Origin of the sequence: Mariniflexile maritimum, from assembly GCF_009746565.1 — a bacterium.
Taxonomy (GTDB): Bacteria; Bacteroidota; Bacteroidia; order Flavobacteriales; family Flavobacteriaceae; genus Mariniflexile; species Mariniflexile maritimum.
The window spans coordinates 57,672-98,951 of sequence record NZ_WRPN01000013.1 but is presented as its reverse complement, the minus strand read 5'-3'; the positions used below and the strand labels follow the sequence as shown (position 1 = coordinate 98,951).

Here is a 41,280-nt window from a genome sequence, read left to right as displayed (position 1 = left end):
GAGCGTGGGCGGTGTAGCGGCAACGGGCACGATCCAGGACAATGACACCATCACGGTAGCGAGCGTAAGCACCGAGACCGAGGCCGAGGGCACGAGCCTGGTGCACGACGTGGCACTGAGCGGTGCGCCGGCAAGCCCCTTGACCATCCCCTTCAGTTTAACCAACAGCACGACGGTAGCGGCCGACCTGGGCGCGATCACCTTCAGCAATGGCGTGGTGGACAACGGCGACGGCACGATCACCATCCCCACGGGCGTAACGGCCTTCACCATCACGGTAATAAGTATGGACGATGCCATCGACGAGCTGGACGAGCAGTACGGCCTGAGCGTGGGCGGGGTAGCCGCAACGGGCACGATCCAGGACAATGATGTTTGTATTTCCAATCCCGTTACAGATTGTGACGGCGATGGCGTTACAAATGGCGATGAATTATCACCTCCTGGAGGTGGTATCCCCACCAATCCAGAAGATCCATGCTCCTATAATGTTTCCGACATTACCTTAGTGATTACCTCAACTAATGATTGCGATGGCGATGGGGTACTTGATGCAGTGGAGATAGCTAATGGAACAAACCCTAAAGATCCATGTTTCTATAACGTAGCAGACATTACGGTAGCGATAACCGCTACCAGCGATTGCGATGGCGATGGCGTGACGAATGCAACAGAGATTGCAAATGGTACCAATCCGAAAGACCCATGCTCTTATAATATAGTTGATATAACTACCACAATTACAGCTATAAACGATTGTGATGGCGATGGTGTTGTTGATGCAACCGAAATAGCAAATGGCACCAATCCAAAAGATCCATGTTCGTATAATATATCAGACATAACTGTTCCAGTTACAACAACAGCTGATTGTACTGCTGAAATAAAAGTTGTTAAAACAGCAGATTATTTTGGTACTAATTTAGGAGATTCCATCAACTATACCATAACCGTGGAGAATACTGGAAATGTGCGGCTTACCAACATAAGCTTGGTAGATAGTTTTACCGACGCTCAAGGAAATGTAATTAATTTAACGACGCCTGTAACTTTCCAAAGCGCAAACCTAGGTAGTACAGCAGGTACCTTGTTGGTAGGAGAAACGGCAACTTATATAGCTTCGTTTACTATCACGCAACAAGCCATCAATGCTGGTGGCGTAAGCAATAGTGTAGTAGCTTCAGGAATTGCGCCAAACGGTAGCTCTATCAATGATATGAGCGATGATGGAGATGATTTAGATGGAAATTCAACAGACGATCCAACGGTAACTCAATTAGGTTGCTTGATTGTTTTCAATGAGTTTTCACCAAATGACGATGGCACTAACGACACCTTTGTTATTGGCTGTATAGAAAACTACCCTAATAATAAACTTGAAATTTATAACCGTTGGGGAAATATCGTGTACCAAAAACGTGGCTATAATAATGAGTTTAATGGCACCTCAAACGGAAGGGCAACAATGAATGTTTCTGAAAAACTTCCGGTGGGCACCTATTATTATATACTCGATTTAGGTGATGGATCAAAACCTAAAGTTGGCTGGTTATACATAAATAGATAATAAAGAACGACTAAAAAAAGCAATTGAAATGATACACAAATCATTATTAATAAGAAATATAATTTTAGTGTTTGTTACACTATTAAGTATAAAATTAAGCGCGCAACAAGACCCACAGTACACGCAATATATGTACAATACCATGAGCGTAAATCCAGCCTATGCCGGACAAAGACAGGTTTTAAGTATTACAGGTTTGTACAGAACCCAGTGGGTGGGTATTGATGGCGCACCAAAAACACAAACACTAGGTGTACATGCCCCACTAAGAAACGATAATCTAGGTTTAGGCTTATCGGTGGTTAATGATGCTTTAGGTCCCGCAAATGAAACGTACATTGATGCCAATTTTTCGTATTCCATTTATTTGGATGATAGCAATGATGAATTCACAAAACTATCCTTTGGTATAAAAGGAGGGATGCAATTACTAAGTACCGATTGGAGCAAAGGACGGTTTAGGAACCCAGACAATATTTTTGGTGAAAATATAAGTTTGTTTTCACCAACAATAGGTACAGGGGTATATTTGCACAGTGCTAAGTGGTATGTTGGGTTTTCTGTGCCTAACTTCTTAACGACCAAGCATTATGACGATTTCCAAGAATCGTTAGCTTCAGAAAAACTCCATTATTATGTTATAGGCGGTTATGTTTTTGATTTGAGTGAAACCACAAAATTCAAGCCAGCGGCTTTGGTTAAAGGAGTTTCCGGAGCACCAATCATTGCCGACGTATCAGCTAACTTTTTATTCAATGAAAAATTAACACTAGGCCTAGCATGGCGTTGGGACGATTCTTTTAGTGGTCTAGCAGGCTTTCAGGTAACCGACGGTTTATTTATTGGCTACTCCTACGATGCTACAACAACAAATCTAAATAATTACAACAGCGGGTCTCACGAAATTATGTTGCGATTTGAATTGCAAAATGTTGGCAGGATATTATCACCAAGATTCTTCTAAAAAAAATACTATGAAAACAAACAAACTTATAGCCACCATTATATTAAGTCTTGCTTTTTTATCTGGTTATGCCCAAAAGGATAAAATAAGGCAAGCCACTAAAGAATATGAGAATTTTGCATATTTAAAAACCACCGAAATATTATTGGAAGTTGCCAACAAAGGTTACACCTCTGTCGATATTTTGCAGAAACTGGGCAATTCATTCTATTTTACAAATAAAATGGAAGATGCGGCAAAATGGTATGCAGCGCTTATGGCAATGAATGAAACCGTTGATGCCGAGTATTATTTTAGGTATGCCCAAGCCCTAAAATCGGTAGAGAATTATACCGAATCAGACAAGTGGATGAAAAAATTCCTTGAACTAAAAAAAGACGATTTACGCGGAAGGGCATTCTTGTCGAAGGTCGATTATCTATCAAAAATTGAAGCGGCAAGTAGGGATATTGAAATTAAGAATTTGGATATTAATTCCAATCAATCTGATTTTGGAACAGCCCAATTCAACACTAAAATCATATTTGCCTCATCACGTGGCGGTGGGAAAAAATACAAATGGAACGAACAGCCTTTTTTGGATTTGTTTTCTGCTGAAAAACAAGAAGACGGGACTTACTCGAATGTTAAGGAATTTGGTGGCGATATAAATACCAAATACCACGAATCAACAGTCTCATTTACCCCAAAAGAAGACGTAATGTATTTCACAAGAAACAATTATTTTAAGGGGAAGTTTAAAAAAGACGACAATAACACCAACCGATTAAAGATTTATAAAGCAACCAAGGAAAGCGACAATACTTGGGGGCCTATTGAATCTATTCACTTTAATAGCGATGATTATAGTGTGGCGCACCCATCGGTAAATATTAACGGCACCAAACTGTATTTTGCCTCCGATATGCCCGGTACATACGGCAATTCCGATATTTTTGTTGCAGATATTAAACCCGATGGCTCGTTAGGAGAACCAATCAATCTTGGGTCTTCTATCAATACCGAAGCTCAAGAAACCTTTCCTTTCATCAACGAGGTGGGCGACTTGTATTTCTCATCCAACGGATTTGCAGGTTTGGGAGGTTTGGATATTTTTGTCATCAGGGATTTTGAGAAAAAATTTGAAAATAAACTGCCCCTTGTAATAGAAAATTTGGCAAAACCAATCAATGGCCCTAAAGACGATTTTGGGTATTATGAAAACCTAACAACCAAAGAAGGCTTTTTCACATCCAATAGAGACGGCGGTAAAGGGGATGATGATATTTACACTTTTAACCTACCGCAATGTACACAAACCCTGAAAGGTGTTGTTAAAGATGAGTACACAAAGGCATTGTTGCCTGGAGCTACCGTAAATCTACTCACTGAAAATGGCAAGCCTATCAGCCAAGTAACCGTTGGAAATGATGCCGCTTTTTCTTTTGAAGTGGCCTGTAACCAAGAGTTTTTGGTTAGGGCATCTAAAGATACATACATGCCAGATGAAGTTCGCGTTACAACACCAAATAAAAAACAAGAGCTTCAACTTGAACTTAGCTTAAAACCAGACGAATTAAAAATCCAAGAAGGCACCGATTTAGCTAAAACACTCAATATCCCAATTATCTATTTCGATTTTGATAAACACAACATTCGATATGATGCCGAAGTTGAATTGCAAAAAGTATTGGCGGTGATGAATAAATATCCAACCATGACCATCGATATTCGAAGCCATACCGATTGTAGAGCTAAAGCAGCCTATAACCTAATGTTGTCTGAAAACAGGGCAAAATCTACAAGACAATACTTAATTAAAAAGGGAATTGCCCCTAACAGATTAACCGCTAAAGGCTATGGCGAGTCGCAATTGGTGAACGATTGTGGTTGCGAACCCACAAACGAATCCAATTGTACAGAGGCCAAACACCAGCTAAACCGCCGCAGTGAGTTTATAATTGTTAAAATGTAAAGTCTTTTTTAAATAAATTTGAGTTAAAAGCTGCATTTTAAGTGCAGCTTTTTAATTTTTGGCAAGTTTTAATATTTTAGTTAGTATTTTTGCTTTCTATGGAAGAAGAAAAAGTGATACTTGTTAACGAAAACGACGAGCAAATAGGTACGATGCCCAAACTGGAAGCGCACGAAAAAGCCGTTTTGCACCGTGCCTTTTCGGTGTTCGTCTTTAATTCAAAAAATGAACTCATGTTGCAACAGCGCGCAGCACATAAATACCATTCGCCGCTGCTTTGGACCAATACCTGTTGTAGCCACCAGCGCGTTGGAGAAACCAATACGCAAGCAGGAAAACGCCGCTTGATGGAAGAAATGGGCTTTGTTACAGAATTGGTGGATACCATTTCGTTCATATACAAGGCACCGTTCGATAATGGTTTAACCGAGTATGAATTCGACCATGTTTTGGTAGGAACCTACAATGGCGAACCAAAAATTAATGCCGATGAAGTAGCCAACTGGAAATGGATGCCACTAGAGGCCGTTAAGCACGATATTTTAGAACATCCAGATTTGTACACAGAATGGTTTAAAATTATTTTTCACAAATTCTATCAACACATCAATATATCCAAATGAAGGTAACGGTAAGTAGAAAAGCCCATTTCAATGCGGCGCACAGGCTTTACAGAAAAGATTGGACATTCGAAAAAAACGATGCGGTTTTCGGAAAATGTAACAACCCCAATTTCCACGGGCATAATTACGAATTGATTGTGAGCGTTACGGGCGAGATTGATAAAGAAACGGGTTATGTGATTGATGTTAAAATTTTAAAGGACATTATTAAAAATGAAGTTGAAGACGCCTTCGACCATAAAAATTTGAATATTGAAGTGCCCGAATTTCAAGATTTAAACCCCACCGCCGAAAATATAGTGGTGGTAATCTATAACAAGATAAAGCCCAAACTTGATGCTTCATTGGATTTGGAGATAACCCTTTTTGAAACACCACGCAACTTTGTAACCTATTCAGGAAAATAACCAAACCCATAGGTTTTAGATCCTTATTGGTGGCATTTAAACCAAAAAAATGAAAAAGTTTGAAGAACTTAGATTTTTCTCAAAACCACTTCTAAAAGAAGCTAATTATGCTGCACATAGGGAGAAGAGAAGTAAATGTATAAATCCAGAATTAATTGAAAATTTATCTTTAAATTCTATTTATCACGTACTAAAATTTTGGTATCATAAAAAGAATGAATTACGGCTGTTTGTTGAAATCAATGATAAAGGAGAATTTGAATTACTTGACACAAGCATAACAAGGTATGAATCTCTTCCAATCATTCGATATTTTGATAATGGAAAATATGAAATAGATTTTCAGAAAAGACCATATCCAAACGGACGAGAATGGCAAGAAACAGAAATTAAAAAACCCGTTAGGAAACAATCAAAATTTAGAAAAAATGTACTTGAAGCATATTCGAATTGTTGTGCGGTCTGTGATATTAATCAACCTAGCCTTATAAGAGCCGCTCACATTTTGAATGTAAAAGATGGAGGACCTGACACAATAAATAATGGAATCGCTCTTTGTGTAAATCACGAAATAGCTTTTGACATTGGAATATTAACTATCACTACTGATTATAAAGTGAAAACAAAAAATGATATAGGAGTTCAATTACAGAAATTAAAACTTCCTAAAAGTAAAAATTATTATCCAAATAAAGAATATTTGAAGAAAAAAAATGAAATAATCACTGCTGCTAACAATAGCTATAAGTAATTACTTTTTCTCGACTACTTCTGAAAATCTGCAAGGGTTTTCAGTTTGGTTTGTACTTACTAAATTAACAGCTAAACCACGCAACTACTCATAGCCGAGACCATTCTATCCATTTATTTTTAAAACTATGAAAAACAAATTATACCCCCTAAAGTTTACGCCCATTTTAAAAGATAAAATTTGGGGCGGACAAAAATTGAAAACGCTATTGAACAAACAAAGTGATTTGCCAAATATTGGCGAAAGTTGGGAAATTAGCGATGTGGAAGGCGATACTTCCATAGTTTGCAACGGCAATTTAAAAGGACAATCGCTAAAACAATTGCAGGAAACCTATAAGGAAGATTTAATCGGACTTCAAAATTACCGCATTTTTCAAGATAAATTTCCGCTGTTAATCAAATTTATCGATGCCAAGGAAGATTTATCCATTCAATTGCACCCTAACGATGAATTGGCTGCTAAAAGGCACAATTCATTTGGAAAAACCGAAATGTGGTATGTGCTTCAAGCAGATAACGATGCAAATCTTATTGTTGGCTTCAACCAAAAAATGAACCGCGAAACGTACTTGAAGCATTTAGAAAATAAAACGCTCACACAAATATTGAATTTCGATAAAGTGAAAACCGGCGACACCTATTTTATTGAAGTGGGTCGAGTTCATGCCATTGGCGCGGGCGTAATGGTTGCGGAAATTCAACAAACAAGCGACATCACGTACCGCGTTTACGATTGGGATCGGGTAGATGCTAATGGTAATGAACGTGAATTGCATAATGATTTAGCCATTGATGCCTTTGATTTTGATATGCCAGACGATTTTAGGGTTAATTACGATAAAAAAGAGAATCAACCCAACGAAATGGTAAGTTGCCAGTATTTCACCACCAATTATTTAAAAGTAACCCAAACGCTTCAAAAGAAAAACCATCACGATTCCTTCCTAATCTATATGTGCGTTGAAGGCGAAGCGAACATTTTGGCCAACGGTTTTTTAGAAAACTTAAAAAAGGGAGAAACGGTTTTGGTGCCTGCAAGTATTGAGAGCTTTGAAATTAGTTCTGAAAAAGCGACACTACTTGAAGTTTATGTATAAAAAAATTCCCAAGAGCAACCCTTGGGAATTTTATTTAACAAGCAGTTCTGTTTGTTCTGTAATGATTTGCCTCTAACGGAAAATCAAATAAGGCACTACAAATGCGTTCTTGGTTGTTGGAATTATTCTTGGTTTTTGTAACCGTTACATTCACCCAATAGCCTGCTTTATCATGTTTTACAAGTTGGGCTTGAATAGTAAGTTCGTCGTTTACAAAAGCATTTTTGTACATTTTAAATTTAAAATTTCCAATTTCAGGAATGTCTTGTAAATAAAATTCTTTTATGGGGTAGGTGGCAACTATGCTTATTTTGTTAAAAAGCGCCTCAGGCAATAAAAAACCGTTTATGTTGCTTATTTCTTTGGTTACTAAAAAGGGTACGTTCGTGTTTATGTTTGTTTTCATGTTTTTTTAATTTAAGGGTATAACAATAAGGGCATTACATAGTGGTTGCGATACATAGAGTATCTTGCATTTGAGCAAAAAATGACATTAAAAATAACTTGAAGACGCTGTTTAATGGATGTGGATGTTTTCATAATGTTTAAAATTTAAAGGGTTAAAATAAAAAAGGTGCCTTTTTTTTTTGAAAAAGCACCTTGTTGATATAGTTGTAATGATATTATTTATCGGTTATTCAAGATGCCTGTAAAATTTGGTTTTAACCACAAAACGTGTTGCCAACGTAACCTGTTGCGAGGTTTGTTGGTAAATTCGTTTATATAGCATCGTTGTTGTGTTCATACAGAACCAAATATAGTAATATTTTTATAAATTAGTATGTTTTTATAGCCATTTTGTGCAATATTAATGTAATTTTGCATGAAATTAAATTATTTGAATTATGGCAAATGTTAGAAACCTAAAAAAAGATATTAATTACGTTTTAGGTGATATTATTGAAGCTGCTTATGTTTGGGAATTAACAAACACAAGCAAAGACAACAAAAAAAGTGAAGCTATTATTGATGAAGCTATTGAAACCTTTGATGCATTAATAGCCAAGGTAAACGCTAAGAATGTTGATAATGCAAAAGCGCATTTTAAGGCCATAAGCGCCGAACTTGAAGCAAAAGGAAACGCATTAATTGATAAAATAAATAAATTAGGATAAATTTATTGGCGGAGTGCTTGCAAATTTAATTTTTGCTTTTATATTTGCACCCGTAAAATGCCGATGTAGCTCAGTTGGCTAGAGCAGCTGATTTGTAATCAGCAGGTCGTGGGTTCGAGCCCCTCTATCGGCTCTCAATAAAATAAAAAAAGACCTTTCGATTGAAGGGTCTTTTTTTTATCAGTTCTATTTAGTTGTTTTTATTGCTCCGCCTTCTTTATATTGTCAATAAATTGTTGCAGGTTCTTCCCGTATTTTGAAGCCTTAACTTGTGGTGTTAAAACGTTATTAATGGTATCCAAAAACTTTATTTTTGCGTTGTAAAGCTCGGTTAATGCCAAGTACGGCGCAACTTCACTTTGTTTATGGTTCAATGCAAAATTAACGGTAAACAAATAACGCCTTTTTAAAAGATTGTCGGACATTTTTTGGATGCTGTCGCGTTTTAAGGTGTCGCCACGTTTTAGGGCTTCCATGTTTTCCTTAATCAAGTCCAGGTTTTGTTCGTTAAATCGCGACATCATCAACTTATATTCCTCAAATACTTTTTGCTGGGGCGACCCATTTATTTTGGCTTCGTAGCCAAAACCTTTAAGCGACGTTTTTATTTCGGTTACACCCTTATCGGCAAAGAAAATAATGCGGTCGTTTTCTGAACTGTTTTTGTCTAAAAACAAATAAAACACTTCTGCCGATTCCAAAGGGGCATGAAGCTCAACCTGCGATTGGCCATTAATAGCTACGGTATCAACGGTAATAAGGTTTTCATTTTTAATTTTCTTTAAATAAAGGACGCCTTTTTTCAAATCATTCACATGAACCTTCACGGTTAAATCATGTTGTTCTTTGCTGCATGCAATGAGTAAAAGGGCGAAAATGGCAAACGAAATTTTTTTCATGAAAGGAACATATTTTAAAAAGCAAATATCTAATAATTATATTTTAAATGCTAATGGGTTTTTATTATTTTAAAATGTTAATTTTTTGCCAAAAGGCTTATTGTTTAGCCAGGATAAAATAGTTTGGCACGCAAATTGTTTTAAAGTTTTAAGTTGCATTCTATATAAAGGTTTATTGAGTGGTTACTTTAAACTGTAGAAATGTTATCTATATTTTGGTTGGTTAGTTAGAAAAAAAGCACCCTTTTTGGGGTGCTTTTTTTGTTTTTATACCATTCAGAAACATGTATTTCGTCGATTATATGCTATATTTCATCCAACAATGTTAAAATTAAGTGTATTTCATCGAAATAATATGTATTTTACCGTCTATATTCATTTATAATTATATCTTTGAAGTGTACTAAATAACATACTTTTTAGTTCAATGGATTAATTAATTAATATTTGCATTATGTTGTTGAAATAGAGACCCTAAATCTACATCGTAATAAATAAAGCAAATTGAAAGAAAACCGAGTTTGAGGGAACTCGGTTTTTTTGTTTTTTAGAAGTTCCTAAACGTTTTTGCTAAAGCTGTAAATAAGAATAGGCCCAAAACATTAATACAAATTGCATGGGAATTCTTAAAATTAATGCCCATCGTGGTAATCCGGCAGCGGCTTTTTTGTTGGTAAGCATGTAAATATGCACCGATAAAAAAATGAGGAGCATGCTAATTATCAAAAAGATAGCTACGTTTTTTAGTAACGGAAAGCAAAGCGAAATTCCTAAAATTACTTCGGCAATGCCACTTAAAAACACCATGAATTTGTGATTGGGCACATAGTTGGGCATTATGCGTAGGTACATTGTCGGTTTTATAAAATGAAACATTCCAGCAACGATGTATAATGTTGCCATTGCGTATAAATGCCAAGGATAGACCATAAAAAATTTTAATTTTTCTAAATTAGCACAAATATTTCTGGATATGAAGTTTGCTGCGGCTTTTCTTATTTTACTGCTGTGCTTTAGTGCATTTGCCCAATTGCCAGAAGGCTTTGTGTATGTGAAATCCATCATTCCCGATTTGGATGTTGAGTTGCGCTATAACACCACCAACAACTTTGTGGGCAAGCGTATTGATGGTTATAATTCCAATAAATTAATCTTAACCAACGAAACCGCTGTGGCCTTGAAACAGGTACACGAAGCACTGCAAAACCAGAATGTTTGCTTAAAAGTATATGATGGATATAGGCCCCAGCGGGCAGTAAACCATTTTATGCGTTGGGCAGCAAGTTTGAACGATACGATTAATAAACAGGTGTTTTATCCTGACATTGATAAGAAGAGGTTGTTTGAGGAAGATTATATTGCCACGCGATCGGGCCACAGCAAGGGCAGCACGGTTGATGTAACTCTTATTGACGGCAATACAGGAAAGCCACTGGATATGGGCAGTAGCTACGATTTTTTTGGTGAGGCATCGTGGATAGACTACCCGAAGTTGACCGCCACCCAAAAAGCAAATAGACAACTTTTGCTAACCACAATGTTAAAATATGGATTTAAAAATTATCCTAAGGAATGGTGGCATTTTACGTTAAAAAATGAACCGTTTCCCAATACGTTTTTCGATTTCCCTATTGAATAACTTTGGTGTTCTTGGTTGATGGTCATCTGTTCTCGGTTCGCTCAATACCAACGGTTCTTCTTCTTTTTTGAAGCTTCACTTTTACGCCCTTTTTTGTACTTGCTTTTTCCGGGTGTTCTGTGTATTTCTTTTTTAGCTTTGGGGTCCAACGGATAGGGATGCTCTTCAATAACATTCAATTGTAATTGAATAAGCTGCTGAATGGCTGCTACATAGGTTTTTTCATCTGCCGAACAAAACGAATAGGCGGTTCCCGATTTTCCTGCCCTGGCCGTTCTGCCAATTCTATGCACGTAGGTTTCGGGTATATTGGGCAAATCGAAATTTATAACCGCATCCAATTCATTGATGTCAATGCCACGTGCTGCCACATCGGTTGCAATTAAAATATTTACCTTATTCATTTTAAAACTGTTTAAGGCATCTTCCCTTAAATTCTGACTTTTATCACCGTGCAAACTCGCTACCTTATAGCCATTGCTTTTTAGGGTTTGTTCTAATTTTTCAACGCCAAATTTGGTACGCCTAAAAATAAGGATACTGCCTTTTATACTGTTTCTTAGTAGGTGCAGGCACAATTCAATTTTGTTTCTCTTTGGAACATAATACAGCACCTGGTTGACGTTTTTGGAAGTTGAGGAGTTTTGTGCCACTTCCACACGTTCTGGCTCACATAAAATGGCGTTTGCCAGTTGTTCTACCTTAAATGGGATGGTTGCCGAAAACAACAAAATCTGTTTTTCATGGGTACAGAGATGCTCAATTTTTTTAACATCATCAATAAAACCCATATCCAGCATTAAATCGGCTTCATCTAAAACCAAGGTTTCCACATAATCCAGATTAATGATGTCTTGTTTGTGCAAATCGAGTAAACGCCCGGGCGTTGCAATTAAAATATCGACGCCTTTTTTCAACACATCTATTTGGGGCTCGATGGCTGCACCACCAAAAACAACGGTGGTTCTTAAATTGGTATAAGTGCTGTATTTTTTGAAATTTTCGTTTATTTGAATGGCCAATTCGCGGGTTGGACTGATGATGAGCGCCCTTATTTTTTTTCCTTTTTTTGAAACGTCCTGCTTATCGAATAGCATTTGCAGAATGGGAAGCGCAAAAGCGGCCGTTTTTCCGGTGCCCGTTTGTGCCGACACAATCACGTCTTTTTTTGCCAAAACAAAAGGAATGGTTTTTTGTTGCACTAAGGTTGGGTTATCGTAACCCGCTTCGGCAACGGCACGTAAAATGGGTCTGTTAAGTTGTAAATCTTTAAACGACATCTGGTAAAATTTGCCACAAAGATAACTTAAAAGTTTTTGCGATGGGGTTTTTGTTTTTTGGTATTCAATTGTATGTCAATTGTTGCTAGAACCAATCTGGTTAAATGTGCTCTTCTAAAACCAATTATGATTTGTTTGATACTGTTTTCTTATACAAAAACTCCATAATAAAACACCCCAAAATGATGCTTAAAGAAATGATAACGCCCGTTTTGTTTTGACTGAATTGTTGCGTTATTAAAGCGAGAAACGCGAGGCTACACAATAAAAAACCGGTGGTATGAATCCATTTTTTGGAGTGTAGTAGGTTGTGTTTTTTGGTGCCAATATAGTTTACTATGGCAAAAATGAACAAAAATCCGGCACTACCAGCGGTCGAGATGCTTTCAAGATTAAAGGTGTTAACCAAAATTAAGGAAAGTATTGCCGTTATGATTAGCCCTACGGGTTTACCCCAAAATTGGTGGCAAAAATAATGTGGCAATTCGTTGTCCTTGGCAATGTTGTAATTAACACGACTACTGCCCAAAACCGTTGCATTTATTGCCGAAAACGTCGATATCATGGCTGTAATTGCCATCATGGTAAACCCTATGTTGCCCAAAAGGGGTTCGGCGGTTTTTGCGAGTACATAATCTTTGGCCGTAGCTATTTGGTTGAATGGGAGCGATCCAATGGTAACAATGGCTATCAATATATAAAGTAGCACTACAAAACCAACGGCGCCAAAATAAGCCTTTTCGGTGTTTTGCTCTCTGTTTTTCAAATCGGAAATGGAATTCGCTATCAGTTCAAAGCCTTCATAAGCAACAAAAATAACCATGCCGCCGGTTAACAAGCGCAACGGACTTTCCCAATGGCTCGGGTTTAATTGCTGAAGATTTTCGGGATGCAATGAAAACCCATAAAACCCAATGCCAACAAAACCCAATAGTATGATGAGCTTGATGAATACAGAAACCGACTCTATTTCCCCAACCAACTTGATGCTTAAATAATTGACAACCAAAGCTGTACAGATGATGGCGCTTTGAAAAATATGGATATCTGTATTTTTGTTCCCCGTGAGGTGTATAAGTTGTTGGGCATACGAACCAAAGGCTGAAGCGTACAGAGCCAGCATCACAATATAGCTAAGCCATAACAGATTATTGATGCCGCCGCCAAAAACGCCATCGCCAAATTGCTGGTGCACAAAATAGACCGTACCGCCATTTTTAGGATATTTTTTTGAGAGTTTTGCGTAGGAATAGGCAGTTAATAAAGCAATTATGCCTGCAAACAGGAAGGCTAGAGGGGTACCGCCTTTGGCTAGCGAAACGGCTAGACCCAAAACAGCAAATATGCCGCCACCAACCATACCGCCAATGCCTATGGAAATAGCCTCCGTTAAACCTATTTTTTTAGGCATTTGCTACAAAGGAAAAGTCGATTTTTCAACTATATGGAGTCCCGTCTTATTAACAGCAGCTTCAATCGTTTTGATAGCGATTAGTTTTGATGTGTGTATGGTCACTTCAACAGGGAATGTGGCACTATTGATGTGCACGCTTTCTATTCCAGAAATGTTTAAAATAGTCTTTTTTATGCGGTCTAATTCGGCAGGCTCTTTGGCGTTTGTTTCAAATACTTTACCGTGGTTGCCAGGGATTAAATTTTCAGATACTAAACTCATATACATTGCATTTTGGATTCATACTTTCGTTGCATTTTTATACGGTGAAGTTTGGCGGTTTAACTAAGTTATGAATTTTTATGGATACTTTCAAGTGATTTTTGGCAGATGTGTTTATAATTGTGATGGATTTAACAACTGGCACTCAATAAAAAAACCACCCCGTTTTCACGAAGTGGTTCTAAAAACGCATTAAAAATATTAATTGATCATGAACTTTTTGGTGGTTATTTGGTTGTCTTTGTTGGTTACTTTTAAAATGTACAAGCCTTGTTTTAAGGGCAAAGGGTTTTCGTTTTGAACGGTGTTTGAATTATATACTTTTTGAGCCAATAGGTTGAAAACGGAAATTGATTTTACTTTTGAAAGGTCTTGGGTGTTTTTAAAATGAAGTGTGCTGTTGTAAACATAAAAAGTGTTTTGTTGAGCTATTTGGTTTTTAGAAACAGCCAATGCGTTTTTATTATATAATGAAGTGATTTCTGAAGCTGAAAGTGCTTTTTTATATATTCTAAGGTCATCAATACTGCCATTAAAAAATTCATTGCCCGGTCTTGCCCCAATTGTAAGCACATTGGTTACCAATCCATACGGACTCGTAGCCGATGTATGGGAAGCTAAAACGCCGTTAATATACACTTGTTTTGAATTGTCGCTTTGTGTTACCAATGCAATATGGTTCCAATCTCCTATATTTAGGGGCAAAGAATTAGTGTTTGCAAAATCTTTGTATTCAAATTGCAAGTATCCAGTTGATTTGGTTCGTAATAAATAATTGGTTTTAGTGGCATAGTTCGATTTTCCAAAAATCATGGCATTTTGAAGTGAGTTTGGTTTAACCCATACAGAAAAGCTTAATTCATCGCTGCAATTTAAAACATCGTTATGTGCAATGGTTATGATGTCGTTTCCATCAAAACTATAAGCACTATCAATGTTTCCAAATCTATCAGTAGTAAGCGTTGCGCCGTTAACGGCACCGTGGTTCGCGTTTCCGCTTTCATCATTGGCATTGCCGTTAAAAGGGTAGTGGGCCACCAAATTGCAATCGTAACCAGGTAACCAAACGGAGGGCGCATCCATGTTGGTTAATGTGCCGATGTTGGTGTTTCCAGATAAATCTGTGGTTGTTGTTCCAGTGGCTTCATCAAAATTCCAGTACATAACCAAGCCCGTTTCATTACCAACGATGCATTTTTTGTAGTTTTCTAAAATTTCGGCATCGGTTTTTTGGGTATTCCAAACACGCACCTGGTCGATGCTTCCATTAAAATAATTTTGGGTTTTACTACCTGCGCCTACAAGAATCTGTTGGCTTGAATTAGTGGAAACCTGATAGGTAAACGCTAAAATGGGTAAACCGTCGATGTATAATTTCGACCCATTTGCTACCATATTGTTGAAAGCGAATGCCACATGGTGCCATGTGTTATCGGCCAAATTAACATTGGTGTTTTTCTCGCCTTGGCCCCATTCGGCTACCACTAAATTGTTATCCTTAAGGGCCATACCATATTGATATGGCTTTACGGCAATTCCTCGTATGCCAACGCCAGCATTTGAGGTTTTTATCCATGCCTCAATAGTGCCTTGGGACAGGTTTAATGAAGCATTGTTGGTTCCTACAACGTAATCGTTAACGCCATCAAAATTTAAAGCGGTTTGGGCGTTAAAAGAAAGAACGGTTAAAAAAAACAGGGAAGTGAGTAGTGTTGTTTTCATCGAATGGAAGTTGAGAGATTATTAAACCAACTTAAATGTAAGAGAATTGTAATGATGAAAACATGATAAAAGTCATGCAAAAAAAAATAACCACCCTGTTTTGGCAAGGTGGTTACGTTTTTGTATAAAAATTTCCGGTTTAATTGACCGCTTTAAGTGCAACATCAAAAATTAATACCGACCCACCCGGAATGCCCCTGTACTTTTTATTGCCATAACCCAAATGGGCGGGCACCAAAAGTTTGCCACTTCCGCCAACTTTAAAATAGGTGATGCCTTCGGTCCAGCCTTTTATCACTTGTTGTAAATAGAACGAGATGCCTTCGGCGTTACTTTGGTCGAATACTTTTCCGTTTAGGTAATAGCCTTTGTAAGCTACCGTTACGTTATCGGTTTTGGTTGGTTGGGCGCCCGTACCTTGGGTATCTATTACATAATACAGGCCTGTACTGCTTTTTTGGGCAATTAAATTATGGGTAGCGATATACGCTTGAATGTCTTGGTCGTTCTTAATAACATAATCAACCGGGGCGTCGTCTTTTGTGCACGACATAAAAAGGGCAAGGGCAAAAGCCACTAATAAGCTATTTTTCATGGTTTTTTTTTTAGGACAAATATAATTGAATTTAGCTTTAAGCTTATGATATTCTGTATTAATCAACTTTTTTAAAACTTAGTACGTTGTTTCCGTTGCTATCATAAAAATATAAGTTTAAATGTTCCCTTTTGTAGCTAACCGAATTGTTTAAAGCATGATTATATTTATTGGGAATGTCCATGTTAGCACACATTTTTCGGGTTGAAGCTAAAGGCCCAAACGCTATGTTTTCAGAAGTAATGCTTTTGATGATGCCTGAATAATCATTACAACCATCGGTACCGAATACCTTCATTTGCGTCGTGTTTATTTCTAATCGAGGTAAATTTTCAGTAGTTGTAATAGCTTCTTCGTTAATATGTGTGGCTACCCAAATATCGTGCAGTGCCATGCGGAAATCTTGTTTTTTGTCTAATACTTTTATTAATTTATAGTCTATGGAAGAAACATCGGCAGGTACATTCGATTTGTTTTTTGGGGTTTCTGAAACTTTAATTTTTTGAAAATATCCAGGTTCAAAATTAAAACCTGCAATGGGCGCATAAAAATAGGTCCATGTTGCTTGTTCTAAATTGTCGTTTTTGCTTATTTGAATGCATTGCGTTTTTGCGGAACCGGCATCGCAATCTTTTTTGAAGCTATTAACCCAATAGGTTGAGGTTTTTGTGGTGGTACAAGCGGTGGCAAATACAGCCAAAAGCGTTGTGTAAACGGCTGTTTTTAGTAATTTCATTTTGTTATGTTTAAGGTCGTTTTTGTTTTAGTATTCAAACATCCTGCCAACTTTTTAGCTCATTAAAGTCGCTTCAGCCTCTACTATTGGGGGTAAGATGCGCATTTACATTATTTTTCGGCTTGGTTTTTTCTTTTACTTTCCAACGCCACTTTTTTGGTAATGCTATCTTCGGCACGGGTGTAAATGTATGTTTTGGGGCGTGTTATTTTTTGGGTCTTAAAAATTTTTGAAGCCCGTTCCAAAAACTCGGTATCTTCACCATAACTTATATTTTCGAAGCCTCCAAGTTCAGTAAAAACGGTTTTCTTTCCAAAAAAAGTAGAACCTAGCACACAATCATTTACGTTAATCAAAACATCGGGTTTGTAATAATCGGCCACAAAAACTGCTTCATGCAAATCTACGCCACCATAAATGAGGTCAACTTGCCTGTTTTTTTCCATAAAGTTTAATCTGCTTTGTATGTGGTTTGCTTTGTAAGTGTCATCACTGTCCAGAAAAGTTATATATTTTCCCGAAGCCAGTAATAGACCAACGTTTCTGGATAGGGCAAGTTTTAAGTTTTTATGCTTAACATACCGAATATTATCATGTGTTTGAACATATTTATCTACAACTTCAAATGTATGGTCGTTGCTTCCATCATCTACCACTATAAGTTCCCAATCTTGATTTGTTTGGGTTAGAATACTGGAAATGCAGGTGTTTAAATAGTTTCCCCGATTGTAGGTGCATATAATAATTGAAATTAATATGGGCCTATTCGTAACTTTTATTGGTGGTTGATGCTGTAAATTCATAGGATACAATTTAAACTTTTTTAAAACAAAAACCACTTTACTGCTTCTTAATTTTGCAATAAAGTGGTTGTATTATGGATTTTAAAAATCCAATAAGGTTGCTTCGTGCACTACCTATTTAATCATTTCAAAGCTGCGTTTAATAAACTTTGTAAGTTCTTCGCCCTTTAATAAGCCTTGAGATAAACGTGCTAAATCTATACTTTGGTTAATTAAGCGCTCTTGTTTGTTCTTGGTTTTTGTTTCTAAAATAGCGCCAACCAATTTCGAGTTTGTATTGACTACCAAATTGTACATTTCTGGAAAGTTGCCCATACCAAACATGCCGCCACCGCCAGTTTGCTGCATTTCTTTCATGCGGCGCATAAACTCGGGTTGGGTAATGATGAATGGCGCTGCCTCACTATCCATCGCTTCAAGCTGAACCATGAATTTTTCGGAGGGAATGACTTCTTTTAACAGCGTTTCCAACTCGGTTTTTTGTTCCTCGGTTAGCTTTGAAATTTTGGTGTCGTCTTTCTTTATCAGGTTATCAATATGGTCGCCATCCACACGGGCAAAGGTTATGTTCTCTTTGGTGCTTTCCAATTTTTGGATTAAGTGCGACACAATGGGCGAATCTAGCAACAGTACTTCATACCCTTTTGCTTTGGCAATTTCAATATAACTGTGTTGTGCATCTTGGTTTGAAGCATATAAAATAACCAGTTTTCCGTCCTTATCGGTTTGGTTTGCCTTTATTTTGTTGAAAAGTTCATCGTAGGTGTAATAAGTACCATCAACCGTTGGGTAAAGTGCAAAATCGCCAGCTTTTTCAAAGAATTTTTCTTCTGAAAGCATGCCGTATTCAATAACGATTTTAATATCGTTCCATTTCGACTCAAAATCTTCACGGTTATTATTGAACAATGATTTTAACTTATCGGCAACCTTTCGGGTTATGTACGAAGCTATTTTTTTAACCGCGCCATCGGCCTGCAAATAACTGCGCGATACGTTTAAAGGAATGTCCGGCGAATCGATAACTCCGCGTAACATGGTTAAAAACTCGGGTACGATGCCTTCCACATTATCGGTTACAAATACCTGGTTTTGATACAGTTGGATTTTGTCCTTTTGAATTTGCATGTCGTTGGACAGCTTCGGAAAATATAAAATACCCGTTAAATGGAAGGGGTAATCAACATTTAAGTGAATGTTGAACAAGGGTTCCTCAAATTGCATGGGGTACAATTCGTGGTAAAAATCTTTATAATCTTTTTCCTCTAAATCGGTAGGCTGTTTGGTCCACGCTGGGTTCGGGTTGTTAATAATATTGTCAACGGTTATTTTGCGCTGTGGTTCCTTGGTTTCCTTGCCATCTTTGTCGGTTATGGTTGCCGGTTCATGCTCTGGGTCGTTTATTTCCTTTGTTCCAAACTTAATGGGAATGGGCATAAACTTATTGTATTTTAAGAGCAATTGGCGAATCCTGCTTTCTTCTAAAAACTCTGTGGAATCTTCAGCAATATGAAGAATGATTTCGGTACCACGTTCAGTTTTATCGGAAGGTTCCATGGTGAATTCTGGCGAGCCATCGCAAGTCCAATGCGCAGCGGGAGCGTCCGTATGCGATTTGGTAATGATTTCCACTTTTTCAGCCACCATGAACGCGGAGTAAAACCCAAGTCCGAAATGCCCGATAATGCCAGCATCCTTGGCCGAATCTTTATACTTGTCCAAAAATTCCTCTGCACCAGAGAACGCCACTTGGTTGATGTATTTTTCAACCTCTTCGGCCGTCATGCCCAAACCTTGGTCTATAACATGCAGTTTTTTGCCTTCTTTGTCAATCTTAACCTCAATTTGCGGGTTGCCGTATTCTATTTTCGATTCTCCAATGCTGGTAAGGTGCTTTAGTTTTAAGGTTGCATCGGTAGCATTGCTAACCAGTTCACGCAAAAATATTTCGTGATCGCTATACAAGAATTTTTTAATGAGAGGGAAAATGTTCTCTACTGAAACATTAATATTTCCTTTTGTCATAATGTAAATGTTTTATTTTTTCGTTCCCGCAGATGCAGGAATCTAGTTAATATAATTTGAATTCACTGGCTATTGATAGTCAACAAAAATGCCAATTAATAAAATATGACAAACTGACACGGTTTATTTAGGGTTTTTGAATAACAAATAGCGATTAACGATTTTTGAATTTTGTACGTTCCTGAAACTTGAAACACTCCTAATATCGCAAGTTGCAATTTGGAATTTTAATAATTGGAATTTTGTTTGAGTTGTTGTACTTTGTGAGGCTTAAAACATTTAAAGATGTACAATTCAAAAATAATAGGCTTAGGTAAGTATGTGCCGGATAATGTGGTAACAAATGACGATTTGTCTAAAATGATGGATACCAATGATGCATGGATACAAGAGCGTACAGGTATCCAAGAACGCCGTTGGATCAAGGAAGGTACGGGCGACACTTCGGCAATCATGGGGGCAAAAGCTGCCAAAATAGCCATTGAACGCGCCGGTTTAACCAAAGATGATATCGATTTTATTGTATTCGCAACCTTAAGTCCCGATTACTATTTTCCGGGTTGTGGCGTGCAAATTCAGGATTTGTTGGAAATGCAAACCATTGGCGCCTTGGATGTTAGAAACCAATGCTCGGGGTTTGTATATGCCATTTCGGTAGCCGACCAGTTTATAAAAACCGGTATGTACAAAAACATTTTGGTTATTGGTGCAGAATACCACAGCAATGGTTTGGATAAAACAACGCGCGGTCGAGGTGTTACCGTTATTTTTGGCGATGGCGCCGGTGCATGCGTGCTTTCAAGGGAAGAAGATACCACAAAAGGCATTCTGTCCACACACTTGCATAGTGAAGGAAAATATGCCGATAAATTAATTGTGGCATCGCCCAGTATTGCCCATTGGGTGCCCGAAATTTTGGCTGCCAAAGAAGAAGATTTGTCCTATTTTCCTTATATGGATGGCACCTTTGTTTTTAAACACGCCGTGGTGCGATTTAGTGAAGTGATCATGGAAGGTTTGGCAAAAAACAACCTGAGTAAAGAAGCCATTGATATGTTGATACCGCATCAAGCAAACTTGCGTATTGCGCAGTTTATCCAAAGCAAGTTTAAGTTGCGCGACGACCAAATTTTTAATAATATCACCAAATATGGCAATACCACTGCGGCTTCGGTTATCATTGCTCTTACCGAGGCTTGGGAGGAAGGTAAAATAAAACCGGGCGATAATGTGGTGTTGGCTGCTTTTGGAAGTGGGTTTACATGGGGAAGTGCCATAATTAAATGGGCTTAGTTTCTGCACGAGCAGCCTGCTAAAGAACCGATTGAAAACAAAAAACCCGAAATTTTTAAATTTCGGGTTTTTTTAGCTATTAATCCAATTCAACTAACACTTAACTATTGTTGAAGAATATATACTATAAGACGTAAGTAGTTAAAAAAAATTGCACAATCTTCCGTATTTAACTCATTTTTAACATGCTACAAAAAAAACCCGAATGTATTTCGAGTTTTTTAAGATATGCATACAAATCTTAATCACGATGTTTTTTATGTGAAGGTGACTAACTCTTAAAATAATTATCCTATCGTTTTGGTTAGATTGTATAATTTCATAACGTTTTGTTATTGTGGATATTGTGATGAAATTCCTTTTTTTTTATAAACTTTAACATTTTAACAGTTGTATTGTAAATTTTCATAAGAAAGCGTACAAAAAAAGAAAACTACTTTCTATTCTGGGGCGGGGTATATAAAATTATGACTATTTTTAGGGTTAAAAACTTTTAAAATGGACAAAAAAACATTGGTGCTTGGTGCATCATTAAACCCTAGTAGATATTCAAATATGGCTATCAAAAAACTGGTAAACCATAACATCGATACGGTGGCCATTGGTTTAAGGCATGGTATGGTTGCGGGTATTGATATTTCAACGGAAAAACTGCCATTTAAGGATTTGCACACCGTGACGTTATACTTAAACCCAACAAACCAAAAACCCTATTATGATTATATTGTGTCATTAAAACCAACACGTGTTATTTTTAACCCAGGAACAGAAAACCCCGAATTTTATAAGATACTAAAGGAACACGCCATTTCTTTTGAAACCGCCTGTACCTTGGTGTTACTTTCTACGAATCAATATTAATCCTAAAAAGGTGAGCAAACCGTTTACAACCAATAGCTCATACCCAAACTTATAACCACCAAAATAATCGGATGGCACGTTTGCAATAACATAGGAAACGGCAACCGAGGTTAGTGCAACGTAAGGCACCCATTTATCGTTAATGTTGTGCTTGGTTAGAATTCCAAAGGCGAATAATCCTAAAAGTGGGCCGTAGGTGTAACCAGCAACGGTTAAAATACCGCTAATTACATTTTGGTTAAGCACGTAATAAAAGCATATAATAACGAAAATCATCAAAATACTTATGCTAATATGTACTTTTTTGCGTGTTGCTTTTTGGGTGTTTAAAGCACGTTTTTCAATATTTAAAAAATCAATACAGAACGAGGTTGTTAACGATGTTAAAGTGCTATCGGCACTACTAAATGCAGCGGCAATCAAGCCCAACATAAAAAATAGGGCAACCGGCAAGCCCAAACCAGAATTTAAGGCAATTTCAGGATACAGTAAGTCTGTTTTTGCAACGCCATCAACAACCGGCACTTCAATGCCTTTTGAAGCGGCATAAACAAATAGTAAAGCCCCTAGAATTAAAAAGATAAAGTTTACAAAAACCAATACAATACTAAAGCTTACCATGTTTTTTTGGGCATCCTTTAAAGATTTGCAGGTTAAGTTTTTCTGCATCATATCTTGGTCCAAACCCGTCATGCAAATCGCAATGAACATACCGCCCAAAAATTGTTTTATAAAGTGGTTTTTTGCTAAAATATCATCAAAAAAGAAAATTTTATCATAGTTCTTAATGGCTTCGCTTCCTATAAAATCGCCCAGGCCCCAACCCATTTCGTGGTAAATGAGCACGATGGTAACAACCAGGGCAATAAGCATGAGCAAGGTTTGTATGGTATCGGTCCAAACAACCGTTTTTATGCCGCCTTTAAACGTATAGGCCAATATGAGCAAAACAGAAATGATAACCGTAAACGGAAATGGGAAATGCCACTGTTTAAACACAAATTCATGTAGCACGCTCGCTACTAAAAAAAGCCTAAAGGCCGAACCTAGCACCCGCGAGATAAAAAAGAAGGCAGCCCCAGTTTTATGGCTTATAATACCAAACCTATCGCCTAAATACTCGTAAATAGAGATAACGTTCAAGCGGTAGTACACAGGCATCAGTACAAAAACAATAACCATATAGCCCAGTAAATAGCCCAGTACCACCTGCATATATCCAAACATATTGCTGCCAACATCGCCCGGTACCGAAATAAAGGTAACGCCACTAAGTGAAGCCCCAATCATGCCAAACGCCACTAAAAACCAGGGCGACGATTTGTTTGCTTTAAAAAAAGAAGCATTGCTGTCGTCTTTTCCCGTTAGGTACGATATGAATATTAAGATGCCAAAATAAATGGCAATAAGCAGTAAAACGTGTATAGGTTGCATAGTTTTTTTATGAATGGTGCCGTAATATACAAATAAAGATTTTCAAAATTAACATGGGTATAGAAACAAACAATTGTTGTAATTTCGCAGCTATGGAATTTTCATCAAAACTATTGGAGCGCGCCGTAAACGAGATGTCGCAACTGCCCGGTATTGGTAAACGCACCGCTTTGCGTTTGGTTTTGCACCTGTTAAAACAGCCTAAAGAGCAAGCCACGGCATTGGCCGAAGCGTTACAAACCATGCGCAACGAGGTAAAATTTTGTAAGTCGTGCCATAATATAAGCGATGTCGATTTGTGTGAAATTTGCGCAAATCCCCATCGCGACGACACCCTTATTTGTGTGGTTGAAGATATTCGCGACGTTATGGCCATAGAAAATACCAGTTCCTTTAAAGGGTTGTACCATGTGTTGGGCGGTAAAATTTCGCCCATGGATGGCGTAGGCCCGCACGATTTAAACATCGTTTCATTGGTCAATAAAGTAAAGCAGGGCAGCATAAAGGAACTTATTTTCGCTTTAAGCTCCACCATGGAAGGCGATACCACCAATTTTTATATCTTTAAGCAAATTCAAGACTGCGACATTGTTACGTCCACCATTGCAAGGGGCATCGCGGTAGGCGATGAATTGGAATATGCCGATGAAATTACGTTAGGGCGCAGCATTGTGAATCGTGTACCCTTTGAATCGTCCTTAAAAATATAATTGCTGTTTGAAGCTATCCGTTGTCATACTAAACTATAATGTGCGTTACTTTTTAGAACTCTGTTTAAAAAGCGTACAAGCGGCCATAGCGGGTCTGGATGCTGAAATTATTGTAGTCGATAACCATTCGGAAGATGGCAGTTGCGCCATGGTTAAACAGCTTTTCCCCGATGTTATTCTCATAGAAAACAAAGAAAATTTTGGTTTTTCAAAAGGAAACAATATAGGTGTTTCCATAGCAAAGGGCAGGTATTTGTGTATTCTAAACCCCGATACCGTGGTTGCTGAAGATACGTTTACGTCGCTTTTAAAATTTGCCGAAAGCACAAAAAATTTAGGGGTGGTTGGCTGTAAGTTGATTAATGGGGTGGGCGCATTTTTGCCTGAAAGTAAACGCAACATTCCTTACATAAGCGTAGCTTTTAAGAAGCTGTTAGGAAATTCCAATGCTTATTACGCAAACCATTTAGGTGAAAATGAAACGGGCAAGGTGGCTATTTTGGTAGGCGCTTTTATGTTGATGGAACAAGCTGTTTACCATCGTGTTGGCGGTTTTGACGAAGCCTATTTTATGTACGGAGAAGACATCGATCTGTCTTATAAAGTACTAAAGTCGGGACTTGATAATTATTATTTCGGCTCAACTGCTGTCATTCATTATAAAGGCGAAAGCACCTTGCGCGATAAACATTATGCTCGCCGTTTTTATGGCGCCATGCAAATTTTCTATAAAAAGCATTTCAAAAAAAATGGTTTTTTCGATATGTTTGTTTGGTTGGGCCTCCGCATGGTTTATATGTTTAGAAGAAAGCCGTTAAAACCCAAAAAAAAGATTGAGAATTACGTTTTTATTTCCAATGTTATGAATGAAAAACTGGTAGCGGCAGTGTCAAAAAAGCCAGTTTTAAGGTCTGATTTAGATACGCTTCAAAACGCTTCCGAAGTCATTTTTGATGGCAACACCTTACACTACAAAACCATCATAGCAATGATGCAGCAACACCACGGCAAACAAGGTATTACCTATAAAATATGGCCAAAAAACGCAAACTACATGCTAGGTAGCGATGATGCCATTTCTCGTGGTGAAGTGGTTCTTTTCAATTAGTTTATTGTAAATAATTGATAGAATTCGTTCGTTTTTAATTAATTTTGCGGGCATACACAAAACATGTAGTACCTTATCGATATGGCGAAATTTGAACTTAAATTACCAAAAATGGGCGAAAGTGTTGCCGAAGCAACCATAACATCTTGGTTAAAGGAAGTGGGCGACACTATTGAAGTTGATGAAGCGGTATTGGAAATAGCAACCGATAAAGTGGATAGCGAGGTGCCAAGTGAGGTAGATGGCGTATTGGTTGAGAAATTTTTTAATGCAGACGATGTGGTTCAGGTGGGGCAGGTCATTGCTATTATTGAAACAGAAACCAATAACGATACTGGTGTTGAAGACGCTAATGATGCATCAACCGATGAGACGGAAACCATTGAAAAAGCAGCGGCCCTAGTAAGCAATACCATGGCCACGGCCAAGGAAAGCGTGAAGCCTGTAACATCAAGCGGAACCCGATTTTACTCACCTTTAGTAAAAAATATCGCCAAGGAAGAAGGCATCACCCAGCAAGAATTGGATAACATTGTTGGTACAGGACTTGAAGAGCGGGTTACCAAAAGCGATATTTTAAATTATATTGAAAGTGGCAGAGGTAAAATCAAAGTACCGGCAGCTAAAGTTGAAACAACCCCCGCGCAATTAGCATCAAACGAAATACCAAAACAAACCCAAACGCCCGTGGTAGTAAGTGGCGAGGATGAACTTGTAGAAATGACCAGAATGGGCAAGCTTATAGCGCACCACATGGTTCAGTCGGTACAAACCTCGGCGCACGTACAAAGTTTTATTGAAGCCGATGTTACCAAAATTTGGAATTGGCGCCAAAAAGTAAAAGATGCCTTTTTTAAACGCGAAGGCGAAAACCTAACTTTTACACCCATATTTATGGAAGCCGTTGCCAAAGCTTTGCGCGAATATCCCATGATGAATATTTCTATTCAAGGTGATAACATCGTGAAAAAGAAAAACATTAATTTGGGGATGGCAACATCCTTGGCCGATGGCAACTTAATCGTACCGGTTATTAAAAATGCCGACCAACTTAACTTAGTGGGCATGACCAAGCAGGTGAACGATTTGGCTAATCGCGCCCGCACCAACCAACTCAAGCCAGACGATATACAAGGAGGCACCTATACCGTTACCAATGTGGGCATCTTTGGCAGTATTATGGGTACGCCCATCATTAATCAGCCGCAAGTGGGTATTTTGGCCTTGGGTGCCATCCGTAAAGTGCCCGCAGTAATCGAAACCAGAGAGGGCGATTTCATAGGTATCCGTTACCGCATGTTCTTATCACATTCTTACGACCATCGGGTGGTGAATGGAGCTTTAGGCGGCCAATTTGTAAAAGCGGTAAAAGATTATTTAGAGGCTTGGGATAGCAACAGGGAAATTTAACCGTAATCATTATAAAAGTTAAAACCTAACCCTAAATGGTTGGGTTTTTCTATTTTTGTACCTATTGAAAATAACTAATGTATATCATCGTCTTGAACATTAAACGAAGTATAAAGTATTTAAAATCAAATTTATATTTGCTTTTTTTTGTGTTATCCTTGGGTCTTCACGCACAAAAGGACACTATTTATGCAGATGAAAATGATTTTCCTATTTCTAAGGAAATTTTCAATAAAAAATTAAGTGCCCCTATTTATTATGGTTTAAGGTTTGATACCGATACTTTAGTCCTTCAAAAAATTAAACTCAGATATGATTTTGGAGAGATAACGCCGAATATAAAGCATCAATTATTCAAGCTTTTAAATAAACGACATCAAATTGATACTACAAAAACATTAGTAATCCATTATCAAGATACTCTTAAAGCCATATCAGAATTCCCAAAACAAAGCAAAGTTGTTTATTATGATAGTTTGGATAATGAGATTAAAACGCTTAATAAAGTTACTAGAAATCCGTATGGGATGAAAATAGATTTGAGTAACTACAAAAAAGTAGTAAAACATAAGCGCATCCAAAGCTATAAAAGTTTTTTATATTGGAATAAAAAATGTAATAAAAGTTATAAAAAGTATGATAAAACAGCAGCCATATTGCATTTTTACAATTTCAATACAGGACATCCAAATGTGGTTAACAACTTAACATGGTATCAAGATTATGGTAGCCTTCTTAAAAAGCTGTTTTTTCAGGATAAAAAGAATTTTTATACGGTAATAATAAAGCCATCGGGGGCGTTTTATCTAGAACATTACGAAAGCTATTTTACATCCCACGACTTATTGAATCCTGAAAAGTGGAACACCATTAAGGCCGATTTTGATAAACGCACAAAGCATTAAATAACACAAATATTTAAAATGAACCTAAACCTCACAAAACCCATCTGTTTTTTCGACTTGGAAACCACAGGTGTCAACATAACCACCGATCGCATCGTAGAAATTGCCATCCTAAAAGTACACCCTAACGGCAAGGAAGAAAGCAAAACCTGGTTGGTAAACCCAGAAATGGTCATACCAAAGGAGGTGGTCGCTATTCACGGCATTACCAATGAAGCGGTTGCCGATAAGCCCACATTTAAGGAAGTTGCCAAGGAAATTTATAACATGATAAAAGATTCCGATTTGGGCGGTTTTAACTCCAATAGGTTCGATATTCCTTTGTTGGCAGAAGAATTGTTGCGCGCCGAAGTCGATTTCGACATGAAAAACCGCGTGGCGGTTGATGTGCAAACCATTTTCCATAAAATGGAACAACGTACTTTAAGTGCCGCTTATAAGTTTTATTGCAATGCTGAATTGGAAGGTGCGCATGGCGCAGAAGCCGATACCAGAGCAACTTTCGAGGTTTTGAAAGCCCAAATAGCCAAATACGACGAAATTGAAAACGACACCAAGTTTTTAGCCGAATTTAGCTCCAGAAAACAGTTTGCCGATTTTGCGGGCTTCATTGTTTACAATAAAAAAGGGGAAGAATGTTTTTCATTCGGAAAGCATAAAGGCAAATTGGTAACCGAAGTTTTAGAAAGCGAACCCGGTTATTTTGGTTGGTTGCTAAATGCCGATTTTCCGTTATATACCAAAAAAGTGCTAACAGCCATTAAGCTAAGAAGTTTTAATAATAAATTAGGTTAGAAAGTTAAGTTGTTGGTTGTTAAGTTGTGGAGTCGTTGTATTTGTCCACAACTTAACAACTTAACAACTCCACAACAAACAACTCCACCCATGAAAATCATCTGCATCGGTCGTAATTATACAGAGCACATTAAGGAGCTAGAAAATGAAAAACCCACCGATCCGGTTATTTTTTTAAAACCGGACACGTCTATTCTGCTTAAAAAACAACCATTTTTCATTCCCGATTTTTCTGATGATGTGCATTATGAAGTTGAGGTTTTGGTGAAGATAAACAAAATAGGAAAGCATATCGATAAAAAATTCGCCCATAAATATTATGATGAAATTGGGTTGGGAATCGATTTTACCGCCCGCGATCTACAAGACCGCTTAAAAGCAAAAGGCCTGCCTTGGGAAAAAGCCAAAGCCTTTGATGGCGCCGCTGTGGTTGGCAATTGGCTGCCGGTTTCAAACTTTAAAGATGTGAACGCCATTGTGTTTTCCTTAAAAAAGAATGAAACTGTTGTACAATCGGGAAATACAAGTCACATGCTTTGGAAAATTGACGAATTAATAGAATATATCTCAAAATATTTTACTTTAAAGATTGGAGATATTATCTTTACGGGCACGCCGGCAGGTGTAGGCAAAGTGGTTGCAAATGATAAACTTAAAGGGTTTATAGAAAATAACGAACTATTTTCAATAACAGTCAAATAAATGGAACAACATTACAAATTATTCAGGGTGCGCGAATTGGCCGATGGCGACGAGGATTTTATTACCACATTGGCCGAGGCTTTTTTAGAAGAAGTGCCCGAAGATGCCGAACGCCTTAAAAAAGCAGTGGCCGAAAAAGACTATTACAACGCCTACCAAGCGGCACACAAAATGAAACCAACCATCGATTTGTTTGAGTTGGGCGTGCTTAACGTATTAATTGAGGTACAGGATTGGGGCAAATTTGAAAAACGCGATATGGACATTAGCGCGCAACTTGCCATCGTTATATCTGCTGTCGATCATGCCGTGGCCGAAATAAAATCAGACTTCAATTTGTAATGCTTGCAGAAATTATCACCATTGGCGACGAGCTTCTTATTGGGCAGGTAATCGACACAAATTCCGCATTTATAGCTAAACAGCTTAATAAAATAGGTATTTCCGTTTATCAAATTACCTCGGTTCAAGACGATAAAGCGCATATAATCAAAGCTTTAAAAGATGCTGAAAGTCGTGTTGATATTGTAATTCTTACGGGTGGTTTAGGGCCTACCAAAGACGACATCACCAAAAAAACCATTGCCGAATACTTTAACGATACTTTGGTTATAGACGATTCGGTATTAAAAAACATAGAACAACTGTGGCAGCACAACAGAAGCGGTTTGCTGCTTCAGGTAAACAAAGACCAAGCGCTCGTACCTTCAAAAGCTAAGGTATTGATGAATGTATTGGGTACGGCTCCTGGTATGTGGCTGGAAAAACAAAATAAAGTGTTTATCTCGCTTCCGGGGGTGCCTTTTGAAATGGCCGCTTTGGTTGAAAACCAGGTCGTCCCAAAACTAAAGGAAACATACAACCGCCCTTATATTTTGCATAAAACCTTGTTGGTGTACGGTATTGGCGAGAGCGCATTGGCCAACCGAATTGAGGCTTGGGAAGATGCCTTGCCCACACACATCAAACTGGCCTATTTGCCCAGTTTAGGCAAAATGCGCCTGCGTTTAACCGCCAAAGGCTTTGATGTAAAAGCCGTTAATACAAGCGTTCAAATGGAAATCAACAAGGTGTTACCCTTGATAAAAGATGAATTTGCAGGATTTGAGGAAGAAGATGGCTCCGTTGAAATCGTCATAGCCAATCAATTAACCAAATTGGGCAAAACTTTGGCCATTGCCGAAAGCTGTACAGGCGGTATGGTGGCCGAACAGTTTACGGTGCATCCCGGTGCGTCGGCCTATTTTAAGGGGGGCGTAATAACCTATGCGACCGCGTCGAAAATCAATATTTTGGGTGTTTCCAAAAGCACTATTGAAGCTTTCTCGGTGGTAAGTCCGCAAGTTGCCGAGGCAATGGCCACCAATGCCATGCGCATTTTTGAGTCCGATTATGCCATAGCTACCACAGGTAATGCGGGCCCTACAAAAGGCGATTCACAGGCCGAGGTAGGAACGGTTATCATAGCCATCGCCACAAAAAACAAGGTGTATTCCGAGAAATTCATGCTAGGAAACTATCGTGAAAAAGTAATAAACAAAGCCGTAAACAAAGCTTTGGAAATGCTGCTAAAAGAAATTTTTAAAAATTGATATATTTTAGGTTGCTGTAATACAAAGAATTTGTATATTTGCACCTCGATTTTAAGCAACAAAGAAATTTAAAGTTATAAATAATGTCAAGAGTTTGTGAACTTACAGGTAAGAAGGCCATGGTTGGAAACAACGTGTCTCATGCAATGAATAAAACTAAACGCAAATTTAACGCGAACTTAGTAAAGAAACGTTTTTACATTCCAGAAGAAGACAGCTGGATAACTTTAAAAGTTTCTACTTCTGCTTTAAAAACTATCAACAAAATAGGTATTACCGCAGCAATTAAGGATGCGAAATCTAAAGGATTTTTAAAATAATAGCTGTATTTAACACGTAAAAGAAATGGCAAAGAAAGGTAATAGAATACAAGTAATTTTAGAGTGCACCGAGCACAAGGAGTCTGGCATGCCAGGAACTTCACGTTACGTTACTAAGAAAAACAAAAAAAATACGCCTGATAGAATGGAGATTAAAAAATTCAATCCCATCCTTAAACGTATGACAGTTCATAAAGAGATAAAATAATAGGTCATGGCAAAGAAAACAGTAGCATCGTTACAAACATCTTCAAAAAGATTAACTAAAGCGATTAAAATGGTAAAGTCACCAAAAACTGGTGCTTATATGTTTGTGGAGTCTATCATGGTTCCTGAATTAGCAGACGAATTTTTCAACAAAAAGTAATACCCATTCATTAAAAATATACAAAGCTGCTTTCTTTATGGGAAGCAGCTTTTTTATGTTTATATTTGTTTTAATTAGTTTAGGCGTTTGTTGTAAAGTGGTTTAGCAAAATTCAACTTAACAACATACAACTTAACAACTTAACAACATACAACTCTACAACATACAACCCAATGAGTTTTTTCAAAAAAATATTTTCATCCGAAAAAAAGGAAACCTTAGATAAAGGCTTAGAAAAATCTAAAACCACATTTTTTGGAAAATTAAGTAAAGCCGTTGCCGGAAAATCGAAAGTCGATGATGCCGTTTTAGATAGCCTTGAGGAAATTTTGGTGTCCAGCGATGTGGGCGTGAACACCACCCTAAAGATTATTGAGCGTATTGAAGCCCGTGTTTCCAAAGATAAATATTTAGGTACCGATGAACTTAACACCATCCTTCGTGAAGAAATAGCAGGCTTGTTAAGTGAGACCAATTCGGGTAACGATTCCGAATTTACCATTCCAGAGAATATAAAACCTTATGTTATCATGGTGGTTGGCGTTAACGGCGTTGGAAAAACCACCACCATTGGAAAGTTGGCATATCAATTTAAAAAGCAAGGGTACCATGTGGTATTAGGGGCTGCCGATACGTTTAGGGCCGCCGCTATCGACCAACTTCAAGTATGGGCAGATCGGGTTGGCGTGCCGCTTGTAAAACAATCTATGGGCAGCGATCCGGCCTCTGTGGCGTTCGATACCCTAAAGAGTGCCGTAACACAAAATGCCGATGTGGTTATTATCGATACCGCTGGTCGTTTGCACAATAAAGTGAATTTAATGAACGAGCTTACCAAGGTAAAACGCGTGATGCAAAAAGTGGTTGATGACACACCCAACGATGTGCTTTTGGTTTTAGATGGCTCGACGGGTCAAAACGCCTTTGAACAAGCCAAACAGTTTACCGCAGCCACCGAGGTAAGCGCTTTGGCAGTTACCAAACTGGATGGCACCGCCAAAGGGGGCGTGGTCATTGGTATTTCCGACCAATTTAAAATTCCCGTAAAATATATTGGTGTTGGCGAAGGCATTGAAGATTTGCAGGTGTTTAACAAATTTGAGTTTGTCGATTCGTTTTTTAAGTAACATTCCTGCCTAAGTTTTCCTTAATCTATCAAGTCGTTAATCTTTTTCCATAGATTATTATCAAATTCGGTTGGGCCTAGTTCATCTTCATCGCCACTGTCGCCCATGCGCACTATTACCAACCCTTTGCTAGGTACTATGTACAGTTTTTGGTCAAACGCTCCGAGTCCGGCAATCAAGTCATCAGGCGCATTTGGAATTAGTTTGCCAGAATATAAGGTTTCCGACCCCGGTATTTTATAGTTGCTTTTTCCATTCAACCAATACAAATACCCATAAGATTTGTTTAAATCCTGGGAGGTTGTGGTCATAGCGTTAAAATAATTTTTATCGGCAAGTACTGTTGTTTTATCCCAAACGCCTTTATTCAAGTTTAACAATCCAAAACGGGCCATACTTCTGGCATTGCTAAAATACAGATTTAAGTAACCGGTTTTAACCCAAGTTCCTGTCATCCCAATTTTATCCCTAATTTTTGTGTTAAAATAATCTTTAAAGTCTTGTTTAACAGCTCCAGTAACTATGTTGTCTAGTAGCGTATAAGCGGCTTGGTGGTAATACCAATAAGTACTTGGTTCATTTTTATAGATTAAACATGTTTTATCCGTACAAAAATTTTGGGGTACGTTATAATCCAGTCCAGTTGTCATGGTTAAATGGTTCCAAACCGTAATTTTGGCTTCTTGTTGTGGGGTTAATGACGACCAACCTTCGCCCAAATAATTTGATGATGGGTTGTTGATGTTCAATAGGCCTTCCTCTTGGGCAATACCAACGGTAAATGCTGTTAAGGTTTTGGCTGCCGAATTCCATGTATGTACCTTCGACTCATTATATGTTCCAAAATATTTTTCAACAACCATTCTGCCATTTTTTAAAATAATAAACGCATCGGTAGCATTTGCCTCTAAAAAAGCATACAAAGGTTGTTCTGCATTGGTATTCCAGCCCAATTCGGCTAGCGATTTCGTTTCCCATATATTTGAATTTATGGGAGGAAAGTAAAGCGCATCCTGTTCAACAGGTTCGTCTTTCGAGCAACCAAGCAATAACAGGGCTGCCATAAATAGAAAAAGAATGGTAGGTTTCATAAAGTAGGTTTTTAAGAGTAGGACTTTCAAATATAGAAAAGGTTTAATTAATAAAATAAAAAAGTTGAATTTACAAAAGTTAAAAACTTAAATTATACTGAAGCAATAATTGATAAATCAACAATCATTAATCAAAAATCGTTAATCATTCTGTATCTTTGCACACTTAAATTTTGGAATGAGAACGAAATCACTTAAAAAGAACAAAATCAACGTAGTAACCCTTGGTTGCAGCAAAAATGTTTACGATAGCGAAATACTAATGGGGCAATTAAAAGCCAGTGGAAAAGCGGTTGTACATGAAGAAGAAGGGAATATTGTGGTGATCAATACCTGCGGATTTATTAATAACGCCAAGGAAGAAAGCATCAATACCATTTTGGAATTTATGCAGAAAAAGGAAGAAGGCGAGGTTGATAAAGTGTTCGTAACCGGTTGTTTAAGTGAACGTTATAAGCCCGAATTATTGAAGGAAATACCGAATGTCGATCAATATTTTGGCACTACCGAATTGCCTGCACTTTTAAAGGCATTGGGCGCCGATTACAAGCACGAACTGATTGGCGAGCGTTTAACCACCACACCAAAAAATTACGCATATTTAAAAATTGCCGAAGGCTGCGACCGCCCCTGTAGTTTTTGTGCCATTCCCATCATGCGTGGCAAACACAAAAGCACCCCCATAAACGAGCTGGTTATTGAAGCCGAAAAATTGGCCGCCAAAGGTGTTAAGGAACTCATTTTAATTGCCCAGGATTTAACCTATTACGGTCTCGATATTTACAAAAAACGAAACCTGGCCGAACTCTTGGAAGCTTTGGTGAAGGTGGAAGGTATCGAATGGATCCGTTTGCATTACGCCTTCCCAACGGGCTTTCCTATGGATGTTTTGGAAGTGATGAACCGCGAACCAAAAATCTGTAATTATTTGGATATTCCGTTGCAACATATATCGGATGACATTCTTAAAAGTATGCGTCGCGGTACCACCAAGGAAAAAACCACGCAATTGATAAACGATTTTAGGGCCGCCGTACCCAATATCACCCTTAGAACCACGCTTATTATGGGCTACCCCGGTGAAACGGAAGCCGATTTCCAGCTATTGAAATCATGGGTTAAAGCCATGCGTTTTGAACGTTTGGGCTGTTTTACCTATTCGCACGAGGAAAATACCCATGCTTATAATTTAGAAGACGATGTGCCGGAAGAAGTGAAACAGCAACGCGCCAACGCCATTATGGAACTGCAATCGCAAATTTCGTGGGAACTGAACCAAGCTAAAATAGGGCAGACCTTTAAAGTGGTTATCGATAGAAAAGAAGGCAACTATTTTGTGGGCCGCACCGAATTTGATTCACCAGATGTTGATAATGAAGTTTTGATAGATGCCAGCAAAACCTATTTAAAAACGGGCGAATTTACCACCGTAAAAATTATCGATGCCGCCGATTTTGATTTGTTTGGGGAGGTGGTTTGATGGGTTAGTAATTTTACCCATCAACCCGCATAAAACTGTTTCAACTCAAACAACTCACCTTTTGTAAATTCCTTAATATTGGAAATAGCTTGACCTTTTTGGATTTTTTCAAGACTTCTAGCCACTTTAAGGCCATCCTTGTCGCTAAGCCCAAGAAATTTATTGATGGCTTTTGTATTTGTTTTATCTTTAACATCCAAAAGAAATGACATTTCACACATACTCGAAAAATCAAAATTCGATTGGTTAAATTCGTCAATACCTTGGGAAAGCATCATTACGGAAACGCCTTTTGAACGAATTTCACGAAGGATTTTTTCTAATATATCTTGATATTTCTTTTCTTTGAAAATCACGTGTGCTTCATCAATCAATAATACATAGCGCATACCTCTATAACCGTTTTCTGTTGGTGTGCTATCCATATTCATAAAAGTGTTGTAGATGTAATTGATGATAAGAAACAAAGAGGTAAAGCGAACGGAATTTGATAAATCGCCCGATAATGACAAATAGATGTTTTGGTTTAAAAAATTTGCTCCACTTTTTGGTTCCTTAAAAATGTTATAACGACTTAACTCGTCAATAATTTCCGTTAGCGTATCCCGTTTATCTCCAACAATTTCCAATAGTTTTTCGTTTATTTCAGGAAAACTTGGGTATTCGCCCGGTTTTTTACTCATGAATGCTTCCAAAGTTGCATCACGTAATGTGCCTCTTTGTTTGATACCAATGTTGGAGTATTTACAGATAATATCAACAAATTTGTCAACGCCCATTTGTTTGTTTACTTCATTAATGCTATCAATAAATGAGAGTGGATTTACTGGAAATGGCGTATTTGGAGCATCAATAAATGAGGCTTTTGTTTTATCAAAAAATGGTTGAAAATATTTTAAGTCCTCATCTTTTAAACCTTTAAAATCAAGATAAATAAAACTCACATGATGATTAGACGCACTGCTTATTTGATTGAGCAACTCTAAAGCAAATTGCGTTTTTCCTGTTCCCGAACTACCGGCAACTGCAATATGGCAATTATTGTAAACATTGGTATTGTTAAAGCCAAGTAAAATATCTTCATGAGTTGAAGTGTTTTTGCCAACATTGATTTTAATTGGTTCTTTAAAAAATGTTTTTTCAATATTTTGGCTATTGTTTTTTACAGCATCTAGGCTTACCGTAACTGTATCAAGCATTGAAATTCCTTTGTCCAAATGCTCAATCAAGAAATCGAAAAACGTGTAATTGTTGTTGTTGCTAAACAAATTGTCCATTAATTCCAATCCGTGGTCAATATGGAGTTTTACATATTTTGGAATGTTTTCATTGGAGCGTCTGCAAAAAAAAGTTTTTTTCTACTAATTTTTAATATTTTGGCGTGTCCCTAAAGGGTCGGGCTATACGTTACAAGTCCTCGCTCGTTCCTCGCTGCGGGCTTTCCACTTCTATCCCTCACGCAATGATACTGTTAGAAATTAAACCTATTTCTATGATAATGAAAATTTTCTAGTGAAGGAAAATAGGTTTCGTGTTTTGGCAGTATAATTTTTTGATTTTCAAATTGTGTTAAGTTGAAAACTGAATTACTATTTTCGACAAAATTCTTTTTAATCAAAACTCTATAATCGTCTGAAATTGAAATTAAACCTCTATCAAATGCACGGTGTAAATTAGGACTTAAAGCAATTCCATTTGTTAAAGTATCATCATAAGCTTCGGCAAAAGGAACAATATGACAAGCATCAATCATTGAAATATTTGCAGTTGCATCAATCCTCATTCCTGATATGCAACAAGTGTTATCATATATTTTGGGTATTTCTCTTTTAAAAATACCACTTCTTATAAATATTTCTTCCTGAAATGCGTTTTCATCTAAACTGTTTTTGAGTTCAATTATTTTTCTTTTGTATTCTTCTGAACTTTCGTGAAGAATCATAACTGAAGGCAATTCGTCATTACCATTTGAGCCATAATTTGATTTAGATTCAGGGAAATATCTATCTAAAATTGCGATTTTTAAAATATCCCTGTTTTCAGGTTTTAATAAAATTATTGAAAGTTCTTTATCAATTAATGCTGTTTTTACAGCAGTAGTTAAATTACCAAAGCTTCTCATTGAGCTTTTAGATTCAATCCATTTTTCGCAACCTAAATTTGGAATCAACTTCCAAAAAGGCTCTGAATTCATATGATAAAATGGTAAAGAAAAAATTGGATGATGATTGGTGAAAACTAATTTATTCCAATTAGTTTTGAAAGAGGAAACTAATTCTGCCGTTATTAAAATTTCTTGATTGTTGTAAATACCCTTATTGAATAGATTTATCAAACTCAATAAAAGTATTGGTTTGTGTGGTGCTCCACCATTTTTGTTATCTCTTTTTAAATGGGTGAAGCAATAAACATAATATGCTAAATTTTTAACCATTAATTTAAAGCAAATTCTAACCTTTTCATCATATCCTCTTTCAGACCTCTTTTTTTATTCAAAAGCGATTTTTTTTTTTTGGAGCGTTAACAATTCTTGAATTAAGTGAAAATCGTTGGGGTTGTCCTCACACGATTTTTTCAATAACTCTAATTCTTTTTCGTGTTTTTCGTTTTGGTCTTTCATATCCAAATTGATTTTATATGCTTTTCGGTATAATTCTGAAACTTTTTGGTTAAAAATATAATCTCTATACCATATAGTTTGAATGGCAACTAATTCTTGGTTTGTTATCAGTTCAACGTGCGGTTTTTCTTTTTGAATCTATTTTTGAGTTTCAAAAAGCCTTTCTAACACTTTTGCCCTATACCAAGGATAATATGGTCCCATACCGTTAATGGCTGCTGTTCCATTTCTGCGTTCGGGCATTCGGTGTTCGATAATATTTCTTTCAGCCGCCAATTGATTTCTAAATTTCAATAAGGGTGTTAACCAAGTTAATCCGTTATCAATCAATGCAGACATTGATTTATCTTCTTTCACAACGGTACACACCCAGCACCCAAAACGACTTTGCCCACAAGATTTATGCTCCTTGTTTGTTACAACTGTTGGGCATTCGTAGTCGTCTGCACTTGCATCTGAATATATTTGAAAAAGTTCTGCATTATCCGAACCCCATGGCGATTCCATCGTATTAATAACATACCAAACTTCCTCTAAACTCAAACTACGAATAGGGGCGTACATATAGGTGTTTGGCTGTGTTGGATGCTTTGTTAAACGCTTTCCCTTAATAGCGTGTTTTTTCATGGACTTAGCACGTTGGGCGCTTTCCGCGGTTCTGGTGCCAATTAAGATAACGGCTTCACCAAATTCGTCTATTTGCTCTATTAAAAACCTAGAAGTAGGTTTGATTTTAAGTCGTTCCGTACACCATCTAAAAGCGTTGTTAGGAGCAGGATAGCCACGTCCAATAAGATTAACCCAAAACGAATCTTCTAACCTGGGTATTGTTTTTATTACTTTTATGGGGATGTCTTGTTCAACCGCTGCTTGTTCAATTTTATCGAGTACCCGATACACGTATTCTGTAATAACTGGGTTTTCAACCATAGTGTCGTTACAAACTACATAAATATCACGTTTTATAATACCTGTCAACTCTTTTATTTGAGAAATAGCTTTCCATATAAGTTGAAGCATCACTGTTGAATCTTTTCCACCGCTAAAACCAATAATCCACGGACGATTTGTTTCATCGGCATAAGCATATTGGTCTATAATTTCGTTAACTATATTTTGTATAAATTTCGCCATAATTTTGGCACTAAAATACTTATTTTATTCTGTTTTCATTCAAAAGTTTAACTGTTTTATTCTTAATTTGTTATAATTTTTATGAGACTAAAAATTTGAATTCAATTTAGGTGATCTGATTTATGCATTGATGTTTTTTAGTTTTATTTAATATAACTTGTTTTTGAGTTGCAATTGTAATCAAGATATTAATCCCACAAATCAAACACCTAAAAACAAAAAAAACCTACATCTATTATCAGGATTTTTGAATTTATAAGTGTGAATTGAATTTTCACAAAGCTAATACCTTTTGTTTAGCCGAAGTAAAAACAACAAACATCTACTCCCAAATGGCAATTCTATAAAACAAAGCAAAATTGCTGTAATATAGCGGGTTGCAACTTTACTATCTTGCCAATGTATAACTTAAAAACCATGCACCATGAAAAAATTAGTTTTTATATTGGCTAGTGTTGCCGTTTTATCAGTAGTAAGCTGCCGTGAGGAAAAGCCCAAAACGGAAACGGTCATTATTGAAAAACCTGTTGAAAAGGAGAAAACAGTGATTATTGAAAAAGAGAAGGAAAAGGAACCGGACGGCACTTCCCTAAGTGTGGATAAAGACGGTGTGGAATTTTCGAGCAAAAAAGGCGACAAGAAAACGGAAGTCATTATTAAGTAAAGCGCCGAAGTGTGACGTAAGGCTTAAACAAATAAGAAATCCCGATATATAAGCTACCGGGATTTTGTTTTATGGCATTTCTTCCCGTCTATCGGGATTCGCAATCATTTGTTAGTTTTCAACCAACACCCAATCGCCTTTGGCCAATAAAGGTTCGGCTTGTTTGTATTTGAGGGTTTTGCTCTCGGCGGTAATCACGTGTTTGATGGTTACTTGGTCGTTACGGCCAATTTTGGGCCTGTCGCGCACAATGGTTTCCGTTACTTGGTGCTGCTGCTGGGTTTGTCCTGCTGAACGACTTTGTGCCGAACGCTCATCCAAATTAGGGATTTCGTCTTTTTGGATGTTTAATTTTTCCTGTTTGCGTTCTCTCGCTTCTTGAATGGTGTTTTGCGTTTCATGCGGTAATTCGCCCTTAAACAAGAAGGAAATCACATCTTTGTTTACCTCGTCTATCATCGCTTTAAACAATTCAAAGGCCTCAAATTTATAGATAAGCAGCGGGTCTTTTTGCTCGTGCACTGCCAATTGCACCGATTGTTTTAGCTCGTCCATTTTGCGTAAATGGGTTTTCCAAGCGTCGTCGATAATGGCCAGGGTGATGTTCTTTTCAAAATCGGTAATCAATTGTTTTCCGTTGGTTTCGTAGGCTTTTTCCAGGTCGGTTACCACGTTTAGGGTTTTAATGCCATCGGTAAACGGTACCACAATGCGTTTAAATTTATCGCGTTGGGTTTCATACACGTTTTTAATAACGGGAAAAGCTAAATCGGCATTACGCGCCATTTTGTCTTTGTAATATTCAAAAGCGGCCTTGTAAATTTTGGAAGTGATTTCTGGAGCCGATAGTTTTGCGAATTCAGCATCCGAAACGGGCGAACTCATCGAGAAATACCGAATCAGTTCAAATTCGAAGTTTTTATAATCGCTTGCTGTTTTATTGGTTTCAACAAGGCCTTCTGCGGTATCAAAAATCATGTTTGCCAAATCCACGCGCAAACGCTCGCCAAATAAGGCATGGTGGCGACGTTTGTAAACCACTTCGCGTTGGGCGTTCATTACATCGTCATATTCCAACAAACGCTTACGAACCCCAAAGTTGTTTTCCTCTACTTTTTTCTGGGCACGTTCAATAGATTTTGAGATCATGGAATGTTGGATCACTTCGCCTTCCTTCAAGCCCATGCGATCCATCATTTTAGCGATGCGCTCGCTACCAAATAAACGCATGAGGTTATCTTCCAACGACACATAAAATTGCGAGCTTCCGGGGTCGCCCTGGCGACCGGCACGACCGCGCAACTGCCTATCCACACGGCGCGAATCGTGGCGCTCGGTACCTACAATGGCTAAACCACCGGCTTTTTTTACGGCATCGGTTAATTTAATATCGGTACCACGACCCGCCATATTGGTAGCAATGGTTACTTGCCCGGGTTGGCCCGCTTCGGCAACAATGTCGGCTTCTTTTTTGTGCAGTTTTGCATTTAAAACGTTGTGCGGAATTTTGCGGATGGTAAGCATTTTTGCAAGCAATTCGCTTATTTCTACCGAAGTGGTGCCTATCAAAACAGGGCGACCTGCTAATGAAAGTTTGGTAACTTCATCGATAACGGCATTGTACTTTTCGCGTTTTGTTTTATATACCAAATCCTCCCTGTCATCGCGCACAATGGGGCGGTTGGTAGGAATTTCAACCACATCCAATTTATAGATTTCCCAAAACTCGCCCGCTTCGGTTACCGCTGTACCCGTCATGCCCGATAGTTTGCGGTACATCCTAAAGTAATTTTGTAGGGTGATGGTTGCAAAG

Annotated in this window: 43 protein-coding genes and 1 tRNA gene (1 of these 44 cut by a window edge); 26 read left to right on the top strand and 18 right to left on the bottom strand. The window is 37.7% G+C overall.

Annotation, left to right across the window (positions count from 1 at the left end):
• From GQO80_RS14470 to GQO80_RS14440, 7 genes are all read left to right on the top strand, one after another.
• A partial coding sequence (locus tag GQO80_RS14470; protein ID WP_157209080.1) for a T9SS type B sorting domain-containing protein occupies positions 1-1,567 on the top strand: 1,567 nt, incomplete at its 5' end.
• Positions 1,568-1,595: 28 nt separating this feature from the next.
• Entirely contained in the window at positions 1,596-2,531 is a 936-nt protein-coding gene (locus GQO80_RS14465) for a PorP/SprF family type IX secretion system membrane protein (protein WP_157209079.1), read from the top strand.
• A 10-nt stretch (positions 2,532-2,541) separates the two neighbouring features.
• Positions 2,542-4,485 carry an OmpA family protein gene (locus tag GQO80_RS14460; protein WP_157209078.1) on the top strand — a complete coding sequence of 648 codons (1,944 nt, stop codon included), beginning with the start codon at positions 2,542-2,544 and terminating at the stop codon, positions 4,483-4,485.
• 98 nt (positions 4,486-4,583) lie between these two features.
• The gene (gene idi / locus GQO80_RS14455) at positions 4,584-5,108 is read left to right on the top strand and encodes an isopentenyl-diphosphate Delta-isomerase (protein WP_157209077.1); all 525 of its coding nucleotides are present in this window, start codon (positions 4,584-4,586) and stop codon (positions 5,106-5,108) included.
• Positions 5,105-5,515 carry a 6-pyruvoyl trahydropterin synthase family protein gene (locus GQO80_RS14450; RefSeq protein ID WP_157209076.1) on the top strand — a complete coding sequence of 137 codons (411 nt, stop codon included), beginning with the start codon at positions 5,105-5,107 and terminating at the stop codon, positions 5,513-5,515. Before idi ends, GQO80_RS14450 begins: the two co-directional genes overlap by 4 nt.
• A gap of 49 nt (positions 5,516-5,564) precedes the next feature.
• The gene (locus GQO80_RS14445; RefSeq protein WP_157209075.1) at positions 5,565-6,266 is read left to right on the top strand and encodes an HNH endonuclease; all 702 of its coding nucleotides are present in this window, start codon (positions 5,565-5,567) and stop codon (positions 6,264-6,266) included.
• A gap of 127 nt (positions 6,267-6,393) precedes the next feature.
• Entirely contained in the window at positions 6,394-7,365 is a 972-nt protein-coding gene (locus GQO80_RS14440) for a type I phosphomannose isomerase catalytic subunit (protein WP_157209074.1), read from the top strand.
• 34 nt (positions 7,366-7,399) lie between these two features.
• On the opposite strand, the gene GQO80_RS14435 is transcribed toward GQO80_RS14440, so the two are convergent.
• Positions 7,400-7,771, bottom strand: coding sequence for a hypothetical protein (locus tag GQO80_RS14435; protein ID WP_157209073.1), 372 nt, complete (start codon positions 7,769-7,771; stop codon positions 7,400-7,402).
• A gap of 439 nt (positions 7,772-8,210) precedes the next feature.
• Here GQO80_RS14435 and GQO80_RS14430 point away from each other — a divergent pair, with 439 nt between their 5' ends.
• Complete coding sequence (locus GQO80_RS14430; protein WP_157209072.1) at positions 8,211-8,480, top strand: hypothetical protein; 270 nt, start codon at positions 8,211-8,213, stop codon at positions 8,478-8,480.
• Positions 8,481-8,539: 59 nt separating this feature from the next.
• Positions 8,540-8,613 (top strand) — tRNA-Thr (locus tag GQO80_RS14425).
• A gap of 67 nt (positions 8,614-8,680) precedes the next feature.
• On the opposite strand, the gene GQO80_RS14420 is transcribed toward GQO80_RS14425, so the two are convergent.
• Both GQO80_RS14420 and GQO80_RS14415 read right to left on the bottom strand, forming a co-directional pair.
• The gene (locus GQO80_RS14420; protein ID WP_157209071.1) at positions 8,681-9,379 is read right to left on the bottom strand and encodes a DUF4369 domain-containing protein; all 699 of its coding nucleotides are present in this window, start codon (positions 9,377-9,379) and stop codon (positions 8,681-8,683) included.
• Between the two features lie 570 nt (positions 9,380-9,949).
• Positions 9,950-10,231: a DoxX family protein gene (locus GQO80_RS14415; protein ID WP_317163243.1), complete on the bottom strand. Its 282-nt coding sequence runs from the start codon at positions 10,229-10,231 to the stop codon at positions 9,950-9,952.
• Positions 10,232-10,352: 121 nt separating this feature from the next.
• On the opposite strand from GQO80_RS14415, the gene GQO80_RS14410 reads away from it, so the two are divergent.
• A complete protein-coding gene (locus GQO80_RS14410) occupies positions 10,353-11,018 on the top strand; it encodes a M15 family metallopeptidase (RefSeq protein WP_157209069.1) in 666 nt (221 codons plus the stop codon).
• 41 nt (positions 11,019-11,059) lie between these two features.
• Here the strand turns inward: GQO80_RS14410 and GQO80_RS14405 are convergent, their stop codons facing one another.
• The 8 genes from GQO80_RS14405 to htpG form a co-directional block, all read right to left on the bottom strand.
• The gene (locus GQO80_RS14405; protein WP_157209068.1) at positions 11,060-12,298 is read right to left on the bottom strand and encodes a DEAD/DEAH box helicase; all 1,239 of its coding nucleotides are present in this window, start codon (positions 12,296-12,298) and stop codon (positions 11,060-11,062) included.
• 124 nt (positions 12,299-12,422) lie between these two features.
• Entirely contained in the window at positions 12,423-13,709 is a 1,287-nt protein-coding gene (locus GQO80_RS14400) for an APC family permease (RefSeq protein ID WP_157209067.1), read from the bottom strand.
• 3 nt (positions 13,710-13,712) lie between these two features.
• Positions 13,713-13,973 (bottom strand): heavy-metal-associated domain-containing protein, encoded by a 261-nt coding sequence (locus tag GQO80_RS14395; RefSeq protein WP_157209066.1) that lies wholly within the window; start codon positions 13,971-13,973, stop codon positions 13,713-13,715.
• 201 nt (positions 13,974-14,174) lie between these two features.
• Positions 14,175-15,695 (bottom strand): LamG-like jellyroll fold domain-containing protein, encoded by a 1,521-nt coding sequence (locus tag GQO80_RS14390; RefSeq protein ID WP_157209065.1) that lies wholly within the window; start codon positions 15,693-15,695, stop codon positions 14,175-14,177.
• Positions 15,696-15,834: 139 nt separating this feature from the next.
• Positions 15,835-16,290, bottom strand: a complete 456-nt coding sequence (locus tag GQO80_RS14385) for an FKBP-type peptidyl-prolyl cis-trans isomerase (protein ID WP_157209064.1) — start codon at positions 16,288-16,290, stop codon at positions 15,835-15,837.
• A 58-nt stretch (positions 16,291-16,348) separates the two neighbouring features.
• Positions 16,349-17,026, bottom strand: coding sequence for a DUF4377 domain-containing protein (locus GQO80_RS14380; RefSeq protein ID WP_157209063.1), 678 nt, complete (start codon positions 17,024-17,026; stop codon positions 16,349-16,351).
• Between the two features lie 110 nt (positions 17,027-17,136).
• Positions 17,137-17,829 carry a glycosyltransferase family 2 protein gene (locus GQO80_RS14375; protein ID WP_157209062.1) on the bottom strand — a complete coding sequence of 231 codons (693 nt, stop codon included), beginning with the start codon at positions 17,827-17,829 and terminating at the stop codon, positions 17,137-17,139.
• 114 nt (positions 17,830-17,943) lie between these two features.
• The gene (htpG, locus tag GQO80_RS14370) at positions 17,944-19,854 is read right to left on the bottom strand and encodes a molecular chaperone HtpG (RefSeq protein ID WP_157209061.1); all 1,911 of its coding nucleotides are present in this window, start codon (positions 19,852-19,854) and stop codon (positions 17,944-17,946) included.
• A 285-nt stretch (positions 19,855-20,139) separates the two neighbouring features.
• On the opposite strand from htpG, the gene GQO80_RS14365 reads away from it, so the two are divergent.
• Entirely contained in the window at positions 20,140-21,147 is a 1,008-nt protein-coding gene (locus GQO80_RS14365) for a 3-oxoacyl-ACP synthase III family protein (RefSeq protein ID WP_157209060.1), read from the top strand.
• Between the two features lie 498 nt (positions 21,148-21,645).
• Positions 21,646-22,008, top strand: a complete 363-nt coding sequence (locus GQO80_RS14360) for a CoA-binding protein (RefSeq protein WP_157209059.1) — start codon at positions 21,646-21,648, stop codon at positions 22,006-22,008.
• Here GQO80_RS14360 and GQO80_RS14355 read toward each other — a convergent pair.
• Complete coding sequence (locus GQO80_RS14355) at positions 21,985-23,442, bottom strand: sodium:solute symporter (RefSeq protein WP_157209058.1); 1,458 nt, start codon at positions 23,440-23,442, stop codon at positions 21,985-21,987. The two genes, GQO80_RS14360 and GQO80_RS14355, sit on opposite strands and share 24 nt — an antisense overlap.
• 92 nt (positions 23,443-23,534) lie before the next feature.
• Here GQO80_RS14355 and recR point away from each other — a divergent pair, with 92 nt between their 5' ends.
• The 12 genes from recR to ftsY all read left to right on the top strand — a co-directional run bounded on the left by recR (position 23,535) and on the right by ftsY (position 32,478).
• Positions 23,535-24,152, top strand: coding sequence for a recombination mediator RecR (gene recR / locus GQO80_RS14350; RefSeq protein WP_157209057.1), 618 nt, complete (start codon positions 23,535-23,537; stop codon positions 24,150-24,152).
• A 7-nt stretch (positions 24,153-24,159) separates the two neighbouring features.
• Positions 24,160-25,260 (top strand): glycosyltransferase family 2 protein, encoded by a 1,101-nt coding sequence (locus GQO80_RS14345; protein ID WP_157209056.1) that lies wholly within the window; start codon positions 24,160-24,162, stop codon positions 25,258-25,260.
• Positions 25,261-25,341: 81 nt separating this feature from the next.
• Positions 25,342-26,670, top strand: a complete 1,329-nt coding sequence (locus GQO80_RS14340) for a dihydrolipoamide acetyltransferase family protein (RefSeq protein WP_157209055.1) — start codon at positions 25,342-25,344, stop codon at positions 26,668-26,670.
• Positions 26,671-26,807: 137 nt separating this feature from the next.
• Entirely contained in the window at positions 26,808-27,575 is a 768-nt protein-coding gene (locus GQO80_RS14335; protein ID WP_157209054.1) for a hypothetical protein, read from the top strand.
• 18 nt (positions 27,576-27,593) lie between these two features.
• A complete protein-coding gene (locus GQO80_RS14330; protein ID WP_157209053.1) occupies positions 27,594-28,370 on the top strand; it encodes a 3'-5' exonuclease in 777 nt (258 codons plus the stop codon).
• Between the two features lie 90 nt (positions 28,371-28,460).
• Positions 28,461-29,072 carry a fumarylacetoacetate hydrolase family protein gene (locus GQO80_RS14325; protein WP_157209052.1) on the top strand — a complete coding sequence of 204 codons (612 nt, stop codon included), beginning with the start codon at positions 28,461-28,463 and terminating at the stop codon, positions 29,070-29,072.
• Positions 29,073-29,414: an Hpt domain-containing protein gene (locus GQO80_RS14320; protein WP_157209051.1), complete on the top strand. Its 342-nt coding sequence runs from the start codon at positions 29,073-29,075 to the stop codon at positions 29,412-29,414.
• Complete coding sequence (locus tag GQO80_RS14315) at positions 29,414-30,664, top strand: competence/damage-inducible protein A (RefSeq protein WP_157209050.1); 1,251 nt, start codon at positions 29,414-29,416, stop codon at positions 30,662-30,664. Before GQO80_RS14320 ends, GQO80_RS14315 begins: the two co-directional genes overlap by 1 nt.
• A gap of 83 nt (positions 30,665-30,747) precedes the next feature.
• Positions 30,748-30,984, top strand: coding sequence for a 50S ribosomal protein L28 (gene rpmB / locus GQO80_RS14310; RefSeq protein ID WP_111309066.1), 237 nt, complete (start codon positions 30,748-30,750; stop codon positions 30,982-30,984).
• A 25-nt stretch (positions 30,985-31,009) separates the two neighbouring features.
• Positions 31,010-31,192: a 50S ribosomal protein L33 gene (gene rpmG, locus GQO80_RS14305; RefSeq protein WP_157209049.1), complete on the top strand. Its 183-nt coding sequence runs from the start codon at positions 31,010-31,012 to the stop codon at positions 31,190-31,192.
• 6 nt (positions 31,193-31,198) lie between these two features.
• Positions 31,199-31,351 carry a DUF4295 domain-containing protein gene (locus tag GQO80_RS14300; RefSeq protein ID WP_157209048.1) on the top strand — a complete coding sequence of 51 codons (153 nt, stop codon included), beginning with the start codon at positions 31,199-31,201 and terminating at the stop codon, positions 31,349-31,351.
• A 173-nt stretch (positions 31,352-31,524) separates the two neighbouring features.
• A complete protein-coding gene (ftsY, locus tag GQO80_RS14295) occupies positions 31,525-32,478 on the top strand; it encodes a signal recognition particle-docking protein FtsY (RefSeq protein WP_157209047.1) in 954 nt (317 codons plus the stop codon).
• A 20-nt stretch (positions 32,479-32,498) separates the two neighbouring features.
• Here ftsY and GQO80_RS14290 read toward each other — a convergent pair whose 3' ends face one another.
• Complete coding sequence (locus GQO80_RS14290) at positions 32,499-33,569, bottom strand: serine hydrolase domain-containing protein (RefSeq protein WP_157209046.1); 1,071 nt, start codon at positions 33,567-33,569, stop codon at positions 32,499-32,501.
• A 178-nt stretch (positions 33,570-33,747) separates the two neighbouring features.
• Here GQO80_RS14290 and rimO point away from each other — a divergent pair, with 178 nt between their 5' ends.
• The gene (gene rimO, locus GQO80_RS14285; protein ID WP_157209045.1) at positions 33,748-35,049 is read left to right on the top strand and encodes a 30S ribosomal protein S12 methylthiotransferase RimO; all 1,302 of its coding nucleotides are present in this window, start codon (positions 33,748-33,750) and stop codon (positions 35,047-35,049) included.
• A gap of 20 nt (positions 35,050-35,069) precedes the next feature.
• Here rimO and GQO80_RS14280 read toward each other — a convergent pair whose 3' ends face one another.
• The 4 genes from GQO80_RS14280 to dndC form a co-directional block, all read right to left on the bottom strand.
• Positions 35,070-36,326, bottom strand: coding sequence for an ATP-binding protein (locus GQO80_RS14280; protein WP_232333200.1), 1,257 nt, complete (start codon positions 36,324-36,326; stop codon positions 35,070-35,072).
• 194 nt (positions 36,327-36,520) lie between these two features.
• Positions 36,521-37,483: an HNH endonuclease gene (locus GQO80_RS14275; protein ID WP_157209044.1), complete on the bottom strand. Its 963-nt coding sequence runs from the start codon at positions 37,481-37,483 to the stop codon at positions 36,521-36,523.
• Between the two features lie 54 nt (positions 37,484-37,537).
• Positions 37,538-37,669: a hypothetical protein gene (locus tag GQO80_RS15930; protein WP_262885579.1), complete on the bottom strand. Its 132-nt coding sequence runs from the start codon at positions 37,667-37,669 to the stop codon at positions 37,538-37,540.
• A gap of 138 nt (positions 37,670-37,807) precedes the next feature.
• A complete protein-coding gene (gene dndC / locus GQO80_RS14270; protein WP_232333199.1) occupies positions 37,808-38,803 on the bottom strand; it encodes a DNA phosphorothioation system sulfurtransferase DndC in 996 nt (331 codons plus the stop codon).
• A 424-nt stretch (positions 38,804-39,227) separates the two neighbouring features.
• Here dndC and GQO80_RS14265 point away from each other — a divergent pair, with 424 nt between their 5' ends.
• Positions 39,228-39,467, top strand: coding sequence for a hypothetical protein (locus GQO80_RS14265; protein ID WP_157209043.1), 240 nt, complete (start codon positions 39,228-39,230; stop codon positions 39,465-39,467).
• A gap of 111 nt (positions 39,468-39,578) precedes the next feature.
• Here the strand turns inward: GQO80_RS14265 and secA are convergent, their stop codons facing one another.
• Positions 39,579-41,280, bottom strand: partial view of a preprotein translocase subunit SecA gene (secA, locus tag GQO80_RS14260; RefSeq protein ID WP_157209042.1) — the 3' portion only. 1,652 nt of this gene lie beyond the right edge of the window; the window shows 1,702 of its 3,354 coding nt (coding positions 1,653-3,354); its start codon lies beyond the right edge, outside the window; the stop codon is at positions 39,579-39,581.

What these genes read in the sequence shown, in the direction of transcription:
- GQO80_RS14465 (WP_157209079.1), top strand. Translation starts at nt 1,596, where the DNA reads ATGATACACAAATCATTATTAATAAGAAATATAATTTTAGTGTTTGTT.
- GQO80_RS14460 (WP_157209078.1), top strand. Translation starts at nt 2,542, where the DNA reads ATGAAAACAAACAAACTTATAGCCACCATTATATTAAGTCTTGCTTTT.
- idi (WP_157209077.1), top strand. Translation starts at nt 4,584, where the DNA reads ATGGAAGAAGAAAAAGTGATACTTGTTAACGAAAACGACGAGCAAATA.
- GQO80_RS14450 (WP_157209076.1), top strand. Translation starts at nt 5,105, where the DNA reads ATGAAGGTAACGGTAAGTAGAAAAGCCCATTTCAATGCGGCGCACAGG.
- GQO80_RS14445 (WP_157209075.1), top strand. Translation starts at nt 5,565, where the DNA reads ATGAAAAAGTTTGAAGAACTTAGATTTTTCTCAAAACCACTTCTAAAA.
- GQO80_RS14440 (WP_157209074.1), top strand. Translation starts at nt 6,394, where the DNA reads ATGAAAAACAAATTATACCCCCTAAAGTTTACGCCCATTTTAAAAGAT.
- GQO80_RS14435 (WP_157209073.1), bottom strand. Translation starts at nt 7,771, where the DNA reads ATGAAAACAAACATAAACACGAACGTACCCTTTTTAGTAACCAAAGAA.
- GQO80_RS14430 (WP_157209072.1), top strand. Translation starts at nt 8,211, where the DNA reads ATGGCAAATGTTAGAAACCTAAAAAAAGATATTAATTACGTTTTAGGT.
- GQO80_RS14420 (WP_157209071.1), bottom strand. Translation starts at nt 9,379, where the DNA reads ATGAAAAAAATTTCGTTTGCCATTTTCGCCCTTTTACTCATTGCATGC.
- GQO80_RS14415 (WP_317163243.1), bottom strand. Translation starts at nt 10,231, where the DNA reads ATGTACCTACGCATAATGCCCAACTATGTGCCCAATCACAAATTCATG.
- GQO80_RS14410 (WP_157209069.1), top strand. Translation starts at nt 10,353, where the DNA reads ATGAAGTTTGCTGCGGCTTTTCTTATTTTACTGCTGTGCTTTAGTGCA.
- GQO80_RS14405 (WP_157209068.1), bottom strand. Translation starts at nt 12,298, where the DNA reads ATGTCGTTTAAAGATTTACAACTTAACAGACCCATTTTACGTGCCGTT.
- GQO80_RS14400 (WP_157209067.1), bottom strand. Translation starts at nt 13,709, where the DNA reads ATGCCTAAAAAAATAGGTTTAACGGAGGCTATTTCCATAGGCATTGGC.
- GQO80_RS14395 (WP_157209066.1), bottom strand. Translation starts at nt 13,973, where the DNA reads ATGAGTTTAGTATCTGAAAATTTAATCCCTGGCAACCACGGTAAAGTA.
- GQO80_RS14390 (WP_157209065.1), bottom strand. Translation starts at nt 15,695, where the DNA reads ATGAAAACAACACTACTCACTTCCCTGTTTTTTTTAACCGTTCTTTCT.
- GQO80_RS14385 (WP_157209064.1), bottom strand. Translation starts at nt 16,290, where the DNA reads ATGAAAAATAGCTTATTAGTGGCTTTTGCCCTTGCCCTTTTTATGTCG.
- GQO80_RS14380 (WP_157209063.1), bottom strand. Translation starts at nt 17,026, where the DNA reads ATGAAATTACTAAAAACAGCCGTTTACACAACGCTTTTGGCTGTATTT.
- GQO80_RS14375 (WP_157209062.1), bottom strand. Translation starts at nt 17,829, where the DNA reads ATGAATTTACAGCATCAACCACCAATAAAAGTTACGAATAGGCCCATA.
- htpG (WP_157209061.1), bottom strand. Translation starts at nt 19,854, where the DNA reads ATGACAAAAGGAAATATTAATGTTTCAGTAGAGAACATTTTCCCTCTC.
- GQO80_RS14365 (WP_157209060.1), top strand. Translation starts at nt 20,140, where the DNA reads ATGTACAATTCAAAAATAATAGGCTTAGGTAAGTATGTGCCGGATAAT.
- GQO80_RS14360 (WP_157209059.1), top strand. Translation starts at nt 21,646, where the DNA reads ATGGACAAAAAAACATTGGTGCTTGGTGCATCATTAAACCCTAGTAGA.
- GQO80_RS14355 (WP_157209058.1), bottom strand. Translation starts at nt 23,442, where the DNA reads ATGCAACCTATACACGTTTTACTGCTTATTGCCATTTATTTTGGCATC.
- recR (WP_157209057.1), top strand. Translation starts at nt 23,535, where the DNA reads ATGGAATTTTCATCAAAACTATTGGAGCGCGCCGTAAACGAGATGTCG.
- GQO80_RS14340 (WP_157209055.1), top strand. Translation starts at nt 25,342, where the DNA reads ATGGCGAAATTTGAACTTAAATTACCAAAAATGGGCGAAAGTGTTGCC.
- GQO80_RS14330 (WP_157209053.1), top strand. Translation starts at nt 27,594, where the DNA reads ATGAACCTAAACCTCACAAAACCCATCTGTTTTTTCGACTTGGAAACC.
- GQO80_RS14325 (WP_157209052.1), top strand. Translation starts at nt 28,461, where the DNA reads ATGAAAATCATCTGCATCGGTCGTAATTATACAGAGCACATTAAGGAG.
- GQO80_RS14320 (WP_157209051.1), top strand. Translation starts at nt 29,073, where the DNA reads ATGGAACAACATTACAAATTATTCAGGGTGCGCGAATTGGCCGATGGC.
- GQO80_RS14315 (WP_157209050.1), top strand. Translation starts at nt 29,414, where the DNA reads ATGCTTGCAGAAATTATCACCATTGGCGACGAGCTTCTTATTGGGCAG.
- rpmB (WP_111309066.1), top strand. Translation starts at nt 30,748, where the DNA reads ATGTCAAGAGTTTGTGAACTTACAGGTAAGAAGGCCATGGTTGGAAAC.
- rpmG (WP_157209049.1), top strand. Translation starts at nt 31,010, where the DNA reads ATGGCAAAGAAAGGTAATAGAATACAAGTAATTTTAGAGTGCACCGAG.
- GQO80_RS14300 (WP_157209048.1), top strand. Translation starts at nt 31,199, where the DNA reads ATGGCAAAGAAAACAGTAGCATCGTTACAAACATCTTCAAAAAGATTA.
- ftsY (WP_157209047.1), top strand. Translation starts at nt 31,525, where the DNA reads ATGAGTTTTTTCAAAAAAATATTTTCATCCGAAAAAAAGGAAACCTTA.
- GQO80_RS14290 (WP_157209046.1), bottom strand. Translation starts at nt 33,569, where the DNA reads ATGAAACCTACCATTCTTTTTCTATTTATGGCAGCCCTGTTATTGCTT.
- rimO (WP_157209045.1), top strand. Translation starts at nt 33,748, where the DNA reads ATGAGAACGAAATCACTTAAAAAGAACAAAATCAACGTAGTAACCCTT.
- GQO80_RS14280 (WP_232333200.1), bottom strand. Translation starts at nt 36,326, where the DNA reads ATGGACAATTTGTTTAGCAACAACAACAATTACACGTTTTTCGATTTC.
- GQO80_RS14275 (WP_157209044.1), bottom strand. Translation starts at nt 37,483, where the DNA reads ATGGTTAAAAATTTAGCATATTATGTTTATTGCTTCACCCATTTAAAA.
- GQO80_RS15930 (WP_262885579.1), bottom strand. Translation starts at nt 37,669, where the DNA reads ATGAAAGACCAAAACGAAAAACACGAAAAAGAATTAGAGTTATTGAAA.
- dndC (WP_232333199.1), bottom strand. Translation starts at nt 38,803, where the DNA reads ATGGCGAAATTTATACAAAATATAGTTAACGAAATTATAGACCAATAT.
- GQO80_RS14265 (WP_157209043.1), top strand. Translation starts at nt 39,228, where the DNA reads ATGAAAAAATTAGTTTTTATATTGGCTAGTGTTGCCGTTTTATCAGTA.